This is a genomic window from Streptomyces sp. NPDC058697 (assembly GCF_042715345.1).
Classification (GTDB): Bacteria; Actinomycetota; Actinomycetes; order Streptomycetales; family Streptomycetaceae; genus Streptomyces; species Streptomyces liliifuscus.
This window is the reverse complement of record NZ_JBHXSU010000035.1, coordinates 1-56575: the sequence shown is the minus strand read 5'-3', so window position 1 is coordinate 56575 and position 56575 is coordinate 1. Positions and strand designations below refer to the sequence as shown.

The 56575-nt window shown below is 70.8% G+C and carries 48 protein-coding genes and 1 pseudogene (1 of these 49 cut by a window edge); 21 read left to right on the top strand and 28 right to left on the bottom strand.

Translation table 11 applies throughout. From position 1 onward, the window contains the following. The 5 genes from ACFWXQ_RS42965 to ACFWXQ_RS42945 form a co-directional block, all read left to right on the top strand. Positions 1-110 carry the end of a GNAT family N-acetyltransferase gene (locus tag ACFWXQ_RS42965; protein ID WP_386270317.1) on the top strand. Its footprint begins 985 nt before the window's first position, so 110 of the gene's 1095 nt are visible here — the last part of the coding sequence; its start codon lies off the left edge, out of view; it ends in the stop codon at positions 108-110. A gap of 365 nt (positions 111-475) precedes the next feature. After that, positions 476-1294 (top strand): glycosyltransferase family 2 protein, encoded by an 819-nt coding sequence (locus tag ACFWXQ_RS42960; protein ID WP_383952731.1) that lies wholly within the window; start codon positions 476-478, stop codon positions 1292-1294. Next, positions 1291-2277 (top strand): glycosyltransferase family 2 protein, encoded by a 987-nt coding sequence (locus ACFWXQ_RS42955; RefSeq protein WP_383952733.1) that lies wholly within the window; start codon positions 1291-1293, stop codon positions 2275-2277. Before ACFWXQ_RS42960 ends, ACFWXQ_RS42955 begins: the two co-directional genes overlap by 4 nt. After that, entirely contained in the window at positions 2274-3101 is an 828-nt protein-coding gene (locus ACFWXQ_RS42950; RefSeq protein ID WP_383952735.1) for a polysaccharide deacetylase family protein, read from the top strand. The genes ACFWXQ_RS42955 and ACFWXQ_RS42950 overlap by 4 nt, the downstream gene beginning before the upstream one ends. Beyond that, entirely contained in the window at positions 3094-7038 is a 3945-nt protein-coding gene (locus ACFWXQ_RS42945) for a lipopolysaccharide biosynthesis protein (RefSeq protein WP_383952737.1), read from the top strand. Before ACFWXQ_RS42950 ends, ACFWXQ_RS42945 begins: the two co-directional genes overlap by 8 nt. Positions 7039-7166: 128 nt before the next feature. Here the strand turns inward: ACFWXQ_RS42945 and ACFWXQ_RS42940 are convergent, their stop codons facing one another. Continuing rightward, positions 7167-8588, bottom strand: a complete 1422-nt coding sequence (locus tag ACFWXQ_RS42940) for a xylan 1,4-beta-xylosidase (RefSeq protein WP_383952739.1) — start codon at positions 8586-8588, stop codon at positions 7167-7169. A gap of 172 nt (positions 8589-8760) precedes the next feature. Between ACFWXQ_RS42940 and ACFWXQ_RS42935 the strand changes: the two genes are divergently transcribed. Beyond that, a complete protein-coding gene (locus tag ACFWXQ_RS42935) occupies positions 8761-9855 on the top strand; it encodes a DUF5925 domain-containing protein (protein ID WP_383952741.1) in 1095 nt (364 codons plus the stop codon). Between the two features lie 166 nt (positions 9856-10021). Here ACFWXQ_RS42935 and ACFWXQ_RS42930 read toward each other — a convergent pair whose 3' ends face one another. Further along, positions 10022-10402, bottom strand: a complete 381-nt coding sequence (locus tag ACFWXQ_RS42930; RefSeq protein WP_383952743.1) for a GntR family transcriptional regulator — start codon at positions 10400-10402, stop codon at positions 10022-10024. A 71-nt stretch (positions 10403-10473) separates the two neighbouring features. Here ACFWXQ_RS42930 and ACFWXQ_RS42925 point away from each other — a divergent pair, with 71 nt between their 5' ends. Both ACFWXQ_RS42925 and ACFWXQ_RS42920 read left to right on the top strand, forming a co-directional pair. Then, on the top strand, positions 10474-11394 hold the full coding sequence (locus ACFWXQ_RS42925; protein WP_383952745.1) for a GNAT family N-acetyltransferase: 921 nt from the start codon (positions 10474-10476) through the stop codon (positions 11392-11394). Further along, positions 11375-11875, top strand: coding sequence for a DUF402 domain-containing protein (locus tag ACFWXQ_RS42920; RefSeq protein ID WP_383952747.1), 501 nt, complete (start codon positions 11375-11377; stop codon positions 11873-11875). The genes ACFWXQ_RS42925 and ACFWXQ_RS42920 overlap by 20 nt, the downstream gene beginning before the upstream one ends. Here ACFWXQ_RS42920 and ACFWXQ_RS42915 read toward each other — a convergent pair. Next, a complete protein-coding gene (locus tag ACFWXQ_RS42915; protein WP_383952749.1) occupies positions 11872-12504 on the bottom strand; it encodes a class I SAM-dependent methyltransferase in 633 nt (210 codons plus the stop codon). The two genes, ACFWXQ_RS42920 and ACFWXQ_RS42915, sit on opposite strands and share 4 nt — an antisense overlap. Before the next feature lie 214 nt (positions 12505-12718). Here ACFWXQ_RS42915 and ACFWXQ_RS42910 point away from each other — a divergent pair, with 214 nt between their 5' ends. Then, positions 12719-12853, top strand: coding sequence for a hypothetical protein (locus ACFWXQ_RS42910; RefSeq protein WP_257678067.1), 135 nt, complete (start codon positions 12719-12721; stop codon positions 12851-12853). Between the two features lie 40 nt (positions 12854-12893). On the opposite strand, the gene ACFWXQ_RS42905 is transcribed toward ACFWXQ_RS42910, so the two are convergent. Continuing rightward, positions 12894-13382, bottom strand: a complete 489-nt coding sequence (locus ACFWXQ_RS42905) for a GNAT family N-acetyltransferase (protein WP_383952751.1) — start codon at positions 13380-13382, stop codon at positions 12894-12896. 165 nt (positions 13383-13547) lie between these two features. On the opposite strand from ACFWXQ_RS42905, the gene ACFWXQ_RS42900 reads away from it, so the two are divergent. Further along, positions 13548-14615 carry a lytic polysaccharide monooxygenase gene (locus ACFWXQ_RS42900; protein ID WP_386270316.1) on the top strand — a complete coding sequence of 356 codons (1068 nt, stop codon included), beginning with the start codon at positions 13548-13550 and terminating at the stop codon, positions 14613-14615. A gap of 63 nt (positions 14616-14678) precedes the next feature. Here ACFWXQ_RS42900 and ACFWXQ_RS42895 read toward each other — a convergent pair whose 3' ends face one another. Together ACFWXQ_RS42895 and ACFWXQ_RS42890 are read right to left on the bottom strand one after the other, a co-directional pair. Continuing rightward, positions 14679-15557, bottom strand: coding sequence for an esterase/lipase family protein (locus ACFWXQ_RS42895; protein WP_383949145.1), 879 nt, complete (start codon positions 15555-15557; stop codon positions 14679-14681). Between the two features lie 171 nt (positions 15558-15728). Next, the gene (locus ACFWXQ_RS42890; protein WP_383949148.1) at positions 15729-16175 is read right to left on the bottom strand and encodes a MarR family winged helix-turn-helix transcriptional regulator; all 447 of its coding nucleotides are present in this window, start codon (positions 16173-16175) and stop codon (positions 15729-15731) included. Positions 16176-16294: 119 nt separating this feature from the next. Here ACFWXQ_RS42890 and ACFWXQ_RS42885 point away from each other — a divergent pair, with 119 nt between their 5' ends. After that, positions 16295-16669, top strand: coding sequence for a cupin domain-containing protein (locus tag ACFWXQ_RS42885; RefSeq protein WP_383949151.1), 375 nt, complete (start codon positions 16295-16297; stop codon positions 16667-16669). Positions 16670-16793: 124 nt separating this feature from the next. Here ACFWXQ_RS42885 and ACFWXQ_RS42880 read toward each other — a convergent pair whose 3' ends face one another. Together ACFWXQ_RS42880 and ACFWXQ_RS42875 are read right to left on the bottom strand one after the other, a co-directional pair. Continuing rightward, positions 16794-17768 carry a hypothetical protein gene (locus ACFWXQ_RS42880; protein WP_383949154.1) on the bottom strand — a complete coding sequence of 325 codons (975 nt, stop codon included), beginning with the start codon at positions 17766-17768 and terminating at the stop codon, positions 16794-16796. Further along, positions 17765-21268, bottom strand: coding sequence for a DNA polymerase III subunit alpha (locus tag ACFWXQ_RS42875; RefSeq protein ID WP_383949157.1), 3504 nt, complete (start codon positions 21266-21268; stop codon positions 17765-17767). The genes ACFWXQ_RS42880 and ACFWXQ_RS42875 overlap by 4 nt, the downstream gene beginning before the upstream one ends. Positions 21269-21426: 158 nt before the next feature. Here ACFWXQ_RS42875 and ACFWXQ_RS42870 point away from each other — a divergent pair, with 158 nt between their 5' ends. Next, positions 21427-22476 (top strand): DUF3533 domain-containing protein, encoded by a 1050-nt coding sequence (locus ACFWXQ_RS42870; protein WP_383949160.1) that lies wholly within the window; start codon positions 21427-21429, stop codon positions 22474-22476. Between the two features lie 111 nt (positions 22477-22587). On the opposite strand, the gene ACFWXQ_RS42865 is transcribed toward ACFWXQ_RS42870, so the two are convergent. Continuing rightward, entirely contained in the window at positions 22588-23670 is a 1083-nt protein-coding gene (locus tag ACFWXQ_RS42865; RefSeq protein ID WP_383949163.1) for a S1 family peptidase, read from the bottom strand. A gap of 285 nt (positions 23671-23955) precedes the next feature. Continuing rightward, on the bottom strand, positions 23956-24951 hold the full coding sequence (locus ACFWXQ_RS42860; protein WP_383949166.1) for a slipin family protein: 996 nt from the start codon (positions 24949-24951) through the stop codon (positions 23956-23958). 89 nt (positions 24952-25040) lie between these two features. On the opposite strand from ACFWXQ_RS42860, the gene ACFWXQ_RS42855 reads away from it, so the two are divergent. After that, a complete protein-coding gene (locus ACFWXQ_RS42855) occupies positions 25041-25922 on the top strand; it encodes an alpha/beta fold hydrolase (protein ID WP_383949169.1) in 882 nt (293 codons plus the stop codon). Positions 25923-26255: 333 nt separating this feature from the next. On the opposite strand, the gene ACFWXQ_RS42850 is transcribed toward ACFWXQ_RS42855, so the two are convergent. The 8 genes from ACFWXQ_RS42850 to ACFWXQ_RS42815 all read right to left on the bottom strand — a co-directional run bounded on the left by ACFWXQ_RS42850 (position 26256) and on the right by ACFWXQ_RS42815 (position 34629). Continuing rightward, positions 26256-26957: a hypothetical protein gene (locus ACFWXQ_RS42850; protein WP_383949172.1), complete on the bottom strand. Its 702-nt coding sequence runs from the start codon at positions 26955-26957 to the stop codon at positions 26256-26258. Between the two features lie 143 nt (positions 26958-27100). After that, complete coding sequence (locus ACFWXQ_RS42845; protein ID WP_383949176.1) at positions 27101-28006, bottom strand: S1 family peptidase; 906 nt, start codon at positions 28004-28006, stop codon at positions 27101-27103. 237 nt (positions 28007-28243) lie between these two features. Beyond that, positions 28244-29059: a DUF1684 domain-containing protein gene (locus tag ACFWXQ_RS42840; RefSeq protein WP_383949179.1), complete on the bottom strand. Its 816-nt coding sequence runs from the start codon at positions 29057-29059 to the stop codon at positions 28244-28246. A 151-nt stretch (positions 29060-29210) separates the two neighbouring features. After that, complete coding sequence (locus ACFWXQ_RS42835; protein ID WP_383949182.1) at positions 29211-30182, bottom strand: ABC transporter substrate-binding protein; 972 nt, start codon at positions 30180-30182, stop codon at positions 29211-29213. A 64-nt stretch (positions 30183-30246) separates the two neighbouring features. Beyond that, the gene (locus tag ACFWXQ_RS42830; protein WP_383949185.1) at positions 30247-31053 is read right to left on the bottom strand and encodes an amino acid ABC transporter ATP-binding protein; all 807 of its coding nucleotides are present in this window, start codon (positions 31051-31053) and stop codon (positions 30247-30249) included. Continuing rightward, the gene (locus ACFWXQ_RS42825; RefSeq protein WP_383949188.1) at positions 31050-31931 is read right to left on the bottom strand and encodes an amino acid ABC transporter permease; all 882 of its coding nucleotides are present in this window, start codon (positions 31929-31931) and stop codon (positions 31050-31052) included. The genes ACFWXQ_RS42830 and ACFWXQ_RS42825 overlap by 4 nt, the downstream gene beginning before the upstream one ends. Positions 31932-31999: 68 nt before the next feature. Next, positions 32000-33787 (bottom strand): FAD/NAD(P)-binding protein, encoded by a 1788-nt coding sequence (locus tag ACFWXQ_RS42820; RefSeq protein WP_383949191.1) that lies wholly within the window; start codon positions 33785-33787, stop codon positions 32000-32002. Then, positions 33784-34629: an amino acid ABC transporter permease gene (locus ACFWXQ_RS42815; RefSeq protein WP_383949194.1), complete on the bottom strand. Its 846-nt coding sequence runs from the start codon at positions 34627-34629 to the stop codon at positions 33784-33786. The genes ACFWXQ_RS42820 and ACFWXQ_RS42815 overlap by 4 nt, the downstream gene beginning before the upstream one ends. Positions 34630-35073: 444 nt before the next feature. Between ACFWXQ_RS42815 and ACFWXQ_RS42810 the strand changes: the two genes are divergently transcribed. Further along, positions 35074-36021, top strand: a complete 948-nt coding sequence (locus ACFWXQ_RS42810) for an ABC transporter substrate-binding protein (RefSeq protein ID WP_383949197.1) — start codon at positions 35074-35076, stop codon at positions 36019-36021. 12 nt (positions 36022-36033) lie between these two features. Here ACFWXQ_RS42810 and ACFWXQ_RS42805 read toward each other — a convergent pair whose 3' ends face one another. After that, entirely contained in the window at positions 36034-37206 is a 1173-nt protein-coding gene (locus tag ACFWXQ_RS42805; RefSeq protein WP_383949200.1) for a DUF5685 family protein, read from the bottom strand. A gap of 289 nt (positions 37207-37495) precedes the next feature. Between ACFWXQ_RS42805 and ACFWXQ_RS42800 the strand changes: the two genes are divergently transcribed. Continuing rightward, positions 37496-37939, top strand: coding sequence for a cell division protein SepF (locus tag ACFWXQ_RS42800; RefSeq protein ID WP_143635919.1), 444 nt, complete (start codon positions 37496-37498; stop codon positions 37937-37939). A gap of 207 nt (positions 37940-38146) precedes the next feature. Here the strand turns inward: ACFWXQ_RS42800 and ACFWXQ_RS42795 are convergent, their stop codons facing one another. After that, the gene (locus ACFWXQ_RS42795) at positions 38147-39379 is read right to left on the bottom strand and encodes an acyl-CoA dehydrogenase family protein (RefSeq protein WP_383956306.1); all 1233 of its coding nucleotides are present in this window, start codon (positions 39377-39379) and stop codon (positions 38147-38149) included. A gap of 297 nt (positions 39380-39676) precedes the next feature. After that, positions 39677-41290: an MFS transporter gene (locus tag ACFWXQ_RS42790; protein ID WP_383956309.1), complete on the bottom strand. Its 1614-nt coding sequence runs from the start codon at positions 41288-41290 to the stop codon at positions 39677-39679. 260 nt (positions 41291-41550) lie between these two features. On the opposite strand from ACFWXQ_RS42790, the gene ACFWXQ_RS42785 reads away from it, so the two are divergent. Both ACFWXQ_RS42785 and ACFWXQ_RS42780 read left to right on the top strand, forming a co-directional pair. Beyond that, on the top strand, positions 41551-42720 hold the full coding sequence (locus tag ACFWXQ_RS42785; RefSeq protein ID WP_383956312.1) for a glycosyltransferase family 39 protein: 1170 nt from the start codon (positions 41551-41553) through the stop codon (positions 42718-42720). A gap of 237 nt (positions 42721-42957) precedes the next feature. Further along, the gene (locus ACFWXQ_RS42780) at positions 42958-43986 is read left to right on the top strand and encodes a phosphatase PAP2 family protein (RefSeq protein ID WP_386270315.1); all 1029 of its coding nucleotides are present in this window, start codon (positions 42958-42960) and stop codon (positions 43984-43986) included. Between the two features lie 152 nt (positions 43987-44138). Here ACFWXQ_RS42780 and ACFWXQ_RS42775 read toward each other — a convergent pair whose 3' ends face one another. Further along, positions 44139-44354 carry an I78 family peptidase inhibitor gene (locus ACFWXQ_RS42775; RefSeq protein ID WP_055618508.1) on the bottom strand — a complete coding sequence of 72 codons (216 nt, stop codon included), beginning with the start codon at positions 44352-44354 and terminating at the stop codon, positions 44139-44141. 351 nt (positions 44355-44705) lie between these two features. Beyond that, positions 44706-45698 (bottom strand): helix-turn-helix transcriptional regulator, encoded by a 993-nt coding sequence (locus ACFWXQ_RS42770; RefSeq protein ID WP_383938415.1) that lies wholly within the window; start codon positions 45696-45698, stop codon positions 44706-44708. Positions 45699-45761: 63 nt separating this feature from the next. On the opposite strand from ACFWXQ_RS42770, the gene ACFWXQ_RS42765 reads away from it, so the two are divergent. Then, positions 45762-46937 carry an epoxide hydrolase family protein gene (locus ACFWXQ_RS42765; protein ID WP_383938418.1) on the top strand — a complete coding sequence of 392 codons (1176 nt, stop codon included), beginning with the start codon at positions 45762-45764 and terminating at the stop codon, positions 46935-46937. Here the strand turns inward: ACFWXQ_RS42765 and ACFWXQ_RS42760 are convergent. From ACFWXQ_RS42760 to ACFWXQ_RS42745, 4 genes are all read right to left on the bottom strand, one after another. Further along, on the bottom strand, positions 46926-47780 hold the full coding sequence (locus ACFWXQ_RS42760) for a hypothetical protein (protein WP_383938421.1): 855 nt from the start codon (positions 47778-47780) through the stop codon (positions 46926-46928). The genes ACFWXQ_RS42765 and ACFWXQ_RS42760 overlap by 12 nt on opposite strands. Next, complete coding sequence (locus tag ACFWXQ_RS42755; RefSeq protein ID WP_383938424.1) at positions 47777-49045, bottom strand: glycosyltransferase family 4 protein; 1269 nt, start codon at positions 49043-49045, stop codon at positions 47777-47779. The genes ACFWXQ_RS42760 and ACFWXQ_RS42755 overlap by 4 nt, the downstream gene beginning before the upstream one ends. A gap of 143 nt (positions 49046-49188) precedes the next feature. Further along, a complete protein-coding gene (locus ACFWXQ_RS42750; protein ID WP_383938427.1) occupies positions 49189-50490 on the bottom strand; it encodes an ABC transporter substrate-binding protein in 1302 nt (433 codons plus the stop codon). Continuing rightward, positions 50465-51004, bottom strand: coding sequence for a hypothetical protein (locus tag ACFWXQ_RS42745; RefSeq protein ID WP_383938429.1), 540 nt, complete (start codon positions 51002-51004; stop codon positions 50465-50467). The genes ACFWXQ_RS42750 and ACFWXQ_RS42745 overlap by 26 nt, the downstream gene beginning before the upstream one ends. 128 nt (positions 51005-51132) lie before the next feature. On the opposite strand from ACFWXQ_RS42745, the gene ACFWXQ_RS42740 reads away from it, so the two are divergent. The 3 genes and pseudogenes from ACFWXQ_RS42740 to ACFWXQ_RS42730 all read left to right on the top strand — a co-directional run. Beyond that, positions 51133-51630: a hypothetical protein gene (locus ACFWXQ_RS42740; RefSeq protein ID WP_383938432.1), complete on the top strand. Its 498-nt coding sequence runs from the start codon at positions 51133-51135 to the stop codon at positions 51628-51630. A gap of 48 nt (positions 51631-51678) precedes the next feature. Continuing rightward, positions 51679-54969 (top strand): ATP-binding cassette domain-containing protein, encoded by a 3291-nt coding sequence (locus ACFWXQ_RS42735; RefSeq protein WP_383938435.1) that lies wholly within the window; start codon positions 51679-51681, stop codon positions 54967-54969. Continuing rightward, positions 54966-55607 (top strand): annotated as a pseudogene (locus tag ACFWXQ_RS42730) (ABC transporter ATP-binding protein); the annotation flags it as partial. The gene ACFWXQ_RS42735 and the pseudogene ACFWXQ_RS42730, both read left to right, overlap by 4 nt. On the opposite strand, the gene ACFWXQ_RS42725 reads toward ACFWXQ_RS42730, so the two are convergent. Continuing rightward, on the bottom strand, positions 55588-56376 hold the full coding sequence (locus ACFWXQ_RS42725; RefSeq protein ID WP_386270318.1) for a transglycosylase family protein: 789 nt from the start codon (positions 56374-56376) through the stop codon (positions 55588-55590). The pseudogene ACFWXQ_RS42730 and the gene ACFWXQ_RS42725 sit on opposite strands and share 20 nt — an antisense overlap. Between the last annotated feature and the right edge of the window lie 199 nt (positions 56377-56575).

Genomic DNA, 56575 nt, shown 5'->3' with positions numbered 1-56575 from the left:
GGCGCGCCCCGGTCCGGGCGCTGCGCAACGCGGTGCTGTCTCGGCCGGAGCTGTTCGAGCCGGCCGACAAAGCGCTCAAGCGGATGGGAAAAATCCGCTCGGGCCGTTAGGTAACGTCCAAACCAACAAAAACGTGAGGCCACGTTCCAGGTCTTGCCATATCGTCTCAATCATCAATACCGTCGTACATCCACCCGCATCGGACCATCATGCACATGCGATTCAGGGGAGGGCTCAGGATCGCGACGAGGGCCCGGCGCGGGGCGCGGTAGGGGGGTGCCGTGCTCGGTGACCGCTTTTGTGCCGAGTGCCGCCGCGCGACCGACCCAGTCAGTCGGCCAGCTTTGCCAGCTCACCCGGCTTGCACGGAGATCGACTTCGGCATGCCGTAAGTGACAAAACCCCCCTTTCGAACCGGACAAAATGCCGGACCGCCCAGGGGCGGGCGGTCCACCGGACGAGAGGGATCAGACTCATGAGTTCTGTTGTGCGCCCGGCCGTTTCGGGCAAAGATCCGCTCATAGCCAGCAAGTACCGGCCCATATCGACTCACCTGGCCATAGCGCCTCCGGTGAGCGTCGTGATTCCCGCCATGAACGAGGCGGAGAATCTCCCGTACGTCTTCAAGACATTGCCGGGTTGGATCCACGAAGTGGTTCTCGTCGACGGCAATTCCACCGACAACACCGTCGAGGTCGCCCGCGAACTGTGGCCCGACGTCAAGGTCGTCAAGCAGGTCGGCAAGGGCAAGGGAGATGCCCTGATCACCGGGTTCGCGGCCTCCACCGGCGACATCATCGTCATGGTCGACGCGGACGGCTCGGCCGACGGCCACGAGATCGTCAGCTATGTCTCCGCGCTGGTCTCCGGGGCGGACTTCGCGAAGGGGTCGCGGTTCGCCAACGGCGGCGGCACGGACGACATGACGCCGATCCGCAAGCTCGGCAACTGGGCGCTGTGCACGGCCGTCAACCGCAAGTTCGGCGCCCGCTACACCGACCTCTGCTACGGCTACAACGCCTTCTGGCGGCACTGCCTCGACAAGATCGACCTCGACTGCACCGGTTTCGAGGTGGAGACCCTGATGAACATCCGGGTGGTCAAGGCGGGGCTCAAGGTCCAGGAGATACCGAGCCACGAGTACCTCCGGATCCACGGTTCGAGCAATCTGCGGGCCGTGCGGGACGGGCTGCGGGTGCTCAAGGTGATCCTCAAGGAGCGCTCCAACCGGCGCTCGCTGCGCCGTCGTCCGCACGCCGTGGCACTCAACTCCGGGCCGGGAGAGGTGTCTTGAGAACCCTGGACATCTCCGTGGTGGTCTGCGTCTACACCGAGGACCGCTGGGAGGACATCCTCGCGGCGGTCGCCTCGGTGCGGGCGCAGTCCAGGCCGGCCCTGGAGACGCTCCTGGTGGTGGACCACAACCAGGCGCTCCTGGACCGGCTGTCGAAGGAGTACAAGGAGACCGAAGGGGTCCGGGTGCTCGCCAACGCGGGCCCCCGGGGCCTCTCCGCGGGCCGCAACACCGGCATCGCCGCCTCGTACGGCGACGTCATCGCCTTCCTCGACGACGACGCGGTGGCCGAGCGCGACTGGCTGCGCCACTTCGCCGAGGGGTACGAGGATCCGCTGGTCATGGCCGTCGGCGGCCGTACGATGCCGATCTGGGCGTCGGGCCGCCGGCCGGCCTGGTTCCCCGAGGAGTTCGACTGGGTCGTGGGCTGCACGTACAAGGGCCTGCCGCCCGGCCGGGTCCAGGTGCGCAATGTGCTCGGCGGCAACGCCTCGTTCCGGCGCAGCGCCTTCGACGCGGCGGGCGGCTTCGCGACCGGCATCGGGCGCGACGGCGACAAGCGTCCGCTGGGCTGCGAGGAGACGGAGCTGTGCATCCGTCTCACCCGTGCCCGGCCGGACGCGGTCCTGCTGATCGACGACCGTGCGGTGATCCACCACCGGGTGCCCGAGGCACGCGAGCACTTCGCGTACTTCCGTACGCGGACGTATGCCGAGGGTCTGTCGAAGGCCCTGGTCGCGCGGAGTGTGGGCGCCGACAAGGGCCTTGAGTCCGAGCGCCGTTACACCACGCGTGTGCTGCCCGCCGGAGTCGCGCGCGGGCTGCGTGACGCGCTGCTCGCCCGCCCCGGCGGCGCGGGCCGGGCGGCCGCCATCGTCACCGGAGTGGTGACGGCGGCGGGCGGGTACGTTCTCGGCAGCGTCCGGGCACGCAGGGGTGGGGCCACGTTCTCGGTCGTCCAGATCGAGGGGGCGAAACCATGAGCGACCCACGTGATGCGCGTGATCCGGGCGATGCGCGCGTGCCGATTCTCATGTACCACGCTGTCGCGACCGCGCCGAACGACGCGACCCGGGAGCTGTCCGTGGCGCCCGAGGCGTTCACCGAGCAGATGGCGCTCCTCGGCGACCGGGGGTTCACACCGGTCAACACGGCCGCGCTCGCGGAGTGCTGGCGTGCGTCGAAGCCGCTGCCGAGGCGGCCCGTGCTGATCACGTTCGACGACGGCTACGAGGGCGTGCACCGGCACGCGCTGCCCGTGCTCGCCGAGCACGGCTTCGCGTCCACGCTGTTCGTGTCGACGGGCTGGCTGCGCGGGGCGTACGACACCGGGGGCGCCCTCGACGAGATGCTCGACTGGGACCAGGTGCGCGCGCTCGCGGGCGCGGACGTCGAGATCGGCGGCCACAGCCACACGCATCCGCAGCTGGACCAGCTGGCCGACGAGGCGCTCTGGTTCGAGCTGCTGCGCTGCCGGGAGATCGTCGCCGACGAACTGGGCGCGCGCCCGGCGTCGTTCGCGTACCCGTACGGCTACTCCAGCAGCCGGGTGCGCCGGATCGTGCGCGAGGCCGGGTTCGCCCAGGCTCTCGCCGTCGGCAACAGCCTCGCGCGGCGCCGCCAGGGGCCGTACGCGCTGCGGCGGGTAACCGTGCGCCGCAGCACCGGTATCGAGGAGTTCGAGCGGCTCGTGGAGGGCCGCGCGATCGCCCGTACCTTCGCCAGGGACCGCGCCCTCACCAAGGGGTACGCCGTGGTCCGCAGAGCACGACAGGTTCGCCGGAAGGCCATCCGTTCCCGTGTCTGACACGACCACGGCCCAGGCCGACACTCCCACGCCAAAGGCACCCGAGCGGTCCGGGCGCCGCCTTCGTCTGCCCGGCCTCGGCCGGTCGTCCGGCGGCAGCCCGCTGTTCCGGAACGCCTACGCCCTGATGCTGAACACCGGGATCTCCGCCGTGCTCGGGCTGGGCTTCTGGCTGGCCGCCGCCCGGTACTACTCCGAGTCGGCGGTCGGCCAGGGCTCCGCCGCGATCGCCGCGATGAAGCTCCTCGCGGGTCTCACCGCGGTGACGCTGACGGGCGCCCTCGCCCGCTTCATCCCGGTCGCGGGGCGGGGCACCGGACGGCTGATCTTCCGTACGTACGCGGGCAGTTCGGTGGTCGTGGCGCTGGCCGCCGGCCTCTTCCTGCTCACCCTGAACGTCTGGGGTTCCTCGTACCGCTTCCTGCACAGCCCGCTGATCGCCGTCGGTTTCGTGGGGGCCGTCGTCGCCTGGTCGGTGCTGACGCTCCAGGACGGGGTGCTGACCGGGCTGCGCAGCGCGCTGTGGGTGCCGGTCGGCAACACCGTGTTCTCGGCGGTGAAGCTGGTGCTGCTGGTGGCGTTCGCCGCGGCGATCCCGACCATGGGTGTCTTCGTGTCGTGGGTCGCGGCGATCGCGGTGTCCGTGCTGCCGCTGGGCTGGCTGGTGTTCCGCCGCCTGGTGCCGCGGCATGTGAAGGCGACCGCAGAGCACGCCGAGCCGCCCACCACGAGGGAGATCGGACGGTTCCTCGCGGGCGACTACACCGGCTCGCTGTTCTCGCTCGCCGTGGTGTATCTCGTCCCGGTGATCGTGGCCGCGCAGGTCAGTTCCGCCGACAACGCGTACTTCTACATCACCACGACCATCGGCGGCACGGTCAACCTGCTCGCCATCAACATGGGCGCCTCGCTGACCGTCGAGGGCTCGCACGATCCGGCGCGGCTGGCCGCGAACACCCGGGCCGCGCTGCGCCGGATGGCGCGGATCATGCTGCCGGTGGCCGCTGTGCTGTTCTTCGGGGCGCCGTGGATCCTCGGCGTGTTCGGCCAGGGGTACGCGGACGCGGCGACGCCGCTGCTGCGCTGGTTCGCGGTCGGCGCGGTGCTGCGGGTCGTCATGGAGACGTACTTCGCGGTGCTGCGCGCGCAGAGCCGCACCTCCGGACTCGCCTGGCTGCAGGGCCTGTTGTGCCTGCTGGTGCTCGGGCTGACGGTGATCCTGCTGCCCCGCATGGGCCTGACCGGCGCGGGCGTGGCCGAGATCTCCAGCCTCGCGGTCATCGTGGCGCTCGCCGCGCCGAGGCTGTACCGGATCGTCAGGACCGCGCCGGCCGCCGTGCCCGAGGGTGCGGCACCCGACGGCGACCTGGCGGACCTGGGCGCCCGCGATGTGCCCGCGACGCAGCCGGACAAGCCGAAGAAGGGGCGCGGCCCGGCCTGGGCGCAGCGGCTCGACACGGACACGCTGGCGCTCGGTGTGCAGCTGGACTTCGACCACCTGGAGCGGCGGCCGGACGTACGGCCCGGTCCGGGCACGCCGCCCACCGGGACGCCGAAGGTCGAACGGCCGGACCACCGCAGTGAGCCGCGTCCGGACCACCGGCCGACCTGGGCGCTCAAGGCGCCCCTCCAACTGCCCCCCGCCCGCGTGGAGGTGGGCCTGCCCGTCGAGGAGCGGGAACCCGGCTCCGAGACCTCCCTCGGCCCGTCGGAGGTCGAGGTGGACGCCCCCTTCGAGCCGTCGCAGGGCAGGTCAGGCGAGGAGTCGGAGGGCGGACGCGAACGGAGTACGTCCGGAGCGTCGGGCGCCCTGCACGGGAAGGGGTCTTCACGGCTCGCGATCGAGGCGGGTGGGCAGGAGACGGGCGGGCGGTCCGGTCCGTCCGGTCCGAACGCGCCGCCGGTGTCCGTGTGGGAGCGGCTGCGGCCGACCCGGCTCGGGGTGGTGCTCGGCTGTCTGCTGACGGCCGCGCTGGTCCTGTACTGGGTGCCCGCGGCCGGACTCGGAGAGCGCGATCTCGACCGGATGGGCGGGCTCGGCCTGGTCTCCGTGCTGCCGACGCCGACGCTGGTCGGAGCCGGTCTGCTGGTCACGGTCTTCGCCTCGCTGCTCTGGCTGGGCCGCGAGCACCGGGTACTGCTGCTGGTCACGCTGCTGGCCACCGTGGTGTCGCTGCACGCGCTGCCCGCGGTCATCGAGACCGAGCCGCGGTTCGCGACGGCCTGGCAGCACCTCGGGTTCATCGACTACATCGACCGGACCGGGTCCGCCGTACCCGACCTGGACGCGCGCTGGAGCTGGCCGGGCTTCTTCGCGGGGGCGGCATTCGTCGCGAAGGCCTGCGGGGTCACCGACCTCACCGAGGTCATCCGCTGGTGGCCGATGACCATGCAACTCCTCTATCTGGCACCGCTGTTCCTGCTCGTACGCCATATGCGCGCGAGCTGGCGGGCCAAGTGGACCGGCATCTGGATCTTCGTGCTCAGCGGCTGGGTGGGCCAGGACTACTTCTCCCCCCAGGGCTTCACGTATCTCCTCTATCTGGTCTTCGTGGCGATCCTGCTCGTGTGGTTCCGGGCGCCACGGGTGCTGTGGACGAAGGCGCGGCCCGGCGAGCTGGAGGTCGAGCCGACGGACCGGCGCCAACGGGCCGTACTGCTCATGGTGTTGATCGGGCTGTTCATGGCGACCGTCCCGGCGCACCAGCTCACGCCGTTCGTGATGCTGGGCGTCCTCGCGGTCCTCGTCCTGGTCGGCCGCTCCGAACTGCGCGGCCTGCCCATCCTGTTCGCCGTCGTGGTCTCCGTGTGGATCGGCTTCCTCGCCGAGCCGTACTGGTCGGGGCACTTCGACGAGCTGTTCGGCGGGGTGGGCGGCGTGGGCAGCAATGTGTCCTCGTCGGTCTCCGGCCGTATCGGGGAAGGCAGTTCGAGCCACAAGCTCGTCCTGTACGCACGCGTGGCGCTGGCCGGCAGTGTGATGGCACTGGCCTGCTGGGGCTGGTGGCGGCGGCGCGACCACAAGTACCGCGAGCGGTCGCTGCTGGTCCTCACGTTCGTCCCGTTCCTGGGCTTCGGCATGCAGTCGTACGGCGGCGAAATGGCGCTGCGCGTCTTCATGTTCGCCCTCCCGGGGGCGGCCCTGCTCGCCGCGCTCGCCCTGTTCCCGCGCACCGGCGTCACCGCGAAGGAACGGGACAAGGACCGGGTGAGCCTCGCCCCGCTCGCCGCCCTGATGGCGGGCCTCGTCCTGATGGGCGGCTTCCTGGTGGCCCGATGGGGCAACGAGCCCTTCGAGCGGATCCGGCCGGGCGAGGTCGCGGGCATGGAGTACGTGTACGCGCACGACAAGCCGACCGTACGGCTGCTGTGGCTCAGCGACGACACGGTGAACAACGTGACGCCCGCGATGCCCTGGGGCGCGCGGGACATGGAGAGGGTGGAGTACCTGCCGACGCTGGCGCCGCCCGATCCGGTCCTGGTGTCGGGCCTGGTCAAGTCCCTCAAGGACGCGGGCCCGAACTCGTTCCTCATGGTCAACCGCAGCCAGGTGACGTATCTCCAGCTGGACGTGGGCTACTCCAAGACCTGGGACACCCGGCTCGTCCACAACCTCGACGCCCGCCCGGAGCTCCGCAAGACGTTCGCCAACGACGACGTGACCATCTACACCCTGAGCAAACAGCCGGACGGCAAGGTCCCCGAGCCCGACCCCGGACCGATCGGCCCCCAGGTCACCTGGACGCCCTGGTCGGTCGTCGGAGCCCTCGCCGCGATCGCCCTGATCCTCCTGCTGACAACCCGCGAGGTGGTACGGGTCGCCGTCCGCCCGAGCGTGCGACAACTCCAGTGGCTCCAGGGCAGCTTCTGGTTCTCACTGCCACTGCTGGCGGTGCTGCTGGCGTCACTGGTCCAGAGATTCCTGACGATGGCGTGAGGAAGGGGAGAGGGGGCGCGCCCCTTTAGGGGCGCGGGGAACTGCGCGTCTTTTAGGGGCGCGGGGAACTGCGCGACAAGCCACAACGAACCCGCAGCTTCAAACGACACCTGCCCCCCCCCGGAGGGCTACCGCCGAAGCCACTTCACTCCGTACGCCCCCATCTCGAACCGCTCCCCATCGACCTCCGCACTGATCCCCCGGTCAAGGGTGTTCACCACGAGAACCACCTCGCCATCGGCAAGGACCCGCACGTTCGGCTTGTCGTCCGCGGCGACAGAGACCTGCTCGTACTTGGTGCCCGGCGGAAACTCCTCGGCGAAGCGGGAGATGAGGTCGAGCATCGACAACGCCTTGCCGCCGGAGGCGCGGTCGGTCGGGGTCCACAGACAGCCCGGACAGCCGGCGCCCTTCTCGGTCTCCGGGTTCCAGTAAAAGGCGGAGGTCGTGCCACCGCGGGCCATCGCGATCAGACCCGAGGCCTGCACGGCGACGCGGTGCGGCTCGGACCACCCGTCGCGGATGTCGTCGCCGTCGGCGGGCTCCACGTAGTACTCGGCCCACCACAGCGGCAGGTCACCGGTCTGCTCGCGCACCCACCGGCTGACGGCCGTGAACTTGTCGGTGGCCCCGAACTCGTCCGGCAGCAGGTCGTCGTCCTTGGTGTAGCTGGACCCGTCGACGACGACGAAGTCCGCGCCGGCCTTGTGCTTGTTCCAGTAGTCGAAGGCGTCGAGGATCCGCTGGTCCATGGTGCCCCAGCTGCCCTTCAGCGTCTTCGACGCGTTCTCCTTCTGGCGCGGGTCGAGGCTGTCCATCACCAGATAGGGCCCGCCGACCTCGATGTCCTTGTCGACCTTCTTGAGCGCCTTGTACACGAGGTTGTACAGCTCGGTGTAGCCCTCGTAGTCCCAGCGGGCCTCGGCGTCGTTCCAGAAACCCTTGAACTCGTTCCAGACGATGAAGTGGCGTACGTCCGGGTAGCGCTTGGCGACGGTCGCGGCGAGGGCGGCGTAGTCCTTGTAGTGGGCGCGGTCCGGCGCCGTCTCCAGTGCCGCCTGGCTCCAGTCGGTCTTGTCGGAGCCGGGTTTGCCGCCCTTCATCCAGTCCGGGGCGCAGCACAGCGTGACGACCGGCGTGCCGCCCGTCTCCCGGACGAAGTCGATCCGGCGGTCCATGTCCTCGAAGTCGTACCGCCCCTTGACCGGCTCGGGATTGTCCGCGCCCCAGCCCATGATGTGCTGGATCTGCGGTAGGGGCTGCTCGCCGAGGCGCTTCTCCACCCGCTTCGTGGCGGCGCCGCTGCCCTCGTCGGCGCTGAACTGGGTGTGGGTGAAGCCCCAGCCCACCTCGGGTCTCGGCGCTGAGGGGGGAACGGCAGGCGTGCCGTGCACCTTGTCACCGTCGCGGGTCGTGCCGGCCTCGCTTCCCGCGTCGCCTGGAAGGGTGTGGATCAGGGTCAGCACCAGGGCCAGAGCGGCCACGCCCACACCGAGCAGAGCGGTGAACCGCCACCGCCGAGCCCCCGAATTCCACCCATGACGTCCCATCAAGGGCAACAGTAACGGCGGGGGTCAGCGGTAGAACAGGTTCCGTCGACCACAGCCCTGTAACAGGACGGAGGGGATACGCAGGGCCGGCGCACCTCCTTCGGTGGGCCTCCTTCGGTGGGCAACGCGGAAACCGGATGCACGGGTCGCCCACGTGACGGATCATGGCGGCATGTCTGCGAACCCACACGACGCTCTGCCGATCCGGCTCAACGTCGACGACAGCGACTCACCGTCGGACGTCGTCGACGCGCTGTTCCTCGGCCGCTTCGCGACGGGCGAGCAGCCGCACTCGCACTCGGCGAACATCGACCGCGTACGCTCCGGGGCCACGCTGCTCCCCCCTGACGCACAGGTGCTGCGGTCCGCGCGGGACGACGACCGCAGCGCGACCCTCGCCGAGGGAGAGGGCTGGACGGTGCTGGTGTCGCGCTGGAACAGGGGCGCCGACATCACCGTCACCGCGACCAGCTCCGAGCTCGCCGAGAAGGTGCTCGGCCAGGCCACGGACGGCGCGGCCGACGAGCCCGAACCCCAGCCGGAGAACGTGACGATGGGGTTCTGGTACGTGTCGCCCCGCCGCGGACCGCACCGCACGACCCGCCAGATCTCGGCGGGTACGTGGGAAGAGGTGCGCGCCAACTACACCGCGCCCGTGGCGGACGCGATGGACGGCCTGATGAAGACGACGCCCGAGGACATCGCGGGCCGTCTGCTGTTGCTGCACGGTCCGCCGGGTACGGGCAAGACGTCGGCGCTGCGGACGCTGGCGCGCTCGTGGCGGGACTGGTGCCAGGTGGACTGTGTGCTGGACCCGGAGCGGCTCTTCTCCGACGTCGGCTATCTGATGGACATCGCGATCGGCGAGGAGGACGGCACGGGCAAGGGCCGCTGGCGGCTGCTGTTGCTGGAGGACTGCGACGAGCTGATCCGCGGCGAGGCCAAGCACACGGCGGGCCAGGCGCTCTCCCGCCTGCTGAACCTCACGGACGGCCTGCTGGGCCAGGGCCGCAACGTCCTGGTGGGCGTCACCACCAACGAGGACCTTGAGCGCCTGCACCCCGCCGTCGTACGCCCCGGCCGCTGCCTCGCCCGTATCGAGGTCGGCCCGCTCACCCGCCGCGAGTCCGCCGCCTGGCTGGGCACGGAGGAGGGCCTCCCCCGAGACGGCGCCACCCTCGCCGAGCTCTACGCCCTACGCCGGGGCACCACCCCGACCTCGGTCCCCGACCAACGAGAGGGCGCGGACGCGGGTCTGTACCTGTAGGCCACGCGACCCGTCTGACCCGCTGACCGCCAGCCGCAGCCACCAAGCCAACTCCGCACACCAGGGCGCGCCCCTTCAGGGGCGCGGGGAACTGCGCGACAAGCCACAACGCCCCCGCAGACAGCAAACAACCGGCAGCATCCCAGAGCCGCTCCAACGCCAACCGTCAGCCGGACGCCCCATACGCCGCGCGCAACGCATCCCGGGCCGCAGCAACGGCGGCGGCCTCGGACAACCCGAGCCGCCGCACACGATCGGCATAGACCTGCGCGGCGGACGCCGCTTCCCGCTCCGCCGCCGAGCCCGCGGCAGCGACGAACGTTCCGTTGCGCCCCCGCGTCTCGATGACCCCGTCCGACTCAAGAGCCCGGTACGCCTTGGCGACCGTATTGGCGGCGAGGCCGAGCTCCTCGGCCAACCCCCGCACGGTCGGCAGCCGGTAGCCCACCGGCAGCGCCCCGGCCCGCGCCTGTTCGGAAATCTGGGCGCGCACCTGCTCGTAGGGCGCGATCCCCGCGTCGTCCTCGATGTCGATCTTCAGCGTCACGCAGTGATTGTCCCGCACCGGCGGGAAAATGAGAGGCACCCGGCCCCACCGCCCACGTAGCGTGCGACGTCATGACTGTGATCGTCCGCGACTTCCGCGCGGGAGACGCCGAGGGCTTCGCCCGTATCCGGCACCTGGCGCTCCCCTTCATGCTCTCCACCCCCGAGGCCATCACCTACGACGCCGCGAACGTCCACCCCGACGCCCACTTCCAGCCGCTGGTCGCGGAGGAGGACGGCGAACTCTTCGGCACGGCCCAGGTCGGCGTCGTGTACGACAGCCCGCAGCCCGGCCAGGGCTATCTGAACGTGTACGTGCACCCGGACCGCCAGGGCCGGGGCGCGGGCTCGCTGCTCGTGAGGACCGCCGAGGAGCGCCTCGCCGCCCTGGACGTGACCAGGTTCTTCGTCCGGGTCGTGGACGAGCCGGCGAACCTCGCCTTCGCGGAGAAGCGCGGCTACCTCCCCCGCCGCTCCGCGCACTTCCTCCGCCTGGACCTGGCCACCTGCGTACTGCCGCCGCGCCGGGAGCCGCCCGCGGACGTCGAACTGCGCACGGCCGCGGACTTCGCGGACGACCCCCGCCCGCTGTTCGACCTGGACGCGGAGACGCTGCTGGACGAACCGAGCGACATCGCCCACGAGTTCACGGACTACGAGGCCTGGCTGAAGGAGACCTGGCACCATCCCCTCCTCAGCCATGAACTGACCTCGGTCGCGGTCGTCGCCGGCCGCCCCGCCGCGTTCAGTGCCGCCCGTACCGACGGCGGCACCCGCTACGGCACGGTGATGACCGGCACGGCACGGGCCCACCGAGGCCGCGGCCTCGCCAAGCTCGCCAAGAACGACTCCCTGCACCGCGCCCGAGCCGCCGGCTTCACGGAGGCGTTCACGGCCAACGACGCGGGCAACGAACCGATGCTGGCGGTCAACAAGTGGTTCGGCTACGAGATCTGCGCCACGGAGGTGCAACATGTCCGCGAACTCCCCTGACTCCCCCCTCCAGTTGGACATCGTCCTGGTCAAAGCGGGCCGCACGAAGATCCGTTACCCGGCCGAGCTGCTGCACGACGACGGCACCCACGTCACCGTCCGAGCGGCCTGGGCCAGTGCCGGAGTCCGCGACTTCGGCTTCGTACGCTTCGAACCGGGTGACGTCTTCACCGAGCACTACTGGCGCGACCGCTGGTACGCGGTGAAGGAGGTCCGTGGTCCCGAGGGCGTGCTGAAGGGCTGGTACTGCGACATCACCCGCCCGGCTTCCGTCTCCGAGGGCGAACTGGTCGTCGAGGACCTCGACCTCGACCTGTGGCGCTCCGCCGACGGCGGGACCGTACTGCGTCTGGACGAGGACGAGTTCGCGGAGAGCGGCCTGGAGACCACCGATCCGCAGGCCGCGGCCGCCGCCCGGTCAGCCCTGGACGAACTCGAACTCCGCGCCCGGGAGGACGACTTCGAGGCGCTCCTGACCTAGGGCACGGCCACCACCGCGTACCGCTCGTCCTCCACCTCTCGTCCCCACAGCAGCGGGTCGTCCGACAGCGGCTCCACGCGGACGTCCTCCGCGAGGGGTGTGAGCAGTCCGGTCAGCCGGTCGGCGGATATGCCGACCGGGCTCACCGTCCCCCAGACGCCCTCTATGAGCACGAGCCGTCCGCCGGGGCGAAGCAGTCCGCACCAGTGCCGCAGGACACGGCCGGGTTCGGGCAGCGTCCACAGCACATGGCGGACGAGGACGACGTCGAAGCGCTGCTCCCCGACCGGCGGGGCCCCCGCGTCCCCGACCAGGAACGCCGCGTCACGCCCGGCCAGCTTGGCGCGGGCGAGGTCGACCATGCGGGGCGAGGAGTCGACCCCGGTCACCCGGTGCCGCTGCTCGGACGCGAGGAGCGACAGGCTGCCGGTGCCGCAGCCCAGATCGAGCACGTCGGCCGGGCCCCGGGGCAGCCAGCCGCGCAGCCTGGCCGCCCAGGCCTCGCGCACGGCGGGATCCCGCAGTCCGTGGTCGGGCTCGTCGTCGAACGTCGCGGACTCGGCGTCCCAGTCGACACGAGGCCACTCCTCACCGTTCTTCACTTCTTCACTGGCGCTGTTACTCGTCATGTGCCCAGAGTGACACCCGCCACTGACAACGGGCCGGGGACAGAACTGCGCCGGACGTGCGCCGGAACTGCGCGGAACCCCCAGTTGTCCGGCATGTGGACTCACAGGTGAAACGTGACTACCGCCACTGACAAGCGGGCACCGATGAGTCACTCTCCCCGGAACGGTCTACCTCCGTACAAACGCGGAACCCGGTAGATGCAAGGAGGCAGCCATGCGCCGTGTAACCGTGCAGAAGCCCCTGAGGAAGTCGGACTCCCGTCGCGTGCGGGACGACGCCGACGAGCGCCCCGCCGAGCGCCCGGAGGTCCGAAAGGACATCGCACGCACGTGGTGGCCGGACGGCTGAGCCGTCACGGCACCAGGAGTCGTCAGGGCCCGAGGAACCGTCACGGCACCAGCCGCTTGCGGTAGTGGAGGCGGTCGTACGGCCCGTCCGCGCGGCGCTCCACGAGCTCGTACCCGTACTTCGGGTAGATCTTCTGGTTCTCCCACATCAGCGCGTTCGTGTAGAGCCTGACCTCGGGCAGTCCGAGCGCACGCGCGCGTGCGTCCACGAAGGCCAGGAGCCGGCGCCCCACGCCCTGCCCATGGGCGTCCGGGTGGACGGCGATGCTGTCGAGGAACAGATGGTCCTCGTGTGCCTCGATCACCACGAGTCCGGTCACGGGCTCCCCCGTGACGAACACCCGCCCCGCGGCGACGTCTGCCGCGTGGTCCGCCTCCATGGGCCGCGGAACCACTCCGATCCGTTCGATGTAGGGGCGGTAGGCCGCGTCGGTCAGGGCCTTCACCGCAGCGGTGTCGGAGGCGACGGCGGGACGGATCCGAGCCTCGTACGGAGTGTCCGCCGGGGCTCCTTCCGGAGTCTTCGTCATAGCCGGAACGGTACCTACCTGATCGCAGTCTCAGCACTCCCTTAAGCGGACCATAAGGATCGCCCTCACCCCCTCCCAGCAGGCGATTTCACGGTTTCGAGGGGCTAGCTTGCTGATCGCCCCCCGGCATCACAAGCACCCCGGATCCGCTTCGAGGAGTTCCCCATGTCCGCTCGCCGCAAGGCCACCCGCATCCGCCTCGCCACGGTCGCCGCCGTCGGCGTCGCCCCGCTCGCCCTGACCGGTCTTGCCGCCGCTCCGGCGGCCGCGCACGGCTCGATGACGGACCCGGTGAGCAGGGTCGCGGGCTGCTTCGCGGAGGGTCCGGAGAACCCGAGGTCCGCCGCCTGCAAGGCCGCGGTCGCGGCCGGCGGCACGCAGGCCCTCTACGACTGGAACGGCGTCAACATCGCGAACGCGGCCGGGAAGTCGAAGGAGATCATCCCCGACGGAAAGCTGTGCAGCGCGGCCAACGACAAGTTCAGGGGCCTCGACCTGGCCCGCGCCGACTGGCCTGCCACCCGGCTGACCTCGGGCAACCGCACGTTCCGCTACAAGGGGACCGCCCCACACAAGGGCTCGTTCGAGCTGTACGTCACCAAGGACGGCTACGACCCGACGAAGCCCCTGAAGTGGTCGGACCTGGAGTCGAAGCCCTTCCTCAAGGTCACCGACCCGCGGATGGAGAGCGGCGACTACGTCTTCGACGGTGTCGTCCCGGTCAAGTCGGGCCGCCACCTCATCTATTCGATCTGGCAGCGCTCGGACTCCCCCGAGGCGTTCTACACCTGCTCGGACGTCGTGTTCGGGGAGGGCGGGAGTGGGGGCGGGAGCGGCGCCGGGGCCTCCACGGCCCCGACCGCGTCGGCGCCGTCCGACCAGGAGATCGAGGACGGCACCGACGAGTCGTCCGTGGAGCACGGCGGTCACGGCGACGACGACCCGAAGACCCAGGCCACGGCCACGGCGGCCGCAGACACCGCCTCGGACTCCGACGCCGACGCCGGTTCCGACGCCGGTTCCGACGCCTCGGCGGCACCCTCCGAGGCGACGGACGACTCCGCGAGCGACGCCGAGCCCGCCGGCGGTTCGGAGAACCTCGCCGAGACCGGCGGTTCGAACACCACTCCGTACGTCGCGATCGGCGGGGCGACCGCCCTGGCCCTCGGTACGGCGGCACTGTTCGCGTCGGTCCGCCGCCGCGCGGTGAGTGGCGGCCGCCACAGCCGATAGCCCCGTAAGGGGCGCGGGGAACTGCGCGACCAGCCACGAACGGCCCGCAGTTCCCCTGCCGCGCTAGCCGATCGCCGACAGGCAGGTCGTCGGGGTGGCATGCGCCGGATCAAGGGCGTTCGCCACCTCGTGGAAGGCGATCCGGTCGATGAGCCCGATCGCCGCGTGCTCGGAGAGATCGACCGCACACAGGTCCTGGATCAGGACATTGCGTACGTTCGGACCGTCGAGGTACTGCGAGCGGTACGGCGTGACGACCTCGTCGTACTTGGTGGCGATGACCGTGTAGCGGACACCGGGGACGGTGTCGCCGCCCGCGTTGAGCTTGGTCAGGAAGGCGGATCCGGCCACCTGGTCGGCGAGGGCGGGGGTGGCGGTGGAGAGCAGGTCGGCCGCGCCGGGGAAGTAGTCGAGCAGTTGGGTGAGTCCGTTCAGGGTGGTGCCGTGGTTGTCGGGGGCGATCCCGACGAGGGCGTTCACCTTGGCGGCTCCGCCGAGGAACTTCAGATAGTGACGGGGCATCATGCCGCCCTGAGAGTGGCCGACGAGGTCGGCCTTTGCCGCACCGGTCGCGGCGAGCACTTTGTCGACGAAGGTCTTGAGCTGCTCCGCCGACTTGTCGATGGGACCGAGGCCGTTGAAGAACGGCACGCCGGGCAGCTGCCCGTAGTCGAGGGCGAAGACGCAGTAGTTACGGTTCACGAGGTAGGGCGCGAGGCCCAGCCAGTTGTCGACGGAGTTGGCGAAGGTGCCGTGGACGAGGACGACGGGTCGCGGGTGGGCGGCGGACGGTTTGCAGGAGTAGTCGTTCCAGCCACGGCTCGGCGCGGACTCGGCCTCAGCGGTGGCGGCGGTAGCGACGGTGGCGGTGGGGACGACGGTGACCGCGGCGGTCAGCAGCAGCACGGCCAGGGGTCTGAGCAGGCGTTTCCAGGGCAGCATCGAGTGATCTCCTTGCGGCTCAAGGGAGTTGCGATGGCGTACGCCCTGTGATCCGGATCACGAGGATGCTGTTCTTTTGCCAAGTTACGAGCGAGTAGTAGAAGTGTGAAGTTACGCGTCAGTAAAAACTTCCGGTGCTGGCCGGGAGCACTGACACGTGCCGTGGAACCGTCACCAGGCGGGCCTGATGGGACCGTAGGGCGCAATGCGCAGCAAACGGTCACGCAACGCACGGACTTCACCCTCGCCAAGCAGTTCGACCCAGAGGGCGACGGCTTCCGCGGCCGCCTCTTCGGCCGCCCGCGTACAGGCCCAGCCCTGCTCGGTCAGTACGACCAGCCGGGCGCGGGCGTCGTCGGGGTGCGGGCGCCGTTCGGCGTACCCCTTGCGGACGATCTCATCGACAAGTTGACTCGCGGCCTGCTTGGTCACGCCCAGATGGGCGGCCAGTTCCGTGACCGTCGCCCCGCCGGGCGCGAGCCGCGCGAACGCGAACCCGTGCGCGGGCCGAACCCCCTCGAACCCTCGGGCGACGACACCCTCATGGATGCGCTGGGTGAGCTCGCCGGCGACGGCGAGCAGGGCGGCGGACAGGGCCATGGCCTCGGAGTTCTGCACGCAGGCATTGAAACACCCTTGACGAATTGGTCAAGCAGCTTGACCATGTATCCATATGGTCAAGCAGCTTGACCATTCGTCACCGCCGTTCACCACCGCATTCACCGCCGGAGGCAGCCGTGCCCGTAGTCCGCTCGTCCGAAGCCGTCGTCCACGAGATCCACGGCGCGCGCTTCGTCTCGTACGCCACTCCGCTCAGCGGGAGCAGGGAACTGTGCGCCTGGCGGGGCGAGATCCTCGGGGGCACGAAGGCACCCGCGCACACGGTCAACCGCGAGGAGATCTTCCATCTGCTGGCCGGGGAACTCCTGATGACCCTCGACGGCCGCACCGAACGGATCAGCGCCGGCGACACGGTCATCATCAATCCCGGCGCGACACTCGCCGTGGAGAACCCGGCCGAGGAGACCGCGATCTCCTGGGTCACCACGTCGATCGGCCTCCAGGCAAAGCTGGCGGACGGCACGGTGATTACTCCGCCGTGGGCCAACTGACCTGGCGGGAATGCCGGGGGCACCCCATCAGGGGCGCGGGGAACTGCGCGACCAGCCACATCCGGCCCGCAGCTCCCGAACGACCCGCAGCTCCCACCCGCTCCCACCCGCTCCCCGCGGAGCGTTACGCCACCAACGAACCCGGCATCACCGCCCGCGGTCCGAACTTCGCCCGGACCCGGTCCGCCGCCTCCTCCACCCGCCGGACCTTCTCGTCCACCGGGTCGAAGGTGAGCTGGTAGGAGGCCTGTTCGGCGGGGTCGAGCCCCTCGGCGCGCAGGACGATGCCGCGGACCCGGGCGCGCTGCAGGCCGAGCGCCTCGTACATGCGGTACGCGGCGCCGGTGAGCGCCGAGGAGTGGGCGGTCGGCTCGGGGAGGGTGCGGCTACGGGTCGTCGTGGAGCGGTCGGCGTAGCGGACGGTGAGGGTGAGCGTGCGGCACACCTTCTCCAGGGCGCGCAGCCGGGAGCCCAGTTCCTCGGCGGCGGAGAGCAGGGCGCGCCGGTGCAGGTCCGGGTCCAACTCGTCGCGCGGGAAGGGGCGTTCGGCGGCGAGTGACCGGGAGACCGCGTTCGGTACGACCCGGCCGCGGTCGACGCCCTGTGCCATCTCGTGCAGTTCGCGGCCCGTGCGGGCGCTGGTGAGCCGTTGCAGTGTGGACAGGGGTGCGGCGGCCACCTTGCCGACGCTGTCCAGGCCGTACTCGCACAGGGTGCGGGCGGTGGCGGTGCCGACTCCGGGCAGCGCCCGCACGGGCTGTTCCGCCAGGAACTCCGCGAGGGCGCAGGGGTCTTCGGGCACCACGCGGGTCGTCCCGGGGACAGCCTCCCGCAGGGCCATCCGTGCGAACATCGGCCCGGGTCCGGCCCCGATCACACAGTCGACGCCGTGCCAGGCGAGCGCCCGTACCCGGATCAGCGAGGCCAGTTCCCCGACGTCCCGCTTGAAGTACCGCTCGGCGCCCCGCAGATCGGCCAGCGCTCCGTCGGGCGGCAGCGCCTCGACGACGGGGGTGAACTCCTCCAGCGTGCCGAGGAGCCCGGGCAGGGCGGACTCGTACGCCGGAGGCAGCTGGAAACGTACACAGAGGATGGTCATCCCGCACTCCCCGGGCTCTGGTGCCACAACTTCCTTCCACCGGCGGGCCCTTCGCCCGCCGGGCGCAGATCGGCCCACGGATGCATTTCGTATCCCGTGGGCATCTGGATTCGACGGCCGCCCGTCGGATCTCCGGTGTCCCGCGAGCCGCCCTCGGCCCCGTCCTCCCCCTGCGGTTCGGCCAGTCGCAGGGCCACTCCGTCCAGGCCTTCCTCGCGCCGCAGTTCCACCAGGTCGGCGAGGTTCCAGGCGGCCGCCCCGACCACGCTGAGGCTGCGCGGGCCGCGCCGCTGCACCACTCCGCGTACGAGCAGGAGCCAGGAGTGGAAGACGGTGTGCGCGCACGCGTCGTGTGAGTCGTCGAAGAAGGCGAGGTCGACCAGGCCCGTGCCGTCGTCCAGGGTGGTGAAGATGACCCGCTTGCCGGAGCGGATCGGCGGGGTCTGGGTGGCCGCCTTGGCGCCCGCGACCAGGACCGTCTCACCGTGCCGTGCCGCCCGCAGCCGGCGCGCGGTGACCACGCCAAGCTCCTCCAGGAACGCCCGGTGATCGTCCATCAGATTCCGTGAGGCGTCCATGGAGAGCACACCCAGCTCGGCACTGAGCCGCTCCGCAGAGGAGAGGTCGGGCAGCCCGGCCGGCGCGGTCTTCTGTCCACCGGCCAGGGGAAGTTGGTTCCCGCGACCGGCACGCGCCCCCCGGTGCAGCTCGGTCAAGTGCAGTTGCAGATCACGGCGGTTGGCACCGAAGGCGTCCAACGCACCGACCTGTGCGAGACGTTGGGCCAGCGGTCTGCTCGGCCGGCCCCGTTCCCAGAAGTCGAGCAGCGAGGCGTACGGCTGCCCGTCCGCGATCCGCGCCGCTTCGGCCTCGCTGATGCCGTGCACGTCGGAGAGCGCGAGCCGCACACCCCAGGCCTTCCCGGAGCCCCTGAGGGTCCCCCCGACCGCTCCCTCGAACCCCTCGGATTCAGACACCAGTTCGATACGGTGTGCGACCGCCGACCGGTTCACGTCCAACGGCAGGATCGGCACCCCCCGCCGCCGCGCGTCCGCGAGCAGCAGCCGCTTCGGATACATCCCGGGATCGTGCGTGAGCAGCCCGGCGTAGAAGGCAGCCGGGTGATGCGCCTTCAGCCAGGCCGACTGGTACGTCGGCACGGCGAAGGCGACCGCGTGCGCCTTGCAGAAGCCGTACGACCCGAAGGCCTCGACGATCTCCCAGGTACGGGCGATCGTCTCCGCGTCGTACCCCCGGGCGGCCGCGTGCTGCGCGAACCACACCCGGATCCGTCCCTGCGACTCGGGGTCGGACAGCCCGCGCCGCACCCGGTCCGCCTCGTCGCGCCCGCAGCCGGTCATGATGTCGACGATGTCGATGATCTGCTCATGGAAGACCACGACCCCGTACGTGCTCCTCAGCGGCTCCGCCAGATCCGGGTGGGGGAAGCGGACCGGCGCCCGGCCGTGCCGCGCCTCGATGAACGGCCGCACCATGTCGGCCGCGACCGGTCCCGGCCGGAAGAGGGAGATGTCGACGACGAGATCGTGGAAGTTCGCGGGCTGCAGCCTGCCCACCAGGTCCCGCTGGCCCGGCGACTCGATCTGGAAGCAGCCCAACGTCTCGGCGGAGCGGATGAGTTGGTACGTGGCGGGGTCGCCCTCCTCGACGGCGTCCAGGTCGACCCGGTCCCCCGTGGCCCGCTCCACCTCGGCCACCGCGTGCGCCATCGCGGACTGCATGCGCACACCCAGCACGTCCAGTTTGAGCAGCCCGAGGTCCTCGACGTCCTCCTTGTCGAACTGCGACATGGGGAACCCCTCGCCGCTGGTCGGCATGACGGGCGTACGGGCGAGGAGCGAGGCGTCGGAGAGGAGGACCCCGCACGGGTGCATGGCGACTCCGCGCGGCAGGGCGTCCAGTGCCTCCACCAGGTCCCACAGTCGCCCGTACTTCTCCATCTCCCCTGCCAGGGACCGCAGTTCGGGCAGTTCCTCCAGTGCCGCGCGGGCGTCGCGGGCGCGGATGTGCGGGAAGGACTTGGCGATGCGGTCGATGTCGGCCGGGTCCATGGAGAGGGCCGCGCCGACGTCCCGTACCGCATGACGCACCCGGTACGTCTCCGGCATCGCCACGGTCGCGACCCGCTCGGTGCCGAACCGGCCGATGATCGCGCGGTAGACCTCCAGCCGGCGGGCGGACTCCACGTCGATGTCGATGTCGGGCAGGACCGGGCGGCGCTTGGACAGGAAGCGTTCCATCAGCAGCCCGTGCGCGACGGGGTCGGCGTGCGCGATGCCGAGGAGGTGGTTGACGAGCGAGCCCGCGCCGGAGCCGCGCGCGGCGACCCGGATGCCCATCTCCCGTACGTCGTCCACGACCTGAGCGACCGTCAGGAAGTAGGAGGCGAAGTTGTGGTGGGCGATGATGTCCAGCTCGCGGTGCATCCGTTCCCAGTAGTCACGCGCTTCGGAAGAACGGTCGTAGCCACGCCGCACCATCCCCGCCGCCGCCCGCGAGGCCAGCACCCGCTGCGCGGTACGGCGTCCGGCGCCGACGAGGTGCGGCTCGGGGAAGTGCACGGCGCCGAGGCCGAGGTCGTCCTCCGGGTCGACGAGGCACTCGGCGGCGGTGGCCCGCGTCTGTTCGAGCAGTCGGTAGGCGGTGTCACGGCGAAAACCCGCGGCCTCGACGATCCGTTCGGCGGCGCCGAGCATGGCACCCGCGTCCTTGAGCCAGGCCTCTCCGCTGTCCAGCTCCTTGCGGGGGTCGACCGGCACGAGCCGGCGGGCGGCGTCCAGGACGTCGGCGACCGGGCCCATGCCCGGGTCGGCGTACCGGACGGCGTTGCTGAGCACCGGCCGCACCTGCTGCTCTGCGGCGAAGCCGACGGTACGGGCGGCCAGCCGCAGCGAGCCGGGACCGGTGCCCTCGCGCCCGTGCCAGACCGCTTCGAGACGCAGGGCGTCGCCGTAGACCTCCCGCCAGGGCGCGAGCAGTTTCGCGGCCCGGTCGGGGCGCCCGGCGACGAGTGCCCTGCCGACGTCGGAGGCGGGCCCGAGCAGGACGGTCAGGCCGTCGGCGTGGTTGTCGGCCCAGGGCAGCAGCGGTCCGCCCGTGTCGCCCGCATGCGCCGCAGTAACGATTCTGCAGAGCTCGGCCCAGCCCTTCGCGCCGTCCCGGGCAAGGAAGGTCACCCGAGGTGTCGACTCATCGATGAAGGCACCGCCCCGCACGGGAGCCCGCCGCCGCTCCCCTCTTACGGCCCCACCGGCCCGTACGGGCTCCTCGACCGCGAGGTCGACCCCGAACAGTGGACGCACGCCCTGGGCGGCGCAGGCCTTGGCAAAGCGGACCGTGCCCGCGAGGGTGTCCCGGTCGGTGAGGGCGAGCGCGTCCATGCCCCGCTCGGAGGCGCGCTCGGCGAGGCGCTCCGGATGCGAGGCCCCGTACCGCAGGGAGAACCCGGAAACGGTGTGCAGATGCGTGAAGCCCGGCACGCGCACCTCCACCACTCCCAGGGGCTCCCATGCCAGCCCTCGAACGTTTGTTCCCTACTCCCTCACCCCCACCATAGACCAATTCCCGAACATGTGTGCGACATCCGTTCGGACCCGTCCCACCTGCGCAAACGCCGGGCGGCTCGGACCGTGGGGGCATGACACAGACAGCCGGGGCCCCTCACCGGACCTTCCTCGAAGAGGTGAAGGACGGAGTCACTCCGCGGGCCACGCTGCTCGTCATCGGTGTGGTCGCCCTGCAGCTGCTCTTCATCGCCTCCTATGTGGGGGCGCTGCACAACCCGAGGCCGAAGGACGTGGCGTTCGGGGTGGTCGCCCCGGGAGCCGCCGCGGACCAGGCGGTGGCCCGTCTGAAGCAGCTCCCAGGCGAGCCCCTGGACCCTCGCGCGCTCCCCGACCGGGCGACGGCACGCGAGCAGATCGTCAACCGCGACATCGACGGCGCCCTGGTGATCGACCCGGCGGGCACCACCGACACCCTGCTGGTCGCGTCCGGCGGCGGCAAGGTCCTGACCACCACACTGATCGCGCTCGTCACCGGGCTGGAGAAGGAACAAGGGCGCACGGTGCGAACCGTCGACGTGGTCCCGGCCGACGCCCAGGACGCCAATGGGCTCACCACCTTCTACCTGGTCGTCGGCTGGTGCGTGGGCGGCTATCTGTGCGCGTCGGCGTTGGCGGTCAGCGCGGGCGCGCGGCCGGCCAACCCGCGGCGCGCGACGATCCGGCTCGCCGCCATGGCCGTGGTCGCGATCGCCGGCGGACTCGGCGGAGCGCTCATCGTCGGACCGGTCCTGGGAGCCCTGCCGGGCAGCGTCTGGGCCCTCTGGGGGCTCGGCGCGCTGATCACCTTCGCGGTGGGAGCGGCCACGCTCGCGTTCCAGTGCCTCTTCGGGATCGTCGGCATCGGAGTGGCCGTCCTGCTGATCGTGATCCTGGGCAACCCGAGCGCGGGCGGCGCCCTCCCACCCCCGATGCTCCCCCCGTTCTGGAGAGCGATCGGCCCCGCCCTCCCCCCGGGCGCCGGCACCTGGGCGGCCCGCTCGATCGCCTACTTCAAGGGCAACGACACAACAGCCTCACTCCTGATCCTCTCGGCCTGGGCGGCAGTCGGCACCGCGGTCACACTCATCGCGGGCTCGCTACGGGCCAACTCAACAAGCCCCGGTTCACAGGGGCGCCCTTAGGGGCGCGGGGAACTGCGCGACAAGCCACAACGCACCCGCACCTTCTCCACGAACGCGAGGAACCCCGCCCCCACCAGGCCGGTGGGAACGGGGTTCAAGCCAACGAAACCGTCAGCCGATCTGAGTCCCCGTGGCGGACAACGCCTCGGTAACCGGCTGGAAGAACGTCTCCCCACCGGAGGTGCAGTCCCCGCTGCCACCGGACGTGAGTCCGATCGCGCTGCTGCCCGAGAACAGCGACCCACCACTGTCACCCGGCTCCGCGCACACGTCGGTCTGGATGAGCCCGTTCACGATGTCACCGTTGCCGTAGTTCACGGTGGCGTCCAGCCCGGTCACCGACCCGTCGTGCACCTGGGTGGTGGACCCGCTGCGGGTGACCTCCATCCCGACGGTGGCCTCCGCCGCACCCGTGATCTCCTGAGCGGAACCGTTGTAGAGGTTCACCTCGCTCGGGTGGTCCACGTCCGCGGTGTACTTCACCAGGCCGTAGTCGTTGTCGGGGAAGCTGGAGTCCGCGTTCTCGCCGATCTCGGTGCCGGACGAGTCGGACCAGTTGGTGATGCCCTCGGTGCAGTGCCCGGCGGTGAGGAAGAACGGCTCGCCGCCCTTGACCACGTTGAAGCCGAGCGAGCAGCGGCCGCTGCCACCGGTGATGGCGTCACCGCCGGCGATGAAGGGCTTGAACTCCCCCTTGGTGGTCTTGAGTTCGGCCTTGGCGCCGAGCCCGTCGACGACCTTGGTCAGCTGCGCCATCTTCGCGCCCTTGACCGTACGGTCCGCGGTGACGACGACCTTGTTCGTCGCCGGGTCGACCGCCCACGAGGTGCCGGGGATGGTCGCGTCCTGCTTCAGCGTCGTACGGGCGCCCTTCAGTTCGGCGATGGAGTTCTCGACGATTCTGGCCTTGGCGCCGGCCGACTCGACGGTCTCGGCCGCGGCCTCGTCGAGGACGTTCACGACGAGGCTCTTCGCCTTCGCGTCGTAATACGTTCCCGCGGCGTCCGTGCCGAGGTCCTTGCCGAGCGTCGAGGCGAGCTTTCCGGCCGCCGTGACCGAGAGGGTCTTGAGCTCGGGAGCGGGCGCGGTCTCACTCGCGTTCGCACTCTGCAAGGTGACTCCCGCGGCGACCAGTGCGGCGATGCCCGCACCTGCCACGGCCGCCCGCCTCTTGGGTATGCGTCGGTGCTTCAACTTGTGTCCTCCTGTGGGGGGTCGGAAACGGCGGCTGTGGGGGCCACCGGGACCGAAAGGTGTACGGACATGGGCCCGACTCACAATAAAAGCCGCGTCCATGCCAACGGACGCCGCCCACTATTCCGAGGCCGTACGGGAGCACACAAGGTCGACTTCAGGACGCGCGTGCCACAACGCACGCGCGCCCCCGCATGGTTGACGCGCGTTGACAAGTGGCCGTCTCACCACGTCGATTCCCATAGCAAACACTACGAGCGAGTAACTAACGGCAGCCTGTGAGGTCTAGTCCTGTCCGGATTTCGACCCTCCGAAGTCCGGATCCAACGGTGTCTCGACGGGCGGGAGTTGCTCCTGCATCGATTGCTGCCACTGCGCCAACAGCTGTTGCGCCTGCGCCGAGAGCTCCTGCGGCTGAATCGGACGCTGCTGTGCCTCGGGCAACGACGGCTGTGTCAGAGCCGTCCCGTCCGACGGCTGCTGCTGCACCTGGGGCGCGGGAGGCGCCGCCTGTTGCGCCGGCTGCTGTGCCCGCTCCAGGAACCTCAGCAGCTCGACGGGGAAGGGCAGGACGAGCGTGGAGTTCTTCTCGGCCGCGACCGCCACCACCGTCTGCAGCAGTCGCAGTTGCAGGGCGGCGGGCTGCTCGGACATCACTCCGGCGGCCTCCGCCAGTTTCTTGGAGGCCTGGAGCTCGGCGTCCGCGTTGATGACCCGGGCCCGCCGCTCACGGTCGGCCTCCGCCTGCCGGGCCATCGACCGCTTCATCGTCTCCGGCAGGGACACGTCCTTGATCTCGACGCGGTCGATCGAGACGCCCCACTCCACGGCAGGGCTGTCGATCATCAGCTCCAGGCCCTGGTTGAGCTTCTCGCGGTCGGCGAGCAGATCGTCCAGTTCGCTCTTGCCGATGATCGAGCGCAGTGACGTCTGCGCCATCTGCGAGACCGCGAAGCGGTAGTCCTCGACCCGGATGATCGCGTCCGCGGCGGACACCACCTTGAAGTAGACGACGGCGTCCACCCGCACCGTCACGTTGTCCCGCGTGATGCCCTCCTGCGCGGGTACCGGCATCGTCACGATCTGCATGTTGACCTTCTGGAGCCGGTCCACGAAGGGCACGATCATGGTGAACCCCGGACCACGCACCCCGGATCGCAGCTTGCCGAGGCGGAGCACCACGCCCCGTTCGTACTGTTTGACGACGCGGGCCGCCGCCATCGCGTACACCGTTCCGACGGACGCGAGAGCCACTCCCGCCGTCACCAGCTCCTCGACCATTACGACCCCCAGGGTCCGTATCGGGCGCAACAGGTGTGTACTTCGACGGTAACTCCGGCGCGTACGCAAAGGGGAGATGGAGGACCGAGGTGCCGAACGGGATACGGATGCGGGACGGACGGCGGCTGGCGTTCGAGGAGTGGGGGGACCCGGACGGCAGCCCGGTGATCCTGCTGCACGGCACACCGGGCTGCCGGCACGGGGCGGTCCCGGCGGAGCTGATGGCCGAGCGTCCCGGGGTGCGGTTCATCGCGTACGACCGGCCGGGGTACGGGGATTCGGACCGCGGTCCCGGACGCCGGGTGGCGCAGGCCGCGCGGGACGTGGCGGCACTGGCCGACGGGCTCGGGCTCGGGAGGTTCGCGGTGCTCGGCCGCTCCGGCGGTGCCCCGCACGCGCTGGCCTGCGCGGCGCTGCTGCCCTCGCGGGTGCGGCGGGCGGCGGCGATGGCGAGCCTCGCGCCGCCGGTCGCCGAGGGGCTGAACTGGTTCGACGGGATGGCGAGGTCCAACGTCGAGGAGTTCACGCAGGCGCTCACGGACCCCCTGGAGTTCGCGGACCGGCTCGCCGCCCGGGCCGCCGCGATCCGTGCGGACCCGGCACAGCTCCTCGCGTCGGTCAAGGACGGTCTCACCGACGCCGACCGCCGGATCGTCTCCACCCCGGCCGTGAGCGAGATGCTGCTGCGCAACTACCGTGAGGCGCTGCGCGAGTCGGCCTACGGCTGGCTCGACGACACCCTCGCGCTGCTGAGCCACTGGGGCTTCGACCCGGCGCGGATCACCCGTCCCGTGCTGCTGTGGCACGGCGCCGAGGACACCTTCTCCCCGGTGGGCCACTTCGAGTGGCTGGCCGAGCACATCCCCCGCGCCCGCCCGGTCCTGGATCCGAAGGGCAGCCACTTCTCAGCCCTGGAGGCCCTCCCGGACGTACTGGACTGGCTCTGCGCGACCCCACAGACCGCCACCTGACCCGAACCGCCACCCGCCCCGGGCCGACATCTGACCCGGGCCACCGCCTCACCCCCGGGGCCACCTCACGCCCGGGGCCGCCTCGCACCCGAAGCACTTCACCCCCGGGGCCACCTCACGCCCGGGGCCGCCTCGCACCCGAAGCACTTCACCCCCGGGGCCACTTCACACCCGGGGCCGCCTCGCACCCGAAGCACTCCACCCCCGGGGCCACTTCACACCCGGGGCCGCCTCGCACCCGAAGCACTCCACCCCCGGGGCCACTTCACACCCGGGGCCACCTCACGCCCAGGACCGCCTCACCCCCGGGGTCACCTCACGCCCCGGGTCACCTCACACCCCGGGCCCCACTATGAGCCCGCTCCCCGCGGCCCCCGGCCGCTCCAGCCGTGCCCCGCGCATCAGGTCCATCTCCCGCTCATGGCTGTCGCCCACGGCGTCCGTCACCCGCAGCCGGAGCCGCAACTCGTCGATCTCGTCGACGAACCGCTGGCTGTACGCGCCGTGGGGCACGGTCTCGTACCCGGTGGCGCCCGGCAGGGGGAAGCCCGCGCCGACGAGCATCTGCCGGTAGTGCTTGCCGTGCACAAGCCCCATGGCGGCGAGTTCCCGCAGCAGTCCCGCGTGGTCGGTCCAGGCCCCGGGAGCCCCGTCGTGCGGTACGAGCCGGTACTCCACCCGCTCCACCACGGCGTGCTGCGGGCCACCGTTCAGGACGCCCACCTCCCAGGCGGGCTCGTCCGGGGCGAAGGCGCCGGGCAGTACCCAGGACGCACGCCAGCCCAGCGCGGGCCGTACCGTACGCGCGTACTGCGCCCGGCCGAGGACCGCGGCGAGCGCGACCGCCAGCAGGCTGCCCAGCGCGTCCGTGTCCATCAGCCGCAGCCGCCAGGGCCACTGGCGGCTCAGCTCCCCCGTCACGTTGCCGCGCGTGATCTCCCACAGGAGCACCAGCGCCAGCACCACGAGCAGCACCAGCGGTGTCGTGAACAGCAGCGGACTGCGGCGTACATGGCGCTGCTGGTCGGAAGCCACTTCCTTGTTCCCCCGGTCTTCCTCGTGCACCCGGGCGAGCCCCCACGGCCAAGGACGAGCCCCCGCACCGCGAACGGCGTACGGGGGCTCGTCTGCTGCTGGCTGCAGTCAGGTCACGCGGGTGTCGATGTGTCGCGTACCGGTCAGAATACGTTGACTCCGTAGGCGCCCAGCGCCTCGGTGACCGGCTGGAAGAACGTGGTGCCACCGGAGGTGCAGTTGCCGCTGCCGCCCGAGGTCAGACCGTAGGCGACACCGTTGCTGCCGTAGAGCGGACCGCCGGAGTCGCCGGGCTCGGCGCAGACCGTGGTCTGGATCATGCCGTAGACGATGTCGCCGCCGCCGTAGTTGACGGTCGCGTTCAGCGCGGTGACGCGTCCGGTGCGGGTGCCGGTGGTGGAACCGGTGCGGATCACGTTCGTGCCCACGGCCGGGGTGGCGGCGCTGGTGATGTTGACGCTGCCCGCGGTGCCTTCCTTGGCGATGCTCGTGTTGCTGTACCGGACGAGACCGTAGTCGTTCGTCGGGAAGCTGGATCCCGCGGTCGGCCCGAGGACCGTGGTACGGCCGGAGTTGGAGTACCAGGTGCCCGCGCCGTCGGTGCAGTGACCGGCGGTCACGAAGTAGTCGGCGCCCGCGCTGTTCTTGACGTTGAAGCCGAGGGAGCAGCGCCAGCTACTCGCATAGATGGCGTCGCCGCCCTTGATCAGCTTGCTGAACTTGCCCGGCGTGTACTTGATCTGCAGAGCGCCGGCGTTGGTGCCCGCGGCCCGCTTGATCTTCGCGATCTCGGCCTTGGAGACGGTGCTGTCGACCGTGACGACGACCTTGCCGGTCTTGGCGTCGGTCACCCAGGCGGTGCCCGGCACGTCGGCCTTGAGCACCGAAGAGTTGGCACTCTTCAGCTGGGAGGCGCTGAACGTCTGCGCGTCGCTCGCGTTCGCGGAAGGGATGGTGAATGCGGCCGCGGCCACGAGTCCGGAGGTGACGGCGATCAGCCGGGTCCGTCTCGCTATTCCGCTGCGGGGGGTGGTGCGCTTGGTCCTCACTGTTCGTTCCCTCCAAAGGGAAGTCGGGGGCCCGCGTGGGGTCGGGGCCCGTGAGGCGCACGCCAGAGGAAGAATGCCCGGATTCCGGACAAGCCGTGCCCCTGACAAGGCGCTGGGGGGAGTATTTGGCCGCACACCCGACGGGCGCAAGGGCGCCTTTCGGCCGTGCGGCGTTCAACTTACGTATGTCCCACGGGAGTTGATCTCATCGACGGCAGTGTGTGGATTACGTGCGGATTATCGGAGCAGATTGCGTTCCCCAGCGGCAATCGCCGCGCTCAGGCTATTGCCCGGCGGCGGGAATGGGCAGATGAAGTGGTCCGCGAATGCGCAGGGCGGGAGCAGGGCCCGGTTGAAGTCCACCGTCGTGCGCCCCTCGGTGTCAGGAGCCGCCGGGCGCAGGAACCGGAAGCGATGGCTGCCGTTCCCACTCGTCACATCGCCGAAAACAGCCCACAGCGATCCGTCCCCCTGAACCGTCACCTGAAGGGTCAGATCCTGCCCGTCCAGCCCGAAGGCGAGTTCACCGCCGAGCCCGAGCCCGCGCTCCCGCCCGTCGGCGTTCGCCACGCGTACGGTCCGGTCCTCCCCGTACGGCGTGAAGCGGCCCGGCACCGACCAGCGCGGGTCGTACGGCGTGGCCTCGATGCCCCGGAACGCCCGCCGGGCCGGGGAGGCGGGGTCGAAGTCGCGTACCCCCAGGACCCCTTCCCGTACGAGGACGACGAACCGGCGCTCGCCGTGCGCGACCCGGGCCGTGGCGGCCGGACCGGGGTCGGCCCCGAGCCGGATCTCACCGGCGAAGGGCTCACCGTCCACGAGGAGGCCGTCGGCCGCGCCGGCCGTCAGCACGACCGCGTCACCGGCCACGGACCACCGGCCGGGCATGTCCGGAAGTAGCCCCTCCGGATAGTCCTCGACCCAGTGGGTGCCCCTGAGCGCGAGCGGGCCGTAGGGCGCGGACACCGTCTCGGTGCGGTGCTCGTGCCAGTGCTTCCACTCCTCGGACGCGTCCGCCGCCCCGTGTTCCGTCGTCATGTGTTCCGTCGTCATGTGATCGGCCCTTCCCCCCGGGCTCCGCCGGGCCGAGGTGTGAGCGCGGCGTCGCGCCGGTGTATTCCGCCCGGCGCGACCGCCGGCGGTCGTGACCTCCCCGAACACCCCGGCGGCCGCGACCGCCGGGGCCCCGGGATCCCGGGATCTCCTAGATCTTCGGCAGGCCGGGCGGGTTGATCTCCGACTTCGGCACGGCCTCGCTCGACAGACCCCAGCGCTTGAGCACACGCCCGTAACTGCCGTCCTCGATCACATGGTTGATGGCGGCCGCGTACGCGTCGACGAGCCCGCTGTCCTTCTTCGTGGTGGCGGCGATCTTGCCCTGGAGGTCGTCGCCGGCGCCGGAGAGCGTGCCGATGACCTCCGACTGCCCGGCCGAGGCAACGTGGTACGCGGCGGACGGGCTGGGGCCCAGGTAGGCGTCGATACGGCCCGACTGGAGGGCCAGGTAGTAGTCCGTGTCCTTCTGGAAGTACTTGATGGAGACCGGCTTCCGGCCCGCCTTCTCGTTCTGCTTGCTCCAGTCGACGAGGATCTTCTCCTGGTTGGTGCCGGAGGAGACGGCGATCGTCCTACCCGCCACGTCCTCGGGACCCTCGACCTTCCAGCCGGTGCCCTTCTTGGCCTCGAACGAGATGTTGTCGAGACGGTAGGTCGCGAAGTCGTACTTCTCCTTGCGCTCCTCGGTGACGGTGACGTTGGAGAAGACGGCGTCGAACTTGCCGCTGTCGAGACCGACGAAGAGGTTCTCCCAGGAGACCTCGTCGTTGTCGAGCTTCAGCCCGAGGGTGTCGGCGACGAGGGTCGCGAGGTCGATCTCGGAGCCGATTCTGGTCTTGTCGTCGGTCGCGTAGAAGCCGAGTGGCGGCGAGGCGTCGGCGCTCTGGCCGAGCTTGAGCGTGCCGCGCTTGCGGATGGCCGCCGGGACGAGCGCGGCGATGTCGTCGACCTTCTTGCCGCGGATCCGGTTCTGGTCCGGGCCGATGTTGACGTCGCCGACCTTCTTGGTGCCGGAACCGCCCGTACCGGTTGCCGCGTCGCTGTCACCGCCGCAGGCGCTGAGCAGGGGGGCGACGACGAGTGCGGCGACGGAGGCGGCGAGGGTGCGTCGGGATATCACGGGTGAACTCCTGAAATGAGAAGGAACGAACAGAAACAACGAACAGAAACAGGGAGGGACGAGGTCAGAGGACCTTGGAGAGGAAAGCGCGGGTGCGTTCGTGCCGCGGCCGGTCGAGTACGTCGCCGGGGGTGCCCTGTTCGACGATCCGGCCGTCGTCCATGAAGACGACGGTGTCGGCGACCTCGCGGGCGAAGCCGATCTCGTGGGTGACGACGATCATCGTGGTGCCCTGGTGGGCCAGGTCCTTGATGACGTCGAGGACTTCACCGACCAGCTCGGGGTCGAGCGCGGACGTCGGCTCGTCGAAGAGCAGCAGTTTCGGCTCCAGGGCGAGCGCGCGGGCGATGGCCACGCGCTGCTGCTGTCCCCCGGAGAGCTGCTTCGGGTAGGCGTCGGCCTTGTCGGCGAGCCCGACCCGGTCGAGCAGCCCGCGCGCGGTCACGGTGACGTCCTTGCGGGACCGCTTCAGCGCGGAGACCGGGGCCTCGACGATGTTCTCCAGCACCGTGAGATGCGGGAAGAGGTTGAAGTTCTGGAAGACGAACCCGATCCGGGTGCGCTGCCTGAGGATCTCCCGTTCGCGCAGCTCGTACAGCTTGTCGCCGGAGCGCCGGTAGCCGACCAGCGAACCGTCCACGCTGATCCAGCCCTGGTCGACCTTCTCCAGGTGGTTGATGGTCCGCAGCAGTGTGGACTTGCCGGATCCTGACGGGCCGAGGACGACGGTGACCTCACCGGTCCGCACCTCCAGATCGACGCCCTTGAGGACTTCGAGCGAACCGAAGCTCTTGTGGACGGACTTGATGTCGACCATGGGGGCGGCGGCCGCCCCGTCCTTGGTCGGATCCTTGGTCAGCGGCGCGCTCATCGGGTGCTTCCCTTCGCGAAGTGTCGTTCGACGTAGTGCTGGAGGACCGAGAGCGCGGTGGTCAGGAGGATGTACCAGGCCGTCGCGACCATGAGCAGCGGTACGACCCGGCCGTTGCGTCCGTAGATGACCTGGACCTGGTAGAAGAGTTCGCCGATCGCCATGACGGAGACGATGGAGGTGCCCTTGAAGAGGGAGATCACCTCGTTGGCGGCGTTGGGCAGGATGGAGCGCATCGCCTGCGGCAGCACGATCCGCCGGATCTGCCGCAGCCTGGGGATGCCGAGCGCGGCCGCCGCCTCCAACTGTCCGCTGTCGACGGACAGCACGCCGCCGCGCACGATCTCCGCTGCGTACGCGGCCTGGTGCAGGGCCAGCCCCAGCACGGCCGCGCTCATCGCGCCGACCAGGCCCATCGTGTCGAAGGAGAAGAAGCCGGGCCCGAACGGGATGCCGAACTGCAACTCCTTGTAGAGGTAGGCCAGGTTGAACCAGAAGAGCAGCTGCACGATCAGCGGGATCGACCGGAACGCCCAGATGTACGCGAAGGAGACGGCCTTCAGGAACGGGCTGGCCGACAGCCGCATGAAGGCCAGGACGATACCGAGAGCGAATCCCAACGCCGTTCCGTAAAAGGTGAGTTGGAGCGTCACCCAGACCGCCTTGAGGATCACCTCCGCGGTGAAGAACTCGGCGAACACCTCCCACTCCCAGCCGGAGTTGGTGGCGAGCCCGTGGACGAACTGCGCGAGCAGCACGGCGGTCACGACCACCGCGACCCAGCGCCAGGGATGGCGTACGGGCACGACCTTGAGCGCGCCGTAGTCCTCGGGCTCGGCGGATGTTCTGGCAAGGGGTGGATCACTGGTCAGCGACATGGGAGTTCCTCTGGGTGTCCTCTGGATGAGGGAAGCGAGCGGGGACGCCGGGGGTGCGGAGGGTGCGGTTACGCGGCGGCGCTACAGGACAGCGCGCACAGAAAGGCCAGCGCCGCGCGCGCCGTTGCGTCGTTCTGCCGGAAGGCGGGCCCTCCCGTGCGCGGCCGGGTGAAGGCGCCGGAGCCGCGGGCGTCGGTGTGCGGTCCGAGCGCGAATCGCCGTGGATGCGGGGCGCCGGAGCGGTCGAGGACACGCCCGTCGGCGGGGTCCACGGCGAGCAGCCCCTCGGGGGTCGCCGCGGCCCCCTCTGCGTACAGCTCGCGCAGCAGCGAGTCGCGCGTCCGCTCGACCGTGGGATGCGGCAGCCGCGCCTCGACGAGCGCCCGTGCCTCGACGTACTCCCCCGGCACGCCCGCGCTCCCGGCCCGGAAGACGCCGTCCGATGCCGATACGGTCATGCCGGCGCCCAGGAACCTGAGCACCCCCGCCCGGGACAGGGCGAGCATCTGCCGCAGCCGCGGTCCGGGTGGCCCCGACGCCAGATAGCTGAAGAAGCCGTGCCACCAGGACCCGATGTCACCGAGCCGCACCAACTGCCCGTAGACGGACAGGAGTCCGAGGAAGACCGCCATGTCCGCGCTGTGCGAAGGGTCGTGACGCCGGGTCAGGTCCCCTTCGATGTAGGCCCGCAGGCCGTCCTGGAGTTCGTCGTACGAGGCATGGCGCACCCCGTCCAGCGGATGGTCGAGCGCGGCCGGGTCGAACCGGTCGGCGGTGTCGGGCACGGCCGAGGCGACCAGGGCCTGGATCTCGGCACTGTCACCGGCCGCGTACTTCTCCTCGAAGTCCGTCCAGGCCATGTCCGTGCGCCCGGGGTGTGCCGTGAACAGCCGGTGGAAGTGCGCGAAGCCCAGTTCCTTCTCGACTAGCGGCCACACGTCCCGCCGGAAGTCGAACCCGCCGGGGCGCGCGAGCAGCGCGTCCACCTCACCCGGTCCGAAGAACCGTGGCAGCGGCGGCCGTTCACCGGTCCAGTCGTAGCCGATCTTCGAGTGGTACGGGACTCCGCGCCGCGACCCGACGTGCAGCACGGGCTCGCGCCCGGACGCCCTGTACGTCAACTCCCCGTCCGCGCCCGTCTCGTAGCGCCCGCCACGCCCTTCGGTGAGCAGCACCATCAGGTCGACGAAGGCGAGCCCGAAGCCGCGTACGAGCACCGGTTCGCCCGGCGCGAGGGCGGACAGGTCACTGTCGGCGGTGAAGTCCGGCGGCAGATGGACGAGGTCGTGAGCACGGGCGTACGCGGCCAACTCGCGCTGCTCGTCGTCCAGTTCGGCATCGAGGTGGCCGAGCGTGAGGACGACCAGGTCGGCGAGGAGCGGGCGCGGCCGGCCCTCCAGCCACACCTGCTGACGCCCCTCGCGCGGGCCGGTGACCCGCAGGGCTCGGCGGGCGTGATGGTGGACGCGGATGCCCGGCGGGAGCGCGGCGACGGTCTGCTCGTAGACCCAGCGCATGTACGTGCCCTGCCGTTGCCGGTCCGCGAAGACGCGTCCGTCGAGTGCGGCCCACTCGTGCAGCGTGGGGCCCTCGCGCACCGGCCCGGCCATGTCGACCGTCTCGTCGGTGAACATCGTGACGTCCTGCGCCTCGGAGTTCATCCACAGCAGCGGCGACTGCGCCTCGCGCCAGATACGGCCGCCGCCCGGCGGGTAGGGGTCGACGAGATGGATGTCGAGCCCCTCCGAACTCCCGTACAGTCCGGGCGCGTTGGCGGCGATCCGTTCCAGGAGTCCGGTCCCCCGCGGCCCGGCTCCCACGATCACCAGCGAGGGGCGTACAGCGACCCGGCTCATCGCGTGCGCTCCGAACCGCGCGCGTAGTGCCGCTCGACGTAGTACTGGCCGACGCTGAGCACCGAGGTGACGACGACGTACCAGAGCGTGGCCACCATCAGGAGCGGGATGACCTGATAGGTGCGGTGGTAGACGAGCTGCACGGAGTAGAGCAGGTCCTGCACGGCGATCACGCTGACGATCGAGGTGCCCTTGAGGGTGCCGATCAGCATGTTCCCGGCGGGCGGCACGATGGAGCGCATGGCCTGCGGCAGCACGATCCGCCACCAGCGGCGCCACCGGCTCAGCCCGAGCGCCTCCGCGGCCTCGATCTGCCCCCGGTCGACGGAGAGGATCCCGCCGCGGACCACCTCGGCGGCGTACGCGGCCTCGTGCAGGGTGAGTCCGATGATCGCGACCGTGACCGGCCCGAGCAGGTTGACCGTCCTGACCCCGAGGATCGTCGGATAGAGCGCACCGATGTTGAACCAGAACAGCAGCTGCACGAGGATCGGCATCGACCGGAAGAGCCAGACGTATCCCCAGCTCACCGCGCGCAGCACGGGGTTGGCGGAGAGCCGGAACGCGGCGAGCAGCGCGCCGAGGGCGAAGCCGAGCGCCATGACGAGCGCGGTCAGCCAGAGGGTGAGCCAGAGGCCGCGCAGGACCGACGCGGACGTGAAGTAGTCACCGACGACGTCCCACTGGAAAGCCTCGTTGCGGACGACGGAGTTGACGGCGAGCCCGAAGAGGATCAGGACGACGCCGGCGGCGGTCCACTGGCCGAGGCGGCGGCGCGGGACGATGCGCGGGGGCACCGCGTCCTGCGGCGCGGCCACCTTGGTAAGGGTGTGCGAGGACATGCGAAGGCTCCGTGATACGTCGGTCGAACACGGGTGGTGCCTTCACACAGATCACGCGGAACACGTGGCGCCACGAGGGCGTCGTACGGCGTGCACGGCCGAGCCCCTCAGCAAGGCCGTGCACCGAGAGTACGGGGGCGTTTCCCCTCGCTGTCAAGGCCGTCCACACTGTGAGCCGTACGTCTCACGCCAGTTGACGCCAAACCGGATGCCTGTTCCACTTGCTCTCATGCATCCGCAGCAGTGGCTGGTCAAGCGCTCCCACATCGACTTCGGTCGAGTGTGGTCCTCTTCCTGTTGAGCTGACCCCCTGCGCGCCCGAGCCCTTCATGGGCGGGCGCCTTCTGCGTTTCCCACCTTTCTCCACCCTCTCCACGCCTTCACACGCGCACCTCTCCCCTCGCGCTTCCAGCTCCCCAGGTCTGTCCAGGAGATCCGTACGCCATGAGTACGTCCTCACGGCCCCGCCGTGCCCTTTTCGTCCCCTTCGCCCTGATCACTTCCGCGGCGCTGCTGCTCACCGCGTGCGGATCCGGCACCGACGGCGGAAGTGACGCCCAGGCCGCGGCCGCGTCCCAGAAGATCCCGACGACCGACGTCGTCTCGTCCCTCAGGACGGACGCCTCCGCCTCGAAGCTGCTCCCCGCCGGCACCGACACGCTCACCCTCGCCGTCAGCGTCGGCGGCACGCCGCCCGGCACCAGCTATCTGGAGGACGGCAAGACCCTGGCGGGCCAGGACGTCGACTTCGCGGCCGCCGTCGCGAAGGTCCTCGGCATCGAGCTGAAGCGTGAGGCCGCGAGCTTCGAGGCGATCCTCCCGGCGCTCGACAGCGGCAAGTACGACGTCGGCGTCGGCAACTTCGGCGTCACCGACGAGCGCCGCAGGACCATCGACTTCGTGACCTACATCAACGACGGCCAGGGCTTCGCCACCCGCGAGGACAGCAAGCTGGACAGGGTCACCGACCTCGCCCAGCTGTGCGGTCTGAACGTCGCGACGGGAGCCGGCACCACCTTCGAGGCCACGCTGGAGGAGAACAAGCACGTCTGCTCCGACGCCGGCAGGAAGGCGTACAAGGTGCAGACCTACAACGAGCAGGGCGCCATCTGGTCCTCGCTCCAGCAGGGCCGCAGCGACATCGTGATGAGCACCATCAACGGGCTGCGCTATGCCGTCGCCCAGCAGGAAGGGCTGAAGTTCCTCAACGAGTTCCACCGTCTCGATGTCGGCTTCGCCTTCAAGAAGGGCACCAAACTGGCCCCCGCGTTCCAGGCCGCGGTGAACAAGCTCATCGCCGACGGCACATACGACCGGATCCTCAAGAAATGGGGCACGACCGGCTCGGCGATCGAGAAGTCGGAGATCTCACCGCCGGAACTCAAGGACTGACGAACAGGCGGGTCAGCAATTGCAGCCGCAATCGCATCCGCACCCGTCACAGCAGTTCCCGCAGCAGTCACAGCCGTCGCAGCAGTCGTCACAGTTGTCGCACCGCCGGCAGATGCCCTCCTTGCGCTCCCCGCTCCACGGGTCGTCGTACTCGCAGCAGCACATCTGGCACGTACAGGCCAGGCCCATCCACACGGCGCAGCCCGCGAGGAGTCCGCGCCGGTCACGGCGTGGCGGCTCGGGAGGCGGCGGCGGAGCGCCGGGCCCGGAGGGGGCGTACGGGTTGCCCGGCGGCGGCCCGTACAGCTCGGCCCCCCGGTGCGAGCAGGAGGAGGTGCCGAAGGCGCGGTCCACCGAGTTGCGCAGTTCGTGGGCGAGCAGCACGTGCGCCAGCTTCGCGTCGGTGAACTCCGCGTCCTTGAGCGCCAGCCGTATTCCGTGCAGTGCGTCGTCGGCGAGCCGCCGGGCCTCCGGCAGGGAGGTGCCGGTGGCGGTCAGTGGATTCCAGGCGCCCGACGCGGCGTCGGTTTCCCTGTCCTCCACGGCGTCCAGGAGATGGGCGAGCCGTCCGAAGAGCCGGCCGGCCTCGGCGAGCGGCTCCGCGTTGCCGGGCCGTCCGGCCAGGATCGCGGTGTGCGCGAAGGCCGCGGCGGTCGCGGTCTCGGTCGGTTCGGTGACGGTCAGCAGCGGGGTGCCGGGCCCGGCGAGCGCCTCGATGCCCACCTGCCGGTCCACGGCGTCGACCAGTACGGCGGTGTCGAAGCCGACGGCGGAACCCGTACGGGCACCCGCCCGCCCCCAGTTCACGGCGACCCGGCGGGCCGCGAGCGCGACCGGCCGGCGGGCCAGCAGTCCGTCCCCGTCGGCCATGTGGTCGCGCATCTTCGCGGAGGCGAGCACCAGCGAGACGGCGGCCGCGAGCCGGGCTCCCTCACCCTGGGCTACCGAAGCGCTCCGCATTCCGCGCAATGGACAGGGCCCCGCCGTGCGCCGCCATCCACTGGCGCGCTCGGCCTGAGCCTCCGTCAGAACCGATATCAGCAAGCCGTCGTAGTTCGTGACGACCCGTGCGAACTGTCCGTGATCCCCGCGAAGTGCGAGACACAGCCCGCACAAATGCGCCATCCATTGGGTTTTGAGGCTTTCCCCGAGCCGATGAGTGCATGGCCTGACGATTCCGAACACGACGATCCCCCGTGGTGTGTACGACGTTGAGCTGCGGCATCGTACCGACCACCCCGTTCACCCGTACGCTCCAGCCGTCACCCGTCCGCCGTGAAGAATCATATTTCACTCTCAGTCAGCAGCGGTGTACGGCACGACCCTTGGGGTACGCGGCCTCTCGACGAATTCGCTGTGCACCAGTACCGTCACGAAACCCCCGCGCGGCGTCTATCCCCTTGGCGCGACATCCGCATCATGCACGACCATGGGGATGCGGAGAAAAGAAAGACCGCTGTGAGAGGAGGCGTCCATGGGATCGGTGCGCAAGGCGAGTGCCTGGCTTGGCCTCGTCGACGACAACGATGACGAGCGTTACTACGACGACGATTACGCAGAAGGGTCCGAGACCGGAGCCAGGGATGCCTGGGTCACGGACCCGCGTGTGAAGGTGGCGTCGGAAGCGGCCGAGGAGAAGGGCCGCCGGATCGGCACGGTCACCCCGGACAGCTTCCGGGACGCCCGTGGCATCGGCGAGCTCTTCCGCGACGGCGTTCCCGTCATCATGAACCTCACGGCCATGGAGGCGGCCGACGCCAAGCGCGTCGTCGACTTCGCGGCCGGCCTGATCTTCGGCCTGCGCGGCTCGATCGAGCGTGTGTCGAACCGGGTTTTCCTGCTGACCCCCGCCGACACCGAAATCGTCAGCGGGGAGCCCGCCGGCCGCCGCGCGGACGGCTTCTTCAACCAGAGCTGAGCAGGGCCGCGCGTTGCTTATTTGGGCTCGGTTCGCCTCCGGGGCGCCAAAGCCTGTGTCGAGAGGCCGACCGTGCTCAGCCCTCCTTCGTCGGGCCTCCGCGCTCCCCCGGACTCCGTCCGGGGGGACCCCCAGGCCTCTCGACACAGGCGCGCCCCTTCGGCTCACTCGCCGGGCCCGCCGCTCGGCGCCGCGGTAGGAACTCGCCTACCGGAACGCGTCGAGACCGGTGAGCGCCTTGCCCAGTACCAACTGGTGCATCTCGACGGTGCCTTCGTACGTCAGCACCGACTCGAGATTCGTGGCGTGCCGCATCACGGGGTATTCGAGCGAGATTCCGTTGGCGCCGAGAATCGTCCGCGCCGTACGGCAGATGTCGATCGCTTCTCGTACGTTGTTGAGCTTGCCGAAGCTGACCTGCTCGGGACGCAGTCGTCCCGCGTCCATGCGCCGCCCGAGGTGATGGGCGAGCAGAATCCCCTTGTGCAGTTCGACGGCCATGTCGGCGAGTTTGGCCTGGGTGAGCTGGAATCCGCCGATGGGCCGCCCGAACTGCTCGCGCGTCTTGGCATACTCGACCGCCGCCTCGAAACTGGACCGCGCGGCACCCATCGCGCCCCACACGATCCCGTACCGGGCATGCGAAAGACAGCTGAGCGGCCCCTTCAGCCCGGTGACGTCGGGCAGCACCGCATCGCCCGGCAGCCGCACCTCGTCGAGCACCAACTCGCTGGTGACCGAGGCACGCAGTGACCACTTGTGCTTGATCTCGGGCGCGGAGAACCCGGGACGGTCGGTGGGCACGACGAACCCGCGGATCCCGTCATCGGTCCGGGCCCACACGACGGCCACGCCCGCCACGGACCCGTTGGTGATCCACATCTTCCGCCCGGTGAGAACCCAGTCCCCGCCGTCCCGCTTGGCGTAGGTACGCATGCCCCCGGGATCGGACCCGTGATCGGGCTCGGTGAGCCCGAAGCACCCGATGACCTCGCCCGAGGCCATCCTCGGCAGCCACGCCTGCTTCTGCTCCTCGCTGCCGAAGCGGTGGATGGCGTACATCGCGAGCGATCCCTGCACGGAGACGAGCGAGCGGATCCCCGAGTCGGCGGCCTCCAGCTCCAGACAGGCGAGCCCGTACTGCACGGCGGAGGCCCCGGCACACCCGTACCCGTCGAGCGACATCCCCAGCGCGCCGATCTCCCCCAACTCCCGCGCCAGCTCCCGGATCCCGGGCAGTTCACCCTTCTCGTACCACTCGGCCACATACGGCAGCACCCGATCCGCCGCCCAAGCCCGCACGGTCCCCCGGACCGCCAGATCCTCCGCGCTCAACAGATCATCCACACCGAGCGGATCAGCGGGATCGAACGGCGGCAACTTCGAGGAAGGTGAAGAGGAAGAGGGTGAGGACGAGGGTGAGAACGAGGAAGCAGACATGACAGAGGCCTCCGGCACGAAAAACTAGCACTGTTAACCACGGGCAGAGCCCGACGTTACGACGCAGTGTCGCGCACGTCCAGGACAACTCCGCGTGGCACGGGGCGGCGAGGGCCGGTGCACTTGAGCGAGGCCACCTGGGACCTCACCCGGTTGAGCGGGGCTACCCGGGGCTTGGCCGCTACGGCCCCGCGGCCGCCGACGGCGAGTCGCCCCACAGGAAACCCGCACGGGAAGGACGGGCTCAACGGGCGGTGCGGGCGGGAAAAGCATGAAAGCGCAACCACCCCCAACCAGTCACCCAACAGACTCCACCCGCAGAGAAGCCTCCGCCTCCCGAGGCCCAGGCACCTCAACCCCAGCCGCCACCGCCCCACACTCCATCCCCCGAGGCAACCGCAGAGCCATCACCGCCCCCAGCAACAACAACCCCGCACTCACCAGCAACGTCACATGCAGCCCATGCACAAACGCATGCCGCGCAGCATGCCGCAACGCCTCCCCGGGCCCCCCGCCCAACTGCCCGGCGACCTCATACGCCTCCCCCAGGGAATGCCGAGCCGCAGCGGACTCCCCGGCAGAGACTCCTGGAACGGACGCCAGTCCGGGCGAGTACGCCGCGTTCATCACACTTCCGAGCAGCGCGATCCCGATCCCGGCCCCGAGCTGGTACGACGTCTCCCCGATCGCCGCGGCCCCACCGGCCTGCTCCTGCGGAGCCTCGCTCAGCATCGACTCGTACGCCCCGAAGAGCGTCACCTCCAGCCCGAACCCGAGCAGCACGAACCCGGTCAGCAGCAGCGGAGCGTTGTCGTGGCTCCCCATCCCCGTCAGCATGATCACCGCCGCGGCGGTGAGACAGAACCCGGAACAGACCATGGTCCGCGGCCCGAACCGCTGCAGCAGCTTCGCCCCGACGAGCCCCGCGGCCATCGCGGCGATGGTGAGCGGCAACAGCCGCAGCCCGGTCTCCAGCGGAGAGAGCTCCAGCACGAGCTGGAGATACTGCGCGGCGATCAGCTCAAGACCGACGAGCGCGAGCATCGCGAGCACGATGCACCCCACGGACGTACTGAAGGCCGGCCGCGAGAACATCTTCAGGTCGACGAGCGGGTGCCGACGCCGCCGCTGTCGCCGTACGAAGGCGAAGAGCAGTCCGGCGCCGACGAGGAGCGGCACCGCCGTGAAGGCGCTCAGCGGGGCCTCTCCGCCGCCGAGCCGCTTCACGCCGAGAACGACGCCGAAGAGTCCGGCCGCGGCCATCAGCGCGCCGACGACGTCCCACGGCCCGTCGCCGTCACCGGTCGACTCGGGCAGCAGCAGCCGCCCGACGGGCAGGCTGACGAGCATCAGCGGGATGTTGATGAGGAAGACCGAGCCCCACCAGAAGTGTTCGAGCAGGAACCCGCCGAGCAGGGGTCCGACGGCCGCGCCGACCGCGGCGACGGCGCTCCAGACACCGATCGCGAGCGCCCGCTCGCGTCGGTCGGGAAAGACCTGCCGCAGGATCGACAGTGTGGCGGGCATGATCATCGCGCCGCCGACGCCGAGCAGGGCGCGCGCCGCGATCAGCACCTGCGCGGTGTCGGCGAGGGCCGCTATGGCGGATGCGACGCCGAAGAGCGCGTACCCGAGGAGAAGGACGCGTCTGCGGCCGACTCGGTCACCCAGCGTGCCGAAGAGAATCAGCAGCGAGGCGCAGACGAGCGGGTAGATGTCGACGATCCAGAGCAGCTCTATCGCGCCGGGTGTGAGGTCCTCGGTGACGGCGGGCACGGCGACGTGCAGCACGGTGGCGTCGACGGCGACGAGCAGCAGGCTGACGCAGAGGACGATGAGGACTACCCAGCGGTTTGCACCGGCCCCGGTCTCCCGACGGCAACGCGCAGCGGCCGTGGTCGTCCCGGACATGTACGTACCTCCCAGATGTTCCCTCGCGTTCGGCGGATCCGCTGGGTGGGGACTCCCTGCGGCTGCGGCCCGGGAGGAGCGGTGTCCCGGGCCCACGCAACAAAGGCGAGTGAGTGGTCAGGGTACGCGAGTTCCCGCCGAGGACAGGTGGCGGACCTCTCACGTTCCTTATCGACACGTGTGGCATGCGCCACGCTTCCCCGTCGGCAAGCACGCCCCGCCGGGGTCCCCGGTTCCGGGCGGCGTCGATAATCGAGCCCGTGACCGATCTTGAAACGCCCGTCGCGCCGCCCCGTGCGGGACCCGCCTGGCGCCGTGCCGCGCCCGCTCTCCTTGGATACGCGGCGGTGCGCGCGCTGGGCCTGGTGACGCTGGCGGTGTGGAGCGCCGCGCGGGACAAGAGCCCGCACCAGCTGCTCTCCGCCCGCTGGGACTCCCTCTGGTACACGCGGGTCGCCGAGCTCGGCTACGGCTATGAGGTGCGGCTGCCCAACGGGGACGTGCACTCGAACCTGGCGTTCTTCCCGCTGCTGCCCTGGCTGGAGCGGGCCTTCGCGGCGGTCACCCCTCTCTCGTACGCGGACGCGGGTCTGCTGGTCGGCGCGCTGGCCTCGCTCGCCGCGGCCTGGGGGATCTTCGCGGTCGCGGACCATGTGTACGGGAGCCGGGCCGGGATCTGCGCGGTGCTGCTGTGGGCGGTCCTGCCCGTCGGCATCGTGCAGTCGATGGCGTACAGCGAGTCACTGTTCACGGCGCTCGCCGCCTGGTCGCTGTACGCGGTGCTGACCGGCCGCTGGCTGACCGCGGGCCTCCTCGCGTCGCTGGCCGGCCTGACCCGTCCGGTGGGCGCGGCGGCGGTCGCGGCCGTCTGGGTGGCGGCGATCGCCTCGTTCGTACGGGAGCGGAGTGTTCCGGCACAGACCGGCGCACCGAGATGGCGGCGCGCGCCGGCGATGCTGCTCGCGCCCCTCGGCGCCGCCGGCTACGTCCTGTGGGTCGGCCATCACACGGGGAAGGGCCCGCTGGGCTATCTCGACGTCCAGGCGGGCTGGCGCAACGGCTTCGACGGCGGCTACGCCTTCGCCCGCTTCGTCGCCGACAAGTTCACCTCGTTCCCGTCGGCCCTCGCCGGACTCGCACTGATCATCGGGGTCGGCCTGCTGGTCTGGCTGTACGTGATCTGCGTACGGCAGCGGCAGCCGCTGCCACTTCTGGTGTACGCGGGGGTCGTCACCGCCCTCGCCCTGTGCGCGTCGAGCTACTTCGGCTCGAAACCACGCCTTCTGCTGCCCGCCTTCCCCCTGCTGCTGCCCCCCGCCCTGGCCCTCGCCCGACTGCGAACCTCCAGGTCGGCGTGGGTGCTGGGCGGTCTGGCGGTGGCCTCGGCGGCGTACGGCGCCTTCTGGCTGAACGGCTCAGGACCGCCATGATCACCCAGGGTCGCGGGTGAAAAGCTGGAGAAGTGCGTGCGAGCATTCGGTGAACGAATTCAAACGCGTCCCAAAACTTCACATTGGAATGATCAATGGAATGGAAGGAAGAGCGCACGAGGGATTCCATAATCCAAGGAAATAAACGCCCTCCTGAGAGCAATCCCACATCACATCGTCATCACAAAGAGAGTGCTTCGGCCTGCAACACAGCTCACTCGCTGTAACGTCGATTGAGTGCGTACCGAACGAAAGCTGACTCGTCTGGACCGGGTCTTCGCCCGGCTGGACCGTGAGCCGGAACGACCGGCCCACATCGACGTGCCCAGGATGAGCCGGCACCGAGTGGTCCTCTTCGCGTCCACGCTCGCCTTCTACATCGCCATCGTGTGGGCCATCGTGATCACGTCGTGGCTGGTCCGGTTCGACTGGCAGGTCATGTTCTTCCGGCCCTACCAGCAGTGGCCGGAGATCCACGCCTTCCTCGACTACTACGTGGTGCTGGGCCAGCGCGGCCCCACCGCCGTGATGATCGCGGCCTGGCTGGGCTGGCGTTCCTGGCGGCAGCACACCCTGCGCCCGCTGCTCGTCCTGGGCGCCTCGCTGCTGCTGCTGAACATCACGGTGGGCGCCGCGAAGCTGAGCATGGGCCGTCTCGGTCCGCACTACGCGACCAACGTCGGCTCGAACGAGATGTGGCTGGGCGGCGACATATTTCCTTCGGGCCACACCGCCAACGCCGTCGTGACCTGGGGCATCCTCGCCTATCTGGCCTCGACGCCATGGGCCCGCCGCTGGCTGTCGGCCCTCTCCGCCGTGGTCTCCCTCGGCGTCGGGCTGACCACCGTCTACCTCGGTACGCACTGGTTGAGCGACGTGGTGCTCGGCTGGGCCGCCGGCCTGCTGATCCTCCTCGCGCTGCCCTGGTGCGAGCCGCTGATCGCGCGCGCCGAGACCGCCATCTTCGACCTGCGCGACGCCTGGCGCGCCCGCCGTCGCGGCACCGCGCCGGTTCCGGCCGCCCCGGTGGGCGCGCACGCGGCGCTCTCCCCGCTCGACAGCCCTGCCGACGAGGAGGAGCCCGTGGTGCGCGAGCCGGTGGCCGCCTCGCGGCCGCCGCGCCCGCAGGGCGGCTACCTGGCGCCGGGCCCGCATCTGACCCGCTCGGAGCGCACCCCGGTGACGCCCGTCGGCAGCCGAAGACCCCCACAGTCGGACCGAGTGACACGTGGCACCACCTCGGCCCGCCCGCTGACGGGCGGCTGAGCGAGGACTGCGGGGCCCGGTACGCACACACCACGCCCCGCGCACGGCGAAGGCCCCGGCTTCTGCAGCCGGGGCCTTCGCCGTGCCTGCCGTGCTTCACGAAGCGCGCTCTCACGACGTGCACGCCTCACGGTGTGCGGACAGGTGACGGGTCAGCCCTTCCAGCAGCGCGTCACCCGGCCGTCGGCGACCTCGAAGTTCAGCCGCCCCGAGAGGTACTCCATCGTGATGATCGCGCCCGGTGGCAGTGACCGCACCGTGGACCAGCCACGTTCACGGGCCAGCCGCTCGGCGCCGCCCGCCTCCAGTCCGACGTACGCGTCCGGAGTGTCCGAGGGCTCTGCGGGAGGAGTGGGAATCGGTGCCATGCCGCCACGTTAGGCGGCGGAATGCGGCGGCGGAAGCCCGGGCCCGCCACCATCAGTCACCGGTCCCTCTCCGGTCACGCTTCTGTCACAGGACAACGACACCCGTTTCGGCCACGGGAACATCAGTTGCCGCACAGCGGACCGTCACACTTACGGGCGGTTCCGTACGTGTTCCGCCCGCCTTCGAACGTAATTCGGGAGTACCCGGGACCATCGCGACCGCGGCCGGAATATCAGGCCGGAAAACGCGCTGCCGACCCCGCGCCCGCGCCTTTCCTTTCCGATTCCGGGCTGTGTTCCGGAAGCTGACACACCATAGGAAATGCATGGCTCAAGCACAGGACCCACGCTTCAGGAGGCCGTACGCGCCTTCTCCGACGAAGCCCGTTCCAGCGCCCGGGTCAGCCGGTCCCGCGCGGTCCTGATCGCCTCGACGAGCTCGACGGGTTCCAGCACCTCGAACTCGACGCCCATCAGCATCACGTGGATCACCATCACATCGAGGCTCGCGGCCCCGGTGCGCAGAATGCAGCTGCCGTCGCTCTCCGCCTCCAGCGTCCCGGCCGAGGGCGAGATCCGCTGGGCCGCCTCCTCCTTGGGCACGAGCAGCCGGACGACGGCGTGTGTGGCGTACGCGCGGACGGACACGCCCTTGGACACATAGGCGGCCAGGTCCTCGGCGGGCGCCTGCCGGGGCGTGAAGCGCGGTCCGTGGGGCGGCCTGGGCGTGACGCGGTCGGCCCGGAACGTACGCCAGTCGTCACGGTCGACGTCCCAGGCGACCAGGTACCAGCGGTGCTCGGTGCACACCAGGCGGTGCGGTTCGACCGTGCGGCGGGTCGAGGAGCCGGCGTGGTCGCGGTACTCGAAGCGCAGCCGCTCCGAGTCGCGGCAGGCGGCGGCCAGGTCGGTCAGGACGGCCGGGTCGACGGCGGAGGGCTGGGGGCCGCGCAGCATCGGCACGGTGAAGGCGTTGAGGGCGCCGACCCGGCGGCGCAGCCGGTGCGGCAGCACCTGTTCGAGCTTGGTGAGGGCGCGTACGGAGGTCTCGCCGATGCCCTCGATGCCCTGTCCGGCGGCGGTGCGCAGGCCGACCGCCACGGCGACCGCCTCGTCGTCGTCGAGGAGCAGCGGTGGCAGCTCGGCGCCCACGCCGAGCTGGTAGCCGCCGCCCGTGCCGGGGCTGGCGTTCACCGGATAGCCGAGTTCGCGCAGCCGGTCCACGTCACGGCGGACCGTGCGCGGGGTGACGCCGAGGCGGTCGGCCAGGGCCGCGCCCGACCATTCGCGGTGCGCCTGCAGCAGCGAGAGCAGACGCAGGAGTCGTGCCGAGGTCTCCAACATGAATCCGAGTCTGCCAGGCATTGCGGACAGTACCTGTCCGCAAGGGTGCGTACCTTACGAGACATGGCAGACAACAGCGCAAGCGAAGAGATCCGCCCGTTCCGGATCGACATCCCTCAGGCGCAGCTCGACGACCTGCACACCCGCCTGGACCTGACCCGCTGGCCCGACGAGCTGCCGGGCGTGGGCTGGGAGTACGGAGCCTCGCTGCCGTATCTCCGTGAGCTGACCGACCACTGGCGCGGCGCCTACGACTGGCGCAAGCACGAGGCGGCCCTGAACGAGATCCCGCAGTTCGTGACGGAGATCGACGGCGCGCAGGTGCACTTCCTGCACGTCCGCTCGCCCGAGCCGGACGCGGTGCCGCTGATCCTGACGCACGGCTGGCCGGGCTCGATCGTGGAGTTCCTGGGCCTGATCGGCCCGCTGAGCGACCCGCGCGCGCACGGTGGCGACCCGGCCGACGCCTTCCATCTGGTGATCCCGGCCATCCCCGGCTTCGGCTTCTCCGGGCCCACGAAGGACCGCGGCTGGAACGTCGGCCGTACGGCCCGGGCGTGGGCCGAGCTGATGCGCCGGCTCGGCTACGAGCGGTACGGCGCGCAGGGCGGCGACCTGGGCGCGCTCATCTCGCCCGCGCTCGGCCGGGTCGCGCCCGGGTCGGTGATCGGGGTCCATGTGAACGCGGCGTCCGTCGGCTTCATCCCGCTCGGTCCGGTGGCCGAGGAGGTGCAGGCCGAACTGACGGACCGGGAGCGGCGGAGCCTCGCGGCCATCGGCCGGTTCACCTCCGACGGCTTCGGCTACAACGTCCTCCAGTCGACCCGCCCGCAGACACTCTCGTACGCCCTGACCGACTCCCCCGTCGGCCAACTCGCCTGGATCATGGAGAAGTTCAAGGAGTGGACGCACTCCTCGGCCGAGCTGCCCGAGGACGCGGTCGACCGGGACACGCTGCTCACCAACGTGATGCTGTACTGGCTGACCGGGACGGCCGGTTCGGCGGCCCGGATGTACTACGAGAACGGCCACAGCGGTGACTGGTTCCCCGTCACACGCTCCGAAGTGCCCACCGCCGTCGCGAACTTCGGCGAGGACGTGGCGATCCGGCGCTGGACCGAGGAGACCAACACCGTTGTCCGCTGGACGGAGTTCGACCGCGGCGGGCACTTCGCGGCCCTGGAGGTACCGGAGTTGCTGACCGGCGACATCAGGGAGTTCTTCGGCTCACTGCGATGAGACCGCCGTGGCCGGAGTGACGGTCACCGACAGGTCGTTGTCGCTCGTGTAGTACGGCCCGGCCTCCACCGGGCCGTACGCCGTCTCCACCATGACGGTCGGATAGCTGAAGATCGGCTTCTTGTCGGCGATGTCGTCGAGCAGCCGGGCGATCCGTACCCGCGGCCCGCTCTCCCCCGCCGGTCGCAGCCACAGATCCCAGATGCCCTCCGTCAGCTCGGAGTAGGCCACCGTGAGGCCGAACCGGGCTCGGTCCGGGGCGACTTCAGCCCGCAGCACAGTCTCCGGCTCCTCGCGGTGGCGCAGTTCGGCGTAGGCGTCGGGGGTGAGTTCGACGCCGTACACCTGACCCCGTACATCCAACTCGCCCTTCCCGATGCGCAGTTCGCCCGCCTCCGCGTGCGGGGCGCGCAGCCAGCTGCGGACGGAGAGGTTGCCGTGCTTGGTGCCGTACGGGATGCGGACGGCGACATGGCCGCGGGCGCCGCTCGGCACCCGGTCGACGAGCGAGCGCAGGTCGTTGAGACCGGGCGCCAGGCGCCGCGGCTCGCCGTCGCCGACCTGGACGTAGGCGTCCCAGCGGCCCTCGGGCAGCTCGACACTGCTGGGCAGCGCGGCACGCAGCCGGCCGTCGCCGGCCGGGGTGAGCGGCAGCCGGACCTCCTGAACGCCGTCCCGGTGCCGGAGCACGAGATGCGTGCCGCCGGCCGTGGCGCCCGGGCCGGGGCCGGCGATGTCGAAGGTGAGCCCGCCCGCGGAGTCGGCGATGCAGTCGGCGCCCGTGGGCATGCTCACGTCCTTGTCGGAGTGCCGGTGCGAGGCCTGCGGAGCCACCGTCATCATGCGGAGCTCTCCTTCCCGAGTACGGTCCGTCCGGCATCCCGAACCGCATACGCGCCGCCGAGCAGGGCGCCCCGCGTGCGATGCAGTGAGCCGCGCATCCGGCCGATCCTCGAGTCGCCGCCGCGCGGGACGAGACCGGAGAAGATCGACTCGTAGCGTTCGGCGATCCGGGCGGGGTCGAAGCGCGCGGAGTCCTTGAGCGCGGCGTGCGCCATCCGCTGCCGCAGCTCGTCGTTGTTGATCAGTTCGAGCAGTCCGTCGGCGATGGCCCCGACGTTGCCGACGGGAACGAGGCGTCCGTCCACGCCGTTGTCGATGATCTCCCCCGGGCCGTGCGGGCAGTCCGTGGAGACGACGGGCAGGCCGCAGCGCATGGCCTCGACGATCGTCATGCCGAAGGACTCCAGGCTGGAGGTGACGGCGGCGATGGATCCCTTGGCCCACTCCGGCTCGATGGGATGCGCCGGGCCCATCAGTAACACGTGGTTGTAGAGGCCGAGTTCGTCGATGAGCCTGCGCAGCTTGTCCTTCTGCTTGCCGCCGCCGTAGATCCGCAGACGCCAGTCGGGCCGCTGCCTGCGCACCCGGTCGAAGGCCTTGATCAGCAGGTCGTACCGCTTGACCGGGGCGAGTCGCCCGGCCGCCACGACCCATTTTCCGGAGCCGTCCGCGGGCTCGATGCCGGGCGCGGGCACCGGGTTGGGCACGGCCTCGACGTGGACGCCGGGCAGCCGCATCTTCCTGCGGTACGCCCCGGCGTCCGCCTCCGTGGTCGTGGTGAGCGCGTCGAGCCGCGGGTAGGCGCCGCGCAGTTCCGTGCGCAGGGACTCCGAGTGGGTGTCGAGCGTGAGGTGCTCCTGGCCGACGCGGAGCGGCCCCCGTCTGGTCTCGCGGGCCAGATGGACGTTGAGCCCCGGCCGGGTGCCGATCACCACGTCGGAGTCGACCTTCGAGAGGTGGTCCGCGATACGGCGGTCGGTGAGAGCGCTGTACTGGTCGTAGCGGACCTCCCCTCGCGGGAAGACCCGGGCGGGCGCACGGTAGGCGGGGTCGTCCCCGTCGTATCCCGGGCTGTTCGTGCGGATGTCGACGAGGTGGCGCACGCGCACGCGTGGATCCAGTGCGAAGACCGGCTCCTCGCGGTGGCGGAGCACGGAGACGATCTCCACGTCGTGCTGCTCGGCAAGGGTGTTCGCAAGGTTGTACGTCGTCCGGATCGTCCCACCGATTCCGTAGGCGTTGTGTATCAGGAAAGAGATCTGCATGCGTCCCCGTATCTCCGGCTCATCCAGCTACCTGTGGGTTAGACCCGGGAGTTGGGGTGATGGTTGGTCTTGCTTATCATCCTGTTCCCGAACAGTTGCGCCATCGGTAACCGGATGGCGGAACCTTTTGGCGCCGGGAAGCATCAGGGCTCATAGGACAGCTGCGGCACGTCGAAGCATTCGTCGTTCATCTCGCCCTGACTCACCCATCCGTCGGCGTCCTCCCAGCGGGCCACCGAGAGGCAGGTCCTGCGGGTCTTCGGGGGTTCGGGCAGGCGCTCGTACCGGACGGGCAGCAGCAGACCGTCGGCCGTGTACGGCTTGCCCGTGTCCATGAAACGGTCGACGCACGCGCGCGTGACGCCCGTTTTCGCGCAGGACCTGGCCGCGTCCGTGAACCACATCGCGGCGGCCCAGCCCTCCAGCTGCCACTGGGAGTGGCTCTTCAGGTTCTTCGTGCCGTCCCGGAACTCCCGTACGGCGTCGTGGTCCGTGGCCGTGGCTGTGTCGTCGTAATTACGGCTCGAACCCGTCGCCCACAGGGCGTTGCGGCAGCGCGGCGCGTCCTTGTAGTCCTCGCGGACGGTGGAGGTCCAGTTCTGCACGTTGGTGACCTTGGCGAGGACGTCGGCGCCCACGTCGTCCATCGCCTTGCACAGTTGGGCGTTGCCGTAGGTGTCGATGGCGTCGAAGACCACGTCGGCGCCCTGTTCCTTGAGGTCGGCGGCAGCGGCACGGAAGTTGGGCAGCGCGAAGTCGACCTGTTCGGTGACCACCTTGTAGCCCTCGGCCTTCAGGCCCCGGGTGACGAGCCGGGCGTACGCGGCCGACGCGGACTGGTTGTACGAGACGACGGCCGCCGTCCGGGCGCCCTGCTCGCGTTTGAAGTAGCGGTAGATCTCGGTGCCGCCGTACAGCTTCCCGTCCCAGCCGGGCTTTCCGTTCCGCGGGGCGAGGCTGCCGTAGATCCCGTAGAGGTGCGGATAGGTGTCGTACGCCGCGCCGATGGGCTGCCCGCCGATGTCGGGCACGCGCGCGCGTGACACCCGGGAGGCGCCCGCGTAGTCGAGCGCGCTGGTGGCGACGAGGGCGACCACCTTGTCCTCGTCGACGAGCCTGTGCACACATTCGTTGTTGCCGACACCGCTGCCGCCGTCGTCGCACAGGCGGACGTCGACCCGGCGGCCGTCGATGCCGCCGCGCGCGTTCAGCCGGTCGAAATAGGCCTTCGCACCGTCGCGCGGCCCGGTGAAGGTGTTTCCGCCGACCGGGCTGGTGGCGCTCGTGATGATGCCCACGCGCAGGGGCTCCGCCGTGTTCCGCGTGGGCGTACGGCCCGGCCGGTCCTCGAAGTCGCTCTCCGGGAGACGGCTGCCGCAGGCCGTGCCCACCAGGAGCAGCAGGCCCACGACAGCGCACTCAGCAACCCGGACCCGGCGACGCATTGCCGCTCAGCCCGACAAGACCGCACAGCGTCTTGACGGACACCTTCCACGTGTCGTCCTGCTCGACGGCGGTCCCCGCGGCGTTCGGCATGACCGTGGCGCCCTTGAGGGTGAGCGTGTACGTCACGTTCGCCGCGGTCGGCGCCGTGAACTCGACCTGGTCGACGGTCGCCTCCACCTGCCCGCCGCGCTCGTCGCCGCTGAAGCTCTCCAGGACCTGCGCCATGTTGTCGCCGTTCTCCAGAACGGCCTGTTTGTCCTTCAGGGGGACATCGGGGTCGAAGAACTTCTTCCAGTTCTCCTTGATCTCCTGCTCGGCCGCCGCCGGATCGTCCGGAGCGCTCGCGCTCGGACTCGGCTCGGCCGTCGTGGGCTGCTCCACGGAGGGCGAGGGCGGAGTCGTGTCGTCGCCGCCGCTGTCGTCGCCGCAGGCCGTGAGAGCCGAGGCGAGGACGAGTACCGCCACCGCCAGCCCCCGGCCTGTCCCCCGCCTGAGGTCACTCCCGAGAACCATCTGGCTCACCACCGGGTGTCGGTCCGGGCCAAGTGCACCCGGAGCTTTCAGGGTCAGCTTGCAGAAGGCATAGTGCAAGTCCATCGGCGGACTTGGAAGACAGTCAGACACATGACATGGGAGCCCCCATGCGAACAGCTCGACTGCGGACCGTGCACCCCGTCCTCTGGGCCGGGTGGGCCGCGCTCGCCGCGGGAGCGGTGCTGTGCGTCCTCGGCTGGTACGGAATCTCCGGCGAGCGGTTCGCCGAGCGCCAGCTGCCCTACCTCGCGTCCTGCACGGTGCCGGGTGCCGCGCTGATCATCGCGGGCGCGGTGCTCCTCACCCACGGCAGAAACGCCCTCGCGGCGGCCCGCGTCGAGGAGCTGTACGGGCTCCTGGTGGCCGCCGATCCCGCCGACGCCGACGAGTCCGGGCAGGCGTCCGCCGCGCCCGTGGCCGTCAGTGGAGACCTGCTGATGGTGCCCGGCGGCACGCTGTGGCACCGCGCGGACTGCCCGCTGGTCTCCGGGAAGGCGGAGGCCCTGCCGGTCGACTCACGGGTCCTGGCGGGTGGAGACCTCGACCCCTGCCCGATCTGCGAGCCCGCCGCCTCGGACGCCCGGCCGTCCGGGGCGGACGGCTGATGGCTGCGGACTGATGGCTGAGGACTGCGGGCCGGGGGCCGAGGACTGATGGCGTCACTGACGTACGACCTCACGTTCGCCGGGCTCTCCGTCGGCAGCGCGGCCGCGCTCACCGGGATCGGCCTGGTCGTGACCCACCGGGCGACCGGCGTCCTCAACTTCGCGCACGGCGCCATCGCCATGGTCTGCGCCTATCTGCTGTGGCAGCTCACGGTCGAGTGGAACTGGCCGCTGCCGCTCGCCGCCGCGCTCACCCTGCTCGTGGTGGCCCCGGGTATCGGCATGGCGCTGGAACGATTCGTCTTCCGTCCCCTGTCCGTCCTCGGCAGCGACCCGGCGCAGACCCTCGTCGCGTCCATCGGCGTGTTCGTGCTGCTCGTCGGCGGTGCGGCACTGATCTGGGGCCCGGGCGCGCGCTCGGACGCGCCGACGCTCGTCTCGGCGGACCCCTGGGGACAGCTGGCGGTGACGCTGGTCCTCGCCGTGGGCGTGGGTGCGGTGATCCGGTGGACCCGCTTCGGCCGGGAGCTGCGGGCCGTCGTCGACGACCGTTCGCTGGCCGTCCTGGGCGGCATCGACGCGGACCGGGTGGCCGCGGCCGGCTGGGCCTTCGGCTCGTTCACGGCGGGCCTGACGGGCGTACTGCTGGCCCCGTACGTCCGTCTGGACCCGTACGGCATGCCGCTGCTGGTGATGGAGGTGGTGGCGGTCGCCGTCGCCGCCCGGATGCGCAGCCTGCCGGTGGCGGTGGTCGTGGCCCTCGGCATCGGGGTCGCCCAGAGCCAGTTGACGCGGCTGCACCCGACGGGCTGGCGGGAACCCCTGCTCCAGGCGGTGGGCGCGAACCTCTTCGTCGTCGCCCTGCTGATCGCTGCGCTCGTCCTGCCGGGTATCGGCACGCGGGACGCGCTTCCGCGCACGGCGAGCGCGCGCGTGGCCACCCCGCCGGGCGCGTGGATCGTGGCCATGGTCCTGTTCCTGCTCCCCCTGGGCTTCGCGGGCTCGGACCTGCACACGTCCGTCCAGGTCCCGGCCCTGGGAGTCGTCCTGCTGTCCCTGGTCGTGGTGACGGGCCGCGGCGGCCAGATCTCACTGGGCCAGGCGGCGTACGCGGGTCTGGGCGCCCTCTTCACCGCGCTGCTGGCGGCGGGCCGCTTCCCGGGCCTGCCGGAGCTCCCCGAACTGGCCGCTCTCGCGGTCGCCGTCCTGCTCGTGGCGCCCCTGGGCCTGCTGACCGGCTGGCCCGCCATCGGCCGCCACGGCCTCGCGCTCGCCCTGGCCACCTTCGCGGTGGGCGTCGGCGTCAGCCGCTTCGTCTTCGCCCAGCCGTACGCGACCTCGGGCCTGACCCTGGGCCGCCCGGCGGGCTTCGACGGCGACCGCGCGTACTACGCACTCGAACTCGTCCTCCTGGCATGCGCGTTGCTGGCCGCCCACGCACTGCGCCGGGGCCGTACGGGCCGGGCCCTGGCGGCGATGCGCGACCACGAGGCGGGCGCGTCGGCGGCGGGCGTCCGCGTGCCGACGCTCAAACTGACGGCCTTCGTCGCGGGCGCCGCGCTGGCCGCGCTGGGCGGCGGCATGCTCGGCATGGGCCTGCGCGCCTTCGACCCCGCCGCGTACGACCCGGTCCGCGGCCTGCTGTGGTTCGCCGCGATCGTCGTCCTCGGCGCCGACAGCGTCCTCGGCGCGCTGCTCGCGGCGGCCCTGCTGGTCGGCATGGACGCGGGAACGCGCGGCGGTGTCGCGGCGGCCCTGATCGGCCTCCTGGCCGTCCTCGTCGGCCGCTTCCCGGGCGGCCCGTACGAGGCCCTGCGCCTGGCGGCCGAACGCCTGCGGCCGCGCGGCGAGGTGGCACTCACTCCCCTGGGCTCCGGGGTGAGACGGAGACTGCGGGCGACGCTCGCAGGGCCCGGCACCCGCCCCCACGTGGTGGCCGCGGCGGGCGCGACCGCGGTGACCGGCCCGTACGCCGACACGGGTACTGGTTCGGACACCGCCACGGACACCGGCACCATGCTCACCGGTGGCCGCCCGCTGGTGACACGACCGGTCCCACGGCCGGCTCCGGCGGTCGGCGAGCCCGCCGCTGCCTGGGCGCTCGACCCGACGGACCATGCCTCCGGACCCGGGGCCAAGGCTCCCGGCGCTCCTCCGACGCCCGGTGAGGACCGGGGCGACGGCCCGGCTGGAACTGCCCCCGTCCCCGCCTCCGAGGCGAAGGGCTCGGGTCCGGCCGAGAACCGGAACCGTCCCGGCGTGCCGTCCGGCCCTCGCACCACGGACGGCGAACCCGACGCCCCTCGGCCTCCGGACCGCGCCCTGCGATCCGACTCGGCGCCGCCACCCGGCGCGGGTCCAGCCGGGAACCTCGGCGAACCCGCCTCGCCCGGATCCGGCGCAGCACCCGCTCACACTCGCGCCGGTGGCGAACCCGGCCCGGCACAGCCGACACCGCCCACGGGACCCGGACCCGGGCCGGGGCCGAGGCCGAGGCCAGGACCGGGGCCAGGGCCAGGAACCCACGCCGCAGGGCCTGCCTCGCCCACCCGCCCCCGAACATCCCGCACCCCACCGGCCCACCCCGTGCTCCGCGCCCGTGCCCTCCGCGTCGCCTACGACGGGTTCACCGCTCTGGACGGCGTGGACCTCGATCTGACCCCGGGCCGGATCACCGCCGTCGTGGGGCCGAACGGGGCCGGGAAGAGCACCCTGTTCCACTGCCTCGCCGGGACCGTACGGCCGGATGCCGGGCGGATCGGGTTCGGGGAGCGGGACATCACCCGGCTGCCCGCGCACGCCCGGACCCGGCTCGGTATCGCCCGCACCTTTCAGCAACTCGCCGTCTTCCCGACCCTGACGGTGGCCGAGAACGTACGCGTGGGTGCCGAGCAGGGGCGCGTCGTGGACGCGGACGCCGTGGAACGGATGCTGCGGCTGCTCGGGCTCGACGGAGCCGTACGGGCACTCCCGGCGGCGGGCCTGCCGACCGGAACCCTGCGGCGTGTCGAACTCGCACGGGCCCTGGCGGGCGGCCCGCGTGTCCTGCTCCTCGACGAGCCCGCGGCGGGACTGGACACGGGCGAGGTGGCGGCGCTGGCCCGCGTGCTGGGGGCGCTGGCCGCGGACGGTACGGCCCTGCTCGTCGTCGAGCACGACCTGGACCTCGTGGCCGATCTGGCCGACACCGTGCACGTCATGACGGCGGGCCGCGTCGTCGCCTCCGGCCCCGCCGACCACGTACTCGAAGGCCTCGACCGGCTCGAAGCACACCAGGGGGACCAGACGCACCAAGGGGGCCACGGAACCCAGGGGCCCGGAACGGCGGTCGACGGATGAGCGCGCCCGGGATCTCCCTGCGCCACGCGCGCGTGCGGTACGGCCCGCTGGAGGCGCTGCACGGGGTGACACTCCACGCGCCCGCCCACGGCGTCACCGTCCTGCTGGGCCGCAACGGCTCGGGCCGTACGACCGCACTGCGCGCCCTCGCCGGAACCGTGCCCCTGTCCCGCGGGGCCGTGGTCTGGGACGGCTCCGACGTCACGGGGATGCCCGCGTACGAACGGGCCCGCCGCGGTCTGTGTCTCGTCCCGGACCGACGGGCCGTCTTCGGTTCGCTCACCGTCCGCGAGAACCTCGGACTCGCCGCCCCCGGCCAGGACTTCGCGCCCGCCCTCGACGCGTATCCCCAACTGGGCTCCCTGCTCCCGAGAAGGGCGGGGACCCTCTCCGGCGGTGAGCAGCGCATGCTCGCCCTCTCCCGCGCCCTCCTGGCACGCGCGCGCGTGGTGCTCGTCGACGAGCCCGCACAGGGCATGTCCCCGACGGTCGCCGCCCGCACCTACGAGCTGCTGAGCGGCCTCGACGCGTGCGTGATCGTGGCCGAACAGCGCCTGCCGCCCGGCCTGCACGGCAGGACGGCGATCGTGTACGAACTCCGGCGCGGCGCGATCGTGTTCAGCGGCGAGTCGACGGAGGCTTCGGCCTCGGCAGCGGCGGGCCCATCAGGACCGGCGGACGCGTCGAGGCGGGGCGCGCCCGCGGGGCCTCCGGGTCCGACACGCCCGGGAGACTCGGGGAGCCGGTTGCCGCGTCCTCCGGAGGGACCACCGGAGGAGTCGTCGGAGAAGTCGGCGGAGATGCCGTCGGAGGGAGCGTCGGAGGAATCGCCTGAGTGACCAGCCGCCCCGGTCCCGCTCCCTTCGGCAGCTTCAGCATGGTGCCGACGTTCAGCCGCCCCGGATCCTCTCCGACCATCTTCCGGTTGAGCTTGTAGAGCGCCTTCCAGCCGCCCTTGACGCGGTACCGGCGGGCGATCGAGGCGAGCGACTCGCCCGGCCTCACCACATGCGCCCGGCCCTTGAGTTTGTACCTCTTGGAACAGACGGGCCACGCCTCCCAACCCTGGACGCGCAGCACCTCCTCCGCGACCCGGATCTGCTCGGCGCGCGTGGCGAGGTCCGCGCGCGGCGCGTAGGCCAGTCCGCCGAACGCCTTCCAGGTGGGCTGCCAGAACTGCAGTCCTCCGTAGAACTTGTTCCCGGTGTTCGCGTCCCAGCGGCCACTGCTCTCGCACTGGGCGAGGCAGCCCCACGGCCACTGGTCCTTGGCACAGTCGTAGGGCACCCGGCCCGGCACCGGCGGACTGGGTGCCGTGGGCGGTGGTCCCGCGGGCGGTGGTGCCGCGACCGCCGCCTCGGGGGCGAGTACGGCCAGGACGACGGCGACGACAGCCGCGTACCGCATGCGCTTGATCGACATCGGGCCACGCTAGGCAGGGTGGTGACGGCCCATCGGCCAGCCGCGCAGGCGTCCGGCGGGGGGCGCCCCCCCCGGGGGGGGGGGGGGGGGGGGCCCCCCCCCCCCGGGGCCCCCCCCCCCCCCCCCCCACCCCCGAACCCCCACGGCAGGCGAGGGAAAAGCACGCCCCCCCCCGCCACCACAA

Coding starts and splice junctions, on each gene's coding strand:
- ACFWXQ_RS42935 (WP_383952741.1), top strand. CDS start 8,761: ATGTCTGCGAACCCACACGACGCTCTGCCGATCCGGCTCAACGTCGAC.
- ACFWXQ_RS42840 (WP_383949179.1), bottom strand. CDS start 29,059: ATGACGACGGAACACATGACGACGGAACACGGGGCGGCGGACGCGTCC.
- ACFWXQ_RS42940 (WP_383952739.1), bottom strand. CDS start 8,588: ATGGGACGTCATGGGTGGAATTCGGGGGCTCGGCGGTGGCGGTTCACC.
- ACFWXQ_RS42825 (WP_383949188.1), bottom strand. CDS start 31,931: ATGTCGCTGACCAGTGATCCACCCCTTGCCAGAACATCCGCCGAGCCC.
- ACFWXQ_RS42950 (WP_383952735.1), top strand. CDS start 2,274: ATGAGCGACCCACGTGATGCGCGTGATCCGGGCGATGCGCGCGTGCCG.
- ACFWXQ_RS42745 (WP_383938429.1), bottom strand. CDS start 51,004: ATGGTTCTCGGGAGTGACCTCAGGCGGGGGACAGGCCGGGGGCTGGCG.
- ACFWXQ_RS42910 (WP_257678067.1), top strand. CDS start 12,719: ATGCGCCGTGTAACCGTGCAGAAGCCCCTGAGGAAGTCGGACTCCCGT.
- ACFWXQ_RS42860 (WP_383949166.1), bottom strand. CDS start 24,951: ATGGTCGAGGAGCTGGTGACGGCGGGAGTGGCTCTCGCGTCCGTCGGA.
- ACFWXQ_RS42735 (WP_383938435.1), top strand. CDS start 51,679: ATGGCGTCACTGACGTACGACCTCACGTTCGCCGGGCTCTCCGTCGGC.
- ACFWXQ_RS42905 (WP_383952751.1), bottom strand. CDS start 13,382: ATGACGAAGACTCCGGAAGGAGCCCCGGCGGACACTCCGTACGAGGCT.
- ACFWXQ_RS42725 (WP_386270318.1), bottom strand. CDS start 56,376: ATGCGGTACGCGGCTGTCGTCGCCGTCGTCCTGGCCGTACTCGCCCCC.
- ACFWXQ_RS42815 (WP_383949194.1), bottom strand. CDS start 34,629: ATGTCCTCGCACACCCTTACCAAGGTGGCCGCGCCGCAGGACGCGGTG.
- ACFWXQ_RS42775 (WP_055618508.1), bottom strand. CDS start 44,354: ATGGCACCGATTCCCACTCCTCCCGCAGAGCCCTCGGACACTCCGGAC.
- ACFWXQ_RS42760 (WP_383938421.1), bottom strand. CDS start 47,780: ATGATGACGGTGGCTCCGCAGGCCTCGCACCGGCACTCCGACAAGGAC.
- ACFWXQ_RS42820 (WP_383949191.1), bottom strand. CDS start 33,787: ATGAGCCGGGTCGCTGTACGCCCCTCGCTGGTGATCGTGGGAGCCGGG.
- ACFWXQ_RS42870 (WP_383949160.1), top strand. CDS start 21,427: ATGACACAGACAGCCGGGGCCCCTCACCGGACCTTCCTCGAAGAGGTG.
- ACFWXQ_RS42920 (WP_383952747.1), top strand. CDS start 11,375: ATGTCCGCGAACTCCCCTGACTCCCCCCTCCAGTTGGACATCGTCCTG.
- ACFWXQ_RS42800 (WP_143635919.1), top strand. CDS start 37,496: ATGGGATCGGTGCGCAAGGCGAGTGCCTGGCTTGGCCTCGTCGACGAC.
- ACFWXQ_RS42765 (WP_383938418.1), top strand. CDS start 45,762: ATGGCAGACAACAGCGCAAGCGAAGAGATCCGCCCGTTCCGGATCGAC.
- ACFWXQ_RS42830 (WP_383949185.1), bottom strand. CDS start 31,053: ATGAGCGCGCCGCTGACCAAGGATCCGACCAAGGACGGGGCGGCCGCC.
- ACFWXQ_RS42740 (WP_383938432.1), top strand. CDS start 51,133: ATGCGAACAGCTCGACTGCGGACCGTGCACCCCGTCCTCTGGGCCGGG.
- ACFWXQ_RS42810 (WP_383949197.1), top strand. CDS start 35,074: ATGAGTACGTCCTCACGGCCCCGCCGTGCCCTTTTCGTCCCCTTCGCC.
- ACFWXQ_RS42880 (WP_383949154.1), bottom strand. CDS start 17,768: ATGACCATCCTCTGTGTACGTTTCCAGCTGCCTCCGGCGTACGAGTCC.
- ACFWXQ_RS42925 (WP_383952745.1), top strand. CDS start 10,474: ATGACTGTGATCGTCCGCGACTTCCGCGCGGGAGACGCCGAGGGCTTC.
- ACFWXQ_RS42895 (WP_383949145.1), bottom strand. CDS start 15,557: ATGCTGCCCTGGAAACGCCTGCTCAGACCCCTGGCCGTGCTGCTGCTG.
- ACFWXQ_RS42770 (WP_383938415.1), bottom strand. CDS start 45,698: ATGTTGGAGACCTCGGCACGACTCCTGCGTCTGCTCTCGCTGCTGCAG.
- ACFWXQ_RS42790 (WP_383956309.1), bottom strand. CDS start 41,290: ATGTCCGGGACGACCACGGCCGCTGCGCGTTGCCGTCGGGAGACCGGG.
- ACFWXQ_RS42755 (WP_383938424.1), bottom strand. CDS start 49,045: ATGCAGATCTCTTTCCTGATACACAACGCCTACGGAATCGGTGGGACG.
- ACFWXQ_RS42900 (WP_386270316.1), top strand. CDS start 13,548: ATGTCCGCTCGCCGCAAGGCCACCCGCATCCGCCTCGCCACGGTCGCC.
- ACFWXQ_RS42750 (WP_383938427.1), bottom strand. CDS start 50,490: ATGCGTCGCCGGGTCCGGGTTGCTGAGTGCGCTGTCGTGGGCCTGCTG.
- ACFWXQ_RS42960 (WP_383952731.1), top strand. CDS start 476: ATGAGTTCTGTTGTGCGCCCGGCCGTTTCGGGCAAAGATCCGCTCATA.
- ACFWXQ_RS42915 (WP_383952749.1), bottom strand. CDS start 12,504: ATGACGAGTAACAGCGCCAGTGAAGAAGTGAAGAACGGTGAGGAGTGG.
- ACFWXQ_RS42795 (WP_383956306.1), bottom strand. CDS start 39,379: ATGTCTGCTTCCTCGTTCTCACCCTCGTCCTCACCCTCTTCCTCTTCA.